At 36.2% G+C, this 57,671-nt stretch carries 54 protein-coding genes, 1 tRNA gene and 2 pseudogenes (2 of these 57 running past the window's edge); 8 read left to right on the top strand and 49 right to left on the bottom strand.

Annotation, left to right across the window (positions count from 1 at the left end):
* Both RV17_RS00760 and RV17_RS00755 read right to left on the bottom strand, forming a co-directional pair.
* A protein-coding gene (locus RV17_RS00760; protein WP_067480708.1) for a hypothetical protein crosses the window boundary here: on the bottom strand, positions 1 to 239 show its 5' portion. Its footprint begins 976 nt before the window's first position; 239 of the gene's 1,215 nt are visible here — the first part of the coding sequence; it begins with the start codon at positions 237 to 239; its stop codon lies off the left edge, out of view.
* 9 nt (positions 240 to 248) lie between these two features.
* The gene (locus RV17_RS00755; RefSeq protein WP_067480705.1) at positions 249 to 842 is read right to left on the bottom strand and encodes a YveK family protein; all 594 of its coding nucleotides are present in this window, start codon (positions 840 to 842) and stop codon (positions 249 to 251) included.
* A 320-nt stretch (positions 843 to 1,162) separates the two neighbouring features.
* On the opposite strand from RV17_RS00755, the gene tagD reads away from it, so the two are divergent.
* Entirely contained in the window at positions 1,163 to 1,567 is a 405-nt protein-coding gene (gene tagD, locus RV17_RS00750) for a glycerol-3-phosphate cytidylyltransferase (protein WP_067480702.1), read from the top strand.
* Between the two features lie 49 nt (positions 1,568 to 1,616).
* Here tagD and RV17_RS00745 read toward each other — a convergent pair whose 3' ends face one another.
* The 24 genes from RV17_RS00745 to map form a co-directional block, all read right to left on the bottom strand.
* Positions 1,617 to 3,041 (bottom strand): flippase, encoded by a 1,425-nt coding sequence (locus tag RV17_RS00745; RefSeq protein WP_067480698.1) that lies wholly within the window; start codon positions 3,039 to 3,041, stop codon positions 1,617 to 1,619.
* The gene (locus RV17_RS00740; RefSeq protein WP_067480695.1) at positions 3,038 to 4,186 is read right to left on the bottom strand and encodes a CDP-glycerol glycerophosphotransferase family protein; all 1,149 of its coding nucleotides are present in this window, start codon (positions 4,184 to 4,186) and stop codon (positions 3,038 to 3,040) included. The genes RV17_RS00745 and RV17_RS00740 overlap by 4 nt, the downstream gene beginning before the upstream one ends.
* Positions 4,187 to 4,194: 8 nt before the next feature.
* Complete coding sequence (locus tag RV17_RS00735) at positions 4,195 to 5,190, bottom strand: glycosyltransferase family 2 protein (RefSeq protein ID WP_067480692.1); 996 nt, start codon at positions 5,188 to 5,190, stop codon at positions 4,195 to 4,197.
* Positions 5,191 to 6,246, bottom strand: coding sequence for an NAD-dependent epimerase/dehydratase family protein (locus RV17_RS00730; protein ID WP_067480689.1), 1,056 nt, complete (start codon positions 6,244 to 6,246; stop codon positions 5,191 to 5,193). It abuts the gene before it with no gap.
* Positions 6,247 to 6,257: 11 nt separating this feature from the next.
* Positions 6,258 to 6,959, bottom strand: coding sequence for an IspD/TarI family cytidylyltransferase (locus RV17_RS00725; RefSeq protein WP_067480686.1), 702 nt, complete (start codon positions 6,957 to 6,959; stop codon positions 6,258 to 6,260).
* The gene (locus RV17_RS00720) at positions 6,956 to 7,810 is read right to left on the bottom strand and encodes a LicD family protein (RefSeq protein WP_082294049.1); all 855 of its coding nucleotides are present in this window, start codon (positions 7,808 to 7,810) and stop codon (positions 6,956 to 6,958) included. Before RV17_RS00720 ends, RV17_RS00725 begins: the two co-directional genes overlap by 4 nt.
* A gap of 70 nt (positions 7,811 to 7,880) precedes the next feature.
* Complete coding sequence (locus RV17_RS00715) at positions 7,881 to 8,684, bottom strand: glycosyltransferase (RefSeq protein ID WP_083571949.1); 804 nt, start codon at positions 8,682 to 8,684, stop codon at positions 7,881 to 7,883.
* A 91-nt stretch (positions 8,685 to 8,775) separates the two neighbouring features.
* Positions 8,776 to 10,164 (bottom strand): sugar transferase, encoded by a 1,389-nt coding sequence (locus RV17_RS00710; RefSeq protein ID WP_067480678.1) that lies wholly within the window; start codon positions 10,162 to 10,164, stop codon positions 8,776 to 8,778.
* Between the two features lie 235 nt (positions 10,165 to 10,399).
* A complete protein-coding gene (locus RV17_RS00705; RefSeq protein ID WP_067480673.1) occupies positions 10,400 to 12,538 on the bottom strand; it encodes a glycosyltransferase family 2 protein in 2,139 nt (712 codons plus the stop codon).
* A 35-nt stretch (positions 12,539 to 12,573) separates the two neighbouring features.
* On the bottom strand, positions 12,574 to 14,154 hold the full coding sequence (locus tag RV17_RS00700) for a class I SAM-dependent methyltransferase (RefSeq protein WP_071868226.1): 1,581 nt from the start codon (positions 14,152 to 14,154) through the stop codon (positions 12,574 to 12,576).
* Positions 14,144 to 15,364 (bottom strand): ABC transporter ATP-binding protein, encoded by a 1,221-nt coding sequence (locus tag RV17_RS00695; protein ID WP_067480667.1) that lies wholly within the window; start codon positions 15,362 to 15,364, stop codon positions 14,144 to 14,146. The genes RV17_RS00700 and RV17_RS00695 overlap by 11 nt, the downstream gene beginning before the upstream one ends.
* Before the next feature lie 11 nt (positions 15,365 to 15,375).
* Positions 15,376 to 16,182: an ABC transporter permease gene (locus tag RV17_RS00690; protein WP_071868225.1), complete on the bottom strand. Its 807-nt coding sequence runs from the start codon at positions 16,180 to 16,182 to the stop codon at positions 15,376 to 15,378.
* A gap of 248 nt (positions 16,183 to 16,430) precedes the next feature.
* Positions 16,431 to 17,693: an EpaQ family protein gene (locus tag RV17_RS00685; RefSeq protein ID WP_169819306.1), complete on the bottom strand. Its 1,263-nt coding sequence runs from the start codon at positions 17,691 to 17,693 to the stop codon at positions 16,431 to 16,433.
* Between the two features lie 52 nt (positions 17,694 to 17,745).
* The gene (locus tag RV17_RS00680; protein ID WP_071868224.1) at positions 17,746 to 19,746 is read right to left on the bottom strand and encodes a DUF7657 domain-containing protein; all 2,001 of its coding nucleotides are present in this window, start codon (positions 19,744 to 19,746) and stop codon (positions 17,746 to 17,748) included.
* Between the two features lie 46 nt (positions 19,747 to 19,792).
* A complete protein-coding gene (gene rfbD / locus RV17_RS00675) occupies positions 19,793 to 20,644 on the bottom strand; it encodes a dTDP-4-dehydrorhamnose reductase (RefSeq protein WP_067480659.1) in 852 nt (283 codons plus the stop codon).
* 79 nt (positions 20,645 to 20,723) lie between these two features.
* A complete protein-coding gene (gene rfbB / locus RV17_RS00670; RefSeq protein ID WP_071868223.1) occupies positions 20,724 to 21,752 on the bottom strand; it encodes a dTDP-glucose 4,6-dehydratase in 1,029 nt (342 codons plus the stop codon).
* Between the two features lie 22 nt (positions 21,753 to 21,774).
* Complete coding sequence (gene rfbC / locus RV17_RS00665) at positions 21,775 to 22,347, bottom strand: dTDP-4-dehydrorhamnose 3,5-epimerase (RefSeq protein ID WP_067480653.1); 573 nt, start codon at positions 22,345 to 22,347, stop codon at positions 21,775 to 21,777.
* A 13-nt stretch (positions 22,348 to 22,360) separates the two neighbouring features.
* Complete coding sequence (rfbA, locus tag RV17_RS00660; RefSeq protein ID WP_067480649.1) at positions 22,361 to 23,227, bottom strand: glucose-1-phosphate thymidylyltransferase RfbA; 867 nt, start codon at positions 23,225 to 23,227, stop codon at positions 22,361 to 22,363.
* A 100-nt stretch (positions 23,228 to 23,327) separates the two neighbouring features.
* On the bottom strand, positions 23,328 to 24,035 hold the full coding sequence (locus tag RV17_RS00655; RefSeq protein ID WP_071868222.1) for a glycosyltransferase family 2 protein: 708 nt from the start codon (positions 24,033 to 24,035) through the stop codon (positions 23,328 to 23,330).
* Positions 24,036 to 24,039: 4 nt separating this feature from the next.
* Positions 24,040 to 24,867, bottom strand: a complete 828-nt coding sequence (locus RV17_RS00650; protein WP_071868221.1) for a glycosyltransferase — start codon at positions 24,865 to 24,867, stop codon at positions 24,040 to 24,042.
* Positions 24,867 to 25,667 (bottom strand): glycosyltransferase, encoded by an 801-nt coding sequence (locus tag RV17_RS00645; protein ID WP_071868220.1) that lies wholly within the window; start codon positions 25,665 to 25,667, stop codon positions 24,867 to 24,869. Before RV17_RS00645 ends, RV17_RS00650 begins: the two co-directional genes overlap by 1 nt.
* On the bottom strand, positions 25,668 to 26,798 hold the full coding sequence (locus RV17_RS00640; protein WP_067480639.1) for a glycosyltransferase family 4 protein: 1,131 nt from the start codon (positions 26,796 to 26,798) through the stop codon (positions 25,668 to 25,670).
* Between the two features lie 89 nt (positions 26,799 to 26,887).
* Positions 26,888 to 27,811, bottom strand: a complete 924-nt coding sequence (locus RV17_RS00635; RefSeq protein ID WP_067480635.1) for a YihY/virulence factor BrkB family protein — start codon at positions 27,809 to 27,811, stop codon at positions 26,888 to 26,890.
* A 23-nt stretch (positions 27,812 to 27,834) separates the two neighbouring features.
* Positions 27,835 to 28,599 (bottom strand): type I methionyl aminopeptidase, encoded by a 765-nt coding sequence (map, locus tag RV17_RS00630; RefSeq protein WP_067480633.1) that lies wholly within the window; start codon positions 28,597 to 28,599, stop codon positions 27,835 to 27,837.
* A 163-nt stretch (positions 28,600 to 28,762) separates the two neighbouring features.
* On the opposite strand from map, the gene RV17_RS00625 reads away from it, so the two are divergent.
* Positions 28,763 to 29,206: a flavodoxin gene (locus RV17_RS00625; protein ID WP_067480630.1), complete on the top strand. Its 444-nt coding sequence runs from the start codon at positions 28,763 to 28,765 to the stop codon at positions 29,204 to 29,206.
* Positions 29,207 to 29,506: 300 nt separating this feature from the next.
* Here the strand turns inward: RV17_RS00625 and RV17_RS00620 are convergent, their stop codons facing one another.
* Entirely contained in the window at positions 29,507 to 30,079 is a 573-nt protein-coding gene (locus RV17_RS00620) for a TetR/AcrR family transcriptional regulator (protein ID WP_067480627.1), read from the bottom strand.
* 260 nt (positions 30,080 to 30,339) lie between these two features.
* Here RV17_RS00620 and RV17_RS00615 point away from each other — a divergent pair, with 260 nt between their 5' ends.
* Both RV17_RS00615 and RV17_RS13620 read left to right on the top strand, forming a co-directional pair.
* Positions 30,340 to 31,572, top strand: a complete 1,233-nt coding sequence (locus RV17_RS00615; protein ID WP_071868219.1) for an aminopeptidase — start codon at positions 30,340 to 30,342, stop codon at positions 31,570 to 31,572.
* An 819-nt stretch (positions 31,573 to 32,391) separates the two neighbouring features.
* Positions 32,392 to 33,492: a hypothetical protein gene (locus RV17_RS13620; protein WP_067480621.1), complete on the top strand. Its 1,101-nt coding sequence runs from the start codon at positions 32,392 to 32,394 to the stop codon at positions 33,490 to 33,492.
* A 201-nt stretch (positions 33,493 to 33,693) separates the two neighbouring features.
* Here the strand turns inward: RV17_RS13620 and RV17_RS00605 are convergent.
* Positions 33,694 to 33,765 (bottom strand) — tRNA-Arg (locus RV17_RS00605).
* Positions 33,766 to 33,988: 223 nt separating this feature from the next.
* On the opposite strand from RV17_RS00605, the gene RV17_RS13340 reads away from it, so the two are divergent.
* Positions 33,989 to 34,150 carry a hypothetical protein gene (locus RV17_RS13340; protein ID WP_169819304.1) on the top strand — a complete coding sequence of 54 codons (162 nt, stop codon included), beginning with the start codon at positions 33,989 to 33,991 and terminating at the stop codon, positions 34,148 to 34,150.
* 107 nt (positions 34,151 to 34,257) lie between these two features.
* On the opposite strand, the gene RV17_RS00600 is transcribed toward RV17_RS13340, so the two are convergent.
* The 11 genes from RV17_RS00600 to sfsA all read right to left on the bottom strand — a co-directional run bounded on the left by RV17_RS00600 (position 34,258) and on the right by sfsA (position 44,732).
* Positions 34,258 to 35,439, bottom strand: coding sequence for a GNAT family N-acetyltransferase (locus RV17_RS00600; RefSeq protein ID WP_067480618.1), 1,182 nt, complete (start codon positions 35,437 to 35,439; stop codon positions 34,258 to 34,260).
* 128 nt (positions 35,440 to 35,567) lie between these two features.
* Positions 35,568 to 35,981 (bottom strand): DUF3284 domain-containing protein, encoded by a 414-nt coding sequence (locus RV17_RS00595; protein WP_067480615.1) that lies wholly within the window; start codon positions 35,979 to 35,981, stop codon positions 35,568 to 35,570.
* Positions 35,981 to 36,160, bottom strand: a complete 180-nt coding sequence (locus RV17_RS00590) for a DUF3188 domain-containing protein (RefSeq protein ID WP_067480612.1) — start codon at positions 36,158 to 36,160, stop codon at positions 35,981 to 35,983. The genes RV17_RS00595 and RV17_RS00590 overlap by 1 nt, the downstream gene beginning before the upstream one ends.
* 30 nt (positions 36,161 to 36,190) lie before the next feature.
* Positions 36,191 to 36,412 carry a hypothetical protein gene (locus RV17_RS00585; RefSeq protein ID WP_067480609.1) on the bottom strand — a complete coding sequence of 74 codons (222 nt, stop codon included), beginning with the start codon at positions 36,410 to 36,412 and terminating at the stop codon, positions 36,191 to 36,193.
* 76 nt (positions 36,413 to 36,488) lie between these two features.
* Positions 36,489 to 37,946: a PTS sugar transporter subunit IIC gene (locus RV17_RS00580; RefSeq protein WP_067480606.1), complete on the bottom strand. Its 1,458-nt coding sequence runs from the start codon at positions 37,944 to 37,946 to the stop codon at positions 36,489 to 36,491.
* Between the two features lie 141 nt (positions 37,947 to 38,087).
* Complete coding sequence (locus tag RV17_RS00575) at positions 38,088 to 38,408, bottom strand: PTS lactose/cellobiose transporter subunit IIA (RefSeq protein ID WP_067480603.1); 321 nt, start codon at positions 38,406 to 38,408, stop codon at positions 38,088 to 38,090.
* Between the two features lie 29 nt (positions 38,409 to 38,437).
* A complete protein-coding gene (locus RV17_RS00570) occupies positions 38,438 to 38,755 on the bottom strand; it encodes a PTS sugar transporter subunit IIB (RefSeq protein WP_067480601.1) in 318 nt (105 codons plus the stop codon).
* A 164-nt stretch (positions 38,756 to 38,919) separates the two neighbouring features.
* The gene (locus RV17_RS00565) at positions 38,920 to 41,619 is read right to left on the bottom strand and encodes a sigma-54-dependent transcriptional regulator (protein WP_067480598.1); all 2,700 of its coding nucleotides are present in this window, start codon (positions 41,617 to 41,619) and stop codon (positions 38,920 to 38,922) included.
* A 63-nt stretch (positions 41,620 to 41,682) separates the two neighbouring features.
* Complete coding sequence (locus RV17_RS00560; protein ID WP_067480596.1) at positions 41,683 to 42,963, bottom strand: DEAD/DEAH box helicase; 1,281 nt, start codon at positions 42,961 to 42,963, stop codon at positions 41,683 to 41,685.
* Complete coding sequence (locus RV17_RS00555; protein ID WP_071868218.1) at positions 42,963 to 43,976, bottom strand: Gfo/Idh/MocA family protein; 1,014 nt, start codon at positions 43,974 to 43,976, stop codon at positions 42,963 to 42,965. Before RV17_RS00555 ends, RV17_RS00560 begins: the two co-directional genes overlap by 1 nt.
* An 18-nt stretch (positions 43,977 to 43,994) precedes the next feature.
* Positions 43,995 to 44,732: a DNA/RNA nuclease SfsA gene (gene sfsA, locus RV17_RS00550; protein ID WP_071868217.1), complete on the bottom strand. Its 738-nt coding sequence runs from the start codon at positions 44,730 to 44,732 to the stop codon at positions 43,995 to 43,997.
* Positions 44,733 to 44,903: 171 nt separating this feature from the next.
* Here sfsA and RV17_RS00545 point away from each other — a divergent pair, with 171 nt between their 5' ends.
* From RV17_RS00545 to zwf, 3 genes are all read left to right on the top strand, one after another.
* Positions 44,904 to 45,260, top strand: coding sequence for a DUF4828 domain-containing protein (locus RV17_RS00545; RefSeq protein WP_071868216.1), 357 nt, complete (start codon positions 44,904 to 44,906; stop codon positions 45,258 to 45,260).
* 219 nt (positions 45,261 to 45,479) lie between these two features.
* Positions 45,480 to 46,127 (top strand): transcriptional regulator EfaR, encoded by a 648-nt coding sequence (gene efaR / locus RV17_RS00540; protein ID WP_067480584.1) that lies wholly within the window; start codon positions 45,480 to 45,482, stop codon positions 46,125 to 46,127.
* Between the two features lie 14 nt (positions 46,128 to 46,141).
* A complete protein-coding gene (gene zwf, locus RV17_RS00535; RefSeq protein ID WP_071868215.1) occupies positions 46,142 to 47,665 on the top strand; it encodes a glucose-6-phosphate dehydrogenase in 1,524 nt (507 codons plus the stop codon).
* Between the two features lie 142 nt (positions 47,666 to 47,807).
* Here zwf and ileS read toward each other — a convergent pair whose 3' ends face one another.
* From ileS to RV17_RS00490, 10 genes and pseudogenes are all read right to left on the bottom strand, one after another.
* A complete protein-coding gene (gene ileS, locus RV17_RS00530; RefSeq protein ID WP_071868214.1) occupies positions 47,808 to 50,600 on the bottom strand; it encodes an isoleucine--tRNA ligase in 2,793 nt (930 codons plus the stop codon).
* Between the two features lie 254 nt (positions 50,601 to 50,854).
* The gene (locus tag RV17_RS00525; RefSeq protein WP_067480576.1) at positions 50,855 to 51,559 is read right to left on the bottom strand and encodes a DivIVA domain-containing protein; all 705 of its coding nucleotides are present in this window, start codon (positions 51,557 to 51,559) and stop codon (positions 50,855 to 50,857) included.
* 20 nt (positions 51,560 to 51,579) lie between these two features.
* Positions 51,580 to 52,362 carry a YlmH family RNA-binding protein gene (locus RV17_RS00520; protein WP_067480574.1) on the bottom strand — a complete coding sequence of 261 codons (783 nt, stop codon included), beginning with the start codon at positions 52,360 to 52,362 and terminating at the stop codon, positions 51,580 to 51,582.
* Between the two features lie 18 nt (positions 52,363 to 52,380).
* A complete protein-coding gene (locus RV17_RS00515; RefSeq protein WP_082294048.1) occupies positions 52,381 to 52,650 on the bottom strand; it encodes a YggT family protein in 270 nt (89 codons plus the stop codon).
* Between the two features lie 14 nt (positions 52,651 to 52,664).
* A pseudogene (locus RV17_RS13795) lies at positions 52,665 to 53,039 on the bottom strand (cell division protein SepF); the annotation flags it as partial.
* Between the two features lie 122 nt (positions 53,040 to 53,161).
* Positions 53,162 to 53,258, bottom strand: a pseudogene (locus tag RV17_RS13790) (cell division protein SepF); the annotation flags it as partial.
* Positions 53,259 to 53,271: 13 nt separating this feature from the next.
* Positions 53,272 to 53,949 (bottom strand): YggS family pyridoxal phosphate-dependent enzyme, encoded by a 678-nt coding sequence (locus RV17_RS00505; protein WP_067480565.1) that lies wholly within the window; start codon positions 53,947 to 53,949, stop codon positions 53,272 to 53,274.
* Between the two features lie 17 nt (positions 53,950 to 53,966).
* Complete coding sequence (gene ftsZ, locus RV17_RS00500; RefSeq protein ID WP_067480562.1) at positions 53,967 to 55,205, bottom strand: cell division protein FtsZ; 1,239 nt, start codon at positions 55,203 to 55,205, stop codon at positions 53,967 to 53,969.
* Between the two features lie 22 nt (positions 55,206 to 55,227).
* Complete coding sequence (gene ftsA / locus RV17_RS00495) at positions 55,228 to 56,550, bottom strand: cell division protein FtsA (protein WP_067480559.1); 1,323 nt, start codon at positions 56,548 to 56,550, stop codon at positions 55,228 to 55,230.
* A gap of 150 nt (positions 56,551 to 56,700) precedes the next feature.
* Positions 56,701 to 57,671, bottom strand: partial view of a cell division protein FtsQ/DivIB gene (locus RV17_RS00490; RefSeq protein ID WP_071868213.1) — the 3' portion only. It continues 169 nt past the right edge of the window; 971 of the gene's 1,140 nt are visible here — the last part of the coding sequence; its start codon lies off the right edge, out of view; the stop codon is at positions 56,701 to 56,703.

Below are 57,671 nucleotides of genomic sequence, written 5' to 3'. Positions count from 1 at the left end.
AAATCGTAGTAGCTCAAAAACTGACTCATTGAAAAATTAGCTAACATCTCTATTTTTTCGAAGTATCTAGCTAAATCGATTGTTGGCGAAGGGTTGATAAAATAACTCATATATCCAAATGAAGTTCCTAGCAAAAAAGACCATGCCTTAATTCTCTTCTTTTCTTCAAAAATAAACTTTGGGACCAGTAGGACCCCTATTAAGGGATTCACTAAAAAGAACCAAAATACTATACTCATAAAATTCTCCTATTCAAATACAATAAATTCCCTAACTAATAGTATACCTATTGATAAACAAAATCCTGTAAGAACACCAATTAATAAGGAGCGAAGTATAGATACAGCTCCACCTCTGTCACTTGAAGACACGTTAGAAGAAAGAATTTTTACTTTTTCTACAGAAATATATTGTCCAATGTTTTTTTCAAAAGCAGAAGTAATTTTTTCACCAAGACTTTTAGCCTCAGATTCAGAACTTCCAATCATGCTGACTTTGAAAACATAGGAATTTTCTGCTTTTTCAACTTTTATATTGCTTTTTAAATCTTCTAAGTCTAAATTTTCAAATTGATCAGCGATTGGTTCCAAAAATTCATCACTCTTTATAATTTCACTATAAGTACCAATCATCTCTTGATTAGCCACAATAGCATCAGCATTCGTTGTTGATTCATTTTGAGGCAAACTTACCATAATTTTTGATTCTGATGTATAACTATCGTTTGCAAAATATTGGATTCCAGCAAGTAGCATTCCAAACAAAGCCGTAACTACAAGAACAAAAACCCCATATTTTTTGAACATTCTTTTATAAAAAGAAATATTTACTTTAAATTTCATTCCTTACTCTCCTAATCCATAAAATTTATATATCAAAATATAAAAAGAAATTTATGCCTTTCGCAATACTAAATACATGATGATTCCAGAATTATACATCGAACTATTAAGCTTACTATTTTCCTATTTCTAACACTAACACCGTCATAGTTAATGCGCTATTGCTTAACTAACAATCCCCCCATCAATAACTTTCTTCTTTTAAAACATTCTTTGAATATTCTCTTAGTTGTATTTTTTGAAATTAACCTGTACCTTCCAATTCTATCAAAAAAATGTTAGACTAACAATGTATATTAATGAATTTCGAGAGGTGAAAAATGAAAAGAGTAATTACCTATGGTACTTTTGACTTGTTACACTACGGACACATCAACTTGCTAAAACGTGCTAAAGAATATGGTGACTATTTAATTGTTGCTCTTTCAACAGATGAATTTAATTGGGACGAGAAACAAAAAAAATGTTATTTTAGCTATGAGAAAAGAAAACAACTTCTTGAAGCTATTCGATACGTTGACTTAGTTATCCCTGAAAAAAGCTGGGATCAAAAAGCAAAAGATATTAAAGAATTTCAAGTCGATTACTTCGTGATGGGCGATGACTGGGCAGGACACTTTGATGAGTTAGAACAACTAACAGATGCAGAAGTTATCTACTTGCCTAGAACTCCTGAAATTTCTACGACACAAATAAAAAAAGATCTTAATTCAAAAGACAAGTAAATAAAACAAAACTCCTTCATTATTTAAAAAATAATGAAGGAGTTTTGTTTTATTTGAACATTCTACTAATTTCTTCTTTTAGATGTGGAAAATTAAAATAAGTAATTGGTAGATACACTAGCACAATAATGATAGATTTTAGTGCCATATCTAAGAAGCTAGAGTTTAATATTGTAGGAACAAAATAGTAAAACAACAACGACAAAGCCATACCCATGACGAAGAATAAATTGATTCGTTTATCAAAGAAATAACCAACCTGAATTTCATCTCTAATAAAGAAAATCCTGAAGAAGCAGACCAAAAATTCTACAATTACGAGTACTAATGTTGCCCCTAGCGCACCATATTTAGGCACTAATAAAATGTTACCAACTATACTGATCAAAGCTCCAATAATCATTGGATAAGCAAATTCTTTGTCTTTCTCAATTGCAATCGTAAATTGATTAGCAAATACCCCTCCAATTGGGCTAAAGATAATGAGTAAGCATGAGAGTAACATATTGATTACCATTGGCTCAAACTTTTCACCAAAGAACCATGGAACAAATTCTTTCGTATTGACAAAAACAACGCTAAATAAAATCATCGCAATAATAAATGTATAATCAAAAGATTTTTTTGTGTAAATTAGAATATTACGCTTATCACCATTAGCTTGTGCTTTTGAGATTTTTGGAAGCATAACAATTGTAATAGAAGAAAGCACAGCCAGGATAATTCTAGCTATCTTTTGCGACTGATCATAATAAGATAATTCAGTAGGATTAACAAAATAACCAACGACCGTTTTATCTAATGTCGTATATACTTGCATAAACAATTGTGGGACTAAGATAATAAAAGCGGGTTTCCACAATTTTCTAAAAAGAGCTGAATTAAATTTAGGTCTGTATACCTTACCTTTGATATTTAGCCAAAAAACCAGACTTCCTAAAAAGTTAGTGATAGATGTAATAAAAACATAAATCCACAAATCATCTTTGGTAGTTACAAATAAGACAATTAAAAAAACTGAAGAAATTTTGATTAACGTATTCCTTATTACAACTTTTGCAAATTCCTCAATCCCTTGGAAAAACCATGAGATATCCAGTGTTAACCCCAAAATAAATATCAACTGAATGAAGTACAAATTTTTGTATTGGATATCAAATAGATAAATATACATGATGTAAACAATTGAGGCACCCAGTCCAATTAAAAGTTGCATGAAATAAATATTCCAAAACTGCATCGAGAGTTCTTTTTTGTCATCTCGCGCTTTTGCAATATTACGAATACGAAAAGGATTCATTCCTACAGCAATGACAGTCATTAAAAATTGCGCTATTGAAAATACATAACCATAAACGCCTAGCCCGTCAGCTCCAATTCTACGGCTAAGAATTGGAATTGTGATTAACGGCAAAACAATTAAGAAAACCTGATAAATTGCATTATAAATAATATCTTTTAGTGTTTTTTTCATTTACTTGCCTTCTTCATCAATTCGATTACTTTTTCTGTACTAGTTCCGTCCTCAAAATTCCCCACATAGTTCAGTAAACGTTCAGAACTATTCAACAAATCTTGTGCTTGTTCTTCAAAAATTTGAATCAACATCTTTCCATCTTGAGCAACAGGTACAGGCAATGAACCTAACTCAATATAAAACCCACGTTCCTTGCTGTAAGAATCTTCATCATAGTTAAATAAAATAAGCGGTTTTTTTAATAAAGCATAATCAAAAAAAATAGAGGAGTAATCAGTGATTAGGACATCTACATTTTCAAATAAATTTTCTAGCGGAATACCATCATCCACAAGTTCCACTTCATGTCTTTTCATATACTCTCTACTTTTTTTGTCATTAGCTAAACGTTGATTTACGTTGGGGTGAAACTTTGTCATAAAATTAAGTTTTTGACCTCGAAGCGCAAAAAATTCTTTCAGCACGTTGATTTCAAGTTTTTCTAATTGAGGAATTCCATTATTTTCCATATTATTTCTGAACGTTGGAGCAAACAATATTGTAATTTCATTCTTATTTAAATAATCAGATTGTTGTACATTTGCTTTTGAAACAAGCTTATCATTTCTTGGCGTACCAATTTCTAATAGCTGATTCTTTGAAACACGAAAAGCAGATAAATATTTTTCTGAACTATAGCGATTACCCGATAAAAGATATGTGATTGATTCACTATCTTTTTTAGCATATTTCAAATAATGACTTGATAATTTATCTTCTGCATCAAATTCAATTTTTTTCAATGGTGTCCCATGCCACGTTTGAAAATAAATCTGTTTTTTACGTTTTCCATATACAATCGTTTTTCGACTATCATCAATCCAGAATTTAGATGTATACAAATAATAAGTACTTAGTAAAGAATCTGTATCTACTCTCTTTACATCATTTGGCAAATCATTTACCTGAACTCCCTTTTTCAAGAGCCATATACATTTGTAATTCAAATTTTGATTACCTATTGTTTCAGAAATCACACGTGGATTTCCAGAATAGTTTCGACCGCCGAAACTAGAAAAAACAATCCTATTTTCTTTTAAAGGAAACATTTTAAAAATTACTGGAAAAACATATCTAGAAAATAATTTTTTTATTTTATTCATATTTACAATTACCTCATAGATTCTATTCTATTCAAGACACTAGCTGTCACTTTACTTTTGGATAAATGATATGGGAGATTAGGATGTTTCAATAAAAATTTTATTAACTTTTTCAATTTTGGTGAAAAGTCTGGATCTGCTTGAGCTTCTTGCTCAAAGCGAGATAAAATCTCCATTGATCGGTCATAATCTTTTTGATTTGAATAGTTGTTCTCAATCATAGACATCATCATTCTTACCGCTGTATAGACGTATCTTGAGCGAACATTTAATGACACTTCTGGATAGAACTTGTCAATAAACATAATAATCTCTTCATGTATATCAAAAGTATCAAATTTTCTAGGATTAAAACTACCTCGTAATATACTTTTTGGACTTTGGAAATAATGATATTTTTCAGATGAATTTAAAGCAATCCGATTTGACTTATCAATTAAAAGATATGTTGTTGCTTTATCTTCCATTAACTTTCCAACAGGGAATCTTAAGTCAGAAAATAAATTCATATTGAACAATTTATTATTGGCAGAGTAACCGATATTATTACTAGTGAATAATGATTTCATCGCCTCATGTTTATCCAGTACCAACCAATCTTCCTTGGTTGGCGTTAACTCTTTAAGTTCTTTTAAATCATTTATCTTTTTCAGTTTTATTACTGATATTTCTGCATTAAAAGTTTGAACACCGGCATATAGAAGTTCTAAATAATCTGGTTCAATCCAATCATCACTATCAATAAAGCAGACAAAATCTCCTGTCGCTTGTTCTAAGCCAGAATTTCTAGCTGCACTCAATCCACCGTTTTGCTGATGAATAACAGATACCCTATTATCTTTTTTCTTGTATTCGTCAGCAATTTGTCCACTGTTATCTGGTGACCCATCATCTACAACAATAATTTCAAGATTAGAGTACGTTTGGTTGGAGATTGAATCTAAGCAACTTTCTAGATAATCTTCTACATTGTATACTGGGACAATCACGCTTATTTTATGCATCTACTTCACTTCCTGAATAATTTTCACTGTATGTTCTAACGATTCCTCTAAATCAAATAAAGGCATCCAGCCCGTTGCTGTCAATTTTGTATTGTCCAAAACAGCTGTATTTGCTTTAGAAAATCCTTTACTTTCAATTTCATCTGGTAATTCAAAAATAACTTTTTTACCACTGATGTTTGCTAATTTTTTTGCCAAATCTTTCAAATGCAAATCAAATTGCTCGTTTGAAACATTGTAAGCTTGACCACTTTCACCATGTAATAGTAAATACAAAATTGCAGAAACTGCATCTGCAACATAAACATAAGAAAAGTATTGGTTACCTTCACTTTTTAACACGATATCTTCGTGATTGACAGCATTTAGAATAAATTGAGAAGAAGCTTTGGTATCAGAAGTTAACATCGTTGGCCCAAATGTTCGGCATAGACGTGGAATAACAATATCTAACCCATTTTTCGCAATGTATGCTTGACAAAGTGATTCGCTCACTCTTTTGCCTTCTGGATAACCAGCACGTAACGTATTACAGTCAATATAACCACAATATTCTTCGTTAAATTTTTCAACGTCTCCACGATTTTCACCATAAATTTCAACTGTTGATAAAAATAATGTTCGTTGGACATTGGTTGCCGCTGCATGTTTTAACACTTGATCTGTCCCAGCTAAATTGGTCATGATAGTTCCAATTGGATCAGTCGCATAGGCTTTAGGATGTGTGTTGCTTGCTCCATGAATCATATAATCAACCAAAAGCTCTTCCGGTAAAGGTTCTGTCACGTCGCCTTCAACAATCTCAAAAGTTGACAAGTTTCGATATGTTAAAAAACGCGTTTCAAGTTTTTCCCTATTTCTCCCCATAGCAAATACTTTGATTTTTAATCCCAATTGCTGGTTTGCTAGCATCAAAGTATCAATTAAAAATGAGCCAATCATTCCAGAAGCACCAATCATTAAAATTGATTTACCATCAAGTTTTTCCAGTTCAGGTAGACTCTCAACTACTTTCGCCAAATCAGCTTGATACATGGGCTGTTCAACTAATGTCATCTTTATCTCACCTAATCTTTCATTTTTAAATAAGCTTTAAACAATTCCAAGTCATCCGTTGTAGTCAACTTGATATTTTTATCAGAACCAGCTGCAAAATATAACGTCTCACCCAGATCCACCATCATTGTATTTGTGTATGAAGAATCAGTCATCCCAATGTTTTCTGCTACCGCGCGATTATAAGCTGCAAGCAGTTTACCATATTGATAGGCTTGTGGAGTTGATACTCTTCGCAAAGTATTACGGTCCACGTATTCAACCGTCGTATCCTCCGTTTTTTTAATAAAAATTTGTTCATTATAAGGTAATGAAGTCACGCCATTTCCATATTCCTTACATTTCACAATAACATCAGACAAAACAAGTTCATCAACCAATGGACGAATACCATCATGAATAATGATCGTATCATCTTCATCAGAATGGTCTTTCAAAAATTGGACGCCATTATTGATTGATTCTTGTCCTTTTGAACCACCTGTTATTACCCATTGAACTTTACTTATATTAAATTCTTTAATGTAAGCCCACATCGTTTCTTCCCATCCAGATTTACAAACCACTAAAATGCGATCAATTTGTGGATGTTTCTGGAATGATTCAAGTGTGTAAATAATGATTGGTTTTCCATCGATACTAATAAACTGTTTTGGGATATCTTGTCCCATCCGTTTACCAACACCACCGGCAATAATAATAGCTGTAATCATCTGTTGCTTGCTCCTTTAGTTAAATAATATTTTCCTTGGTAATTTTTGTATGAATGATCTGGATCAATGTAAATTGAATCATGTATTGTTTTTTGATTTTCTAAAGATGGACGTTGCATGTAATCACCAAACGCAGCACGTAAATAATTGTCATATCCCACAGGAATTGGCATTTTGGTCTCTTCAAAAGGAACCCAAACAGCCTCAGAAAAATCCTTAGCAGAGTAAATATTTCCCATATACTTTGGTCCAACACATAGTTCAGTCACATTTTCTGTCGGCTTTTGATTATACTTAGTCATTTGTTTTTCTGCAAATGACCAAATTTTATAGCGAATATTATCAGATTTAAAAGTATTCAGTAACAAATTACTACCAAAAGCTAATATACCACCATGATTTTCTGGAACTACTTGTGAACAAAAAAGGGCATATACAAGAGCCCATAGCTTTTGAATTTTTCGGCTAACTTTAGAATCTGGTGCAACATCCAATGGAAAGATATCAATCGTAATACCATGAACAATATTTAAATCTTTTTGATATGTTTTTATGAACGTTGTTTCTTCGTCTCTTATCGTCATAAATGAATTATGATCATTGTAAGTTGCTGAAGCTTTCTGTACAGGAAGAGTTTGATTGATTTGAGCTTGAGACCATAAATCGTAAAAACGTTCATAATCATTTCTTGGCATAAAAAAGTCTAAATCATCATCCCATGGAATAAAGCCACCTTCTCTGATTGCTCCAATTGCTCCTCCACCGCAAAAATAGCATAATAATTGATTTTCTTCACAAAAATCGACAATTTTCTGTGCCATAGTCAAGGTAACTTTTTGGACCTTTTGCATTTTAGCATCTGTGCTATACAAAAAAAAACCTCCTGTTTTATCTAAAAATAAGATTACATATTCCTAATTCTTAATTTCTTAACTGCTTTTCGTAGAATTTACCACGCAGTTTATTGGGCAACAAACTAATTACTACATGTCCACCAGTAACAAATAGAAAATCCGTCACAGAACCCAGTCCATCACGCCAAATATGGTAGCGCCCCTTGATTCCTGGCAACAAATAATTTATACCACCACGTCGAGCATACATGTCAGCACCTGCACGAGCGTGAACTAACGGTTCTTGAATGTTGTAGCCTTGATAACCAGCCTTCAATAACCTTACCCATAAATAATAGTCTTCAAAACCTTTTAAAGGACGATAATTTCCAACAGCTAATATCGCTTTCTTATCGAACATCACCGTCATGTGATTAAACGGGTTTCTTTTTTTAGAAAATGCACAAATTTCCTGATTTGTTTCTGGCACTAGGCGACGACCAATAATTTGATCTGTCGAGTCAACAAACTCTTCGATATTACTCCCAACGATTGCAATATCAGGATTGCTTTCAAAAATAGCTAATTGCTTTTGCAATCGTTCTGGAGCCATAATGTCATCTGTATCCATTCGAGCAACTATCTGATATTTAGTGTGCTCTAAACCTTTAGCTAGAGCAACACCTAATCCTTGATTTTTCTCAAATTTCACAAGTGTGAATATATCAGGGGCTACTTGCTGAAATTTCTGTACAACTGCTTCTAAATCAGAATTAATTGGTCCATCATATACCAAAACAATCTCATCTGGCATAACTGTCTGTTTAAAAATACTTGTTAATGCTTCATTCAGATATTCTGGTTTTTCTTTATCATATAAAGAAAGAAGCATACTAATTTTATTTTTTTCCAATTTCTTCCCCACTTATCTTTTGTGTAGCTTACTAAGCTTAGGCTACAGCATTGATTTAAATTATCTCTATTTATCCATAAATCTTATCTTCTGGGAAATGCAGTTCTGCTAAAGAACAAGCAGCTTCTTCATCCACACCTTGTGAAGACATTTTATCGAATAAAATTTTAATTGTTTGCAATAAGATTTTCAAATCCAATAACAACGAATATTTTTTGATATATAACAAATCAAAACGCAACTTACTATTGTAGTCTGAGACATATTTCCCATAGACTTGCGCATAGCCAGTAATACCCGCACGGACATTATGACGTAAATAGTAATAAGGATTTTCTTCATTAAATTGATCAACAAAGAATGGTCGTTCTGGACGTGGACCCACGATTGACATATCGCCTTTTAAGACATTAAAGATTTGTGGTAATTCATCAAATCGTACGGCACGAATAAATTTACCAACAGGCGTTACGCGTGCGTCATTGCTTTTAGCAAGGACTGGGCCTGATTTTGATTCAGCTGTTGCGCTCATTGAACGGAATTTATAAATCGAAAATTCTTTTTGATTTTTTGTGATACGCACTTGCTTATAGATAACAGGACCTGGTGATGTTACTTTTACTAAAATCGCTGTTAATAACATAAATGGTGAAGCCAAGATCAACAAAACAAGTGAAACAAGAATATCAAATAATCGTTTGAAAAGCTCATCTTCTGGAGGTATTCTAAAACCAGATGATTCAATAATGCTTTCATCTTCAAAATTCATGATATTTGGATTGATCATGATCAAGTTTTCAAATGTTGTATTTAAAAATAATTTTTTTTCTTTCTTGGTAACCAACTGGTAGATTTTAATTTTTTCTTGTTCTTCAATTTCCGAAGCCAAGTACACAATATCGATTCCATCAATCAGTTGTTTCGTATGCTCATAAAAATGATCAACGATAACTGCTTCTACTTTATGTTTATTATTTTTCTTTGATTGGAAATTTTGAATTGCTGGTGCAACATCTTTTTCTAAACCAACAATAATCACTTTTTTGTCACTGCTGATTTTCAAGTAAAGTTTATACACCAAAATGCGATAAGTACTGACCAAAATCGTTCCGATCACAAAAGAAAGTAAGATAACTAGCCGCGGAAATGCAAACCAACGCCCAGCAAAAGTTACAATCATAATCCCAAAGGTCATCAATACTTGACCAATAACAGTTACAAAAATAATGTCGCTGATCATTCGATTATAAAAGACGTAAGCCCCTAACAAAATATTAAGAACAATAAATATAATCGAAATAAAAACTGCGGAATTCTCAAAAGTTTCAAAGTTACGCACTGGTATTTCTCCTTGAAACTTCAGTAAAAAGCTTATATAGACTGCAACGTTATAAACAATCACATCCATTAAAATAATAAATATTCTGCGAGCGGCGCTCCACTCCCCATTTTTATTCATATATACACTCCTAACCTCAGAATAATGCCTTTATCATCTTACCATAGCAAGCCTTAAAAGCCTAGCGAGTAACCAAAATGTAAAGGAAATTAAACTATTATATGCAATAAAATAGACTATTTTATCTTTTCATTTTTGTTTCTAAAATCCACACTCGGTGTCTTCATTCTTACAGGCGTGATAAATAACAAAAAGCGATGAACGTATCCAAGTTCGATACGTTCATCGCTTTTGATTAGTCTGGTCTTAGAGAAAAATCGCCAATACCTTCTTTAGTCAAATTATCATTGTAAAATGGATCGTGTGCAATGTAGCTTGGCCACTTGTCTTGCATTTTTTTGATTTCACCAGCAAAGCGTTTTTGTTTTTCTGGAGTATCTTCATATCCTCTTGATTTTGATTCAAAATGATAAAGTTCCACTTGATGTGCGTAAACATTGTTACGTCCCAGTTCATAGACTTTCAAACATAGATCAACATCATTAAATGCAACTTCTAATGTCTCGTCAAATCCGGAAACAGCATGAAAGTCCCTTGCTTTAACCATCATACAAGCTGCAGTCACTGCTAAATAATCAACATCAATCACCAAACGACCAAAATAACCGCAGTGTGTTTTATCATAATTATTTAGCGCATGTCCTGCTACGCCACCAATTCCAACAAGGACACCAGCATGTTGGGTTGTTTCATCTGGATAATACAATTTTGCACCTACACAGCCAATTCGATCAAATTGTGCATAAGAAACCATTGTCGTCATCCAGTCTGGTGCAATAACTTCAGTATCATTGTTCAAAAATAAGAAATACTTTCCACTTGCTTTTTCAGCTGCTAGATTATTGATCCGTGAGTAGTTAAACGGAATATCAATCAACTCGACAATGAAACGATCGTTTAAACGTTCTTTGTAGTTTGCAAACAATTCTTGCATTTTTGGATCCGTACTTCCATTATCTGCAATAATAATTTCATAGTTGGGATATGTTGTTTTCTCAATAATTGAATCAACACAGACTTTTAAATCTTCATACCCATTTTTAGTTGGAATAATGACACTCACTAAGTCTTCTTTAATCACGTCATACATCACTTCATAAAAACCCGAGATTCTTCCCGGACGTACTTTCCCTTTGATTCCACGACGATTCAGTGCATCAGTCAACGCTTTTACACCAGAATCATAAATATAACTTTTCGCTTCGCCACTACTTGCTGTAGAACCTGGAATCGTTCGCCAGTGATACAGAACTTTATCAATATGATAAATGTGATTTGCTGGGATTTTTTCTGTCACACGTAAAACAAGATCATAATCTTGTGAGCCCTCATACCCCTTACGAAATCCACCTAATTCTTTCACGATGCTTGTGCGATAAACACCTAGATGAGAAATATAATTGTTTCCCATTAGTGTGTCTGGTGACCAATCAGCTTTAAAATGGGGGTCAAAACGATTCCCATCAGAATCGATTTTATCTTCGTCGCTATAGATTAGATCCAGCTCAGGTCGTTCGTTCAATACCTTGGCTACTTCATATAGCGCTGAAGCTGGCAACTCGTCATCATTGTCCAACAAAGCTAAAAATTCACCCGAAGCTAATTCTAAAGCTGAATTAGTTGCTAAGCTAATATGTCCATTTTCTTGTCGAAAGACGACTTTGATTCGCTCGTCTTTTGCTTGGTAAGTTTCCAGACATTTGCGAATAGCCGGATCTGTTGAAGCATCATCACTAATGCATAGTTCCCAGTGATCATACGTTTGTCCTAGAACAGAATCAATGCATTTTTCTAACCACTTAATTTCAACATTGTAAACAGGCATAGCAATTGAAATCAATGGACGATATTCTAAGGCAGTAGCAGCTTTACGCTGTGCTTCTAAATCAACTTTTTCGTGACGAGTAATCCACTCTGCATAGTCAACTGAACCAGGTTTCAATTCTAGCTTGACGCGACGAACAGCTTTTTTTAAGCCATGTGTTCTTGCGTAATTGACACCTTTTTTCAGCAAACGTATTTGTTTTTGCCAAGAGGTCTCAAATCCATCATCGAAAGGATAACGTCCATTTAGCTTCACGGCAATTCCATTTTGGTGAGTAGTTGTCTGAAAATCTAAGATAGCTTTTCCTTTTAATTTTCCTGAAAGTCGAATTTTAAATCCGCTTTGCGTTTTGACATCTAGTTCGTATAAATGATTGATGTCCAAACGAACGACAGGCGTTGTTTCAATCAAAACTTGGCTTTTTTCTACTGTGACTGAAGGGATTTCTTTAGTTACTTCATCAATTGCCCAACCCACAATAAGTAAGTCTCCAGTAGCTCGTTCCCGAGTGATTGTATCAATAAATACAGCAATTTCTTTCTTTGTCACTGTCCAGTTACTCCTTTATCAAGTAGGCCAATGAATTACATTTCAATAATCCAAGTTTGACCATTTTCTGCTGTTACTTCAATTAAAAATGTACGTTCATGTTCACAAAGAATCTGCAATTCAAAACCGGCAGAAACATTTTCTGCAAGATTTTCAGCCTCATTCACTTCTTTGCGATAAATCGGTTTAGCATCGAAAAACGGTGATTGATCTACTGATAAATGATAAGACAATGCGTTTCGATCTGCTTGTGAGATGCCCCAACCAATAATTGTTAAAACTTTGGTTTCTTCATCCCAATGCTTTTCATCAATACATAAAGCTAACTCTTTTGCTTGAACTTTTTTAGGAGTTTCTTTTGTTCGACGAGTTTTTTTTGATTTAATTGCCCATTCATCGTTATCTAAAAGTGAGCAATAACGCGTAGTTGTTGTTTGCAAGTAATGATCAAGCTTAGCATTTTCTTCTCTAATTTGATAATTATCTTTTTCTAAATCTGCTATTTTCCCTGTCAATTCTTGATGAACAGCCATCATTGGTTGAACAGTTTCCAAGACTTCTGAGAAAGTTTGAGTAAGCTCTCCAATAAAACGATAATGGATATTCACCGTTAATTCATGTCCAGCGACATTTTTTACTGCTAATTCTGGTACGCTTTTTCCATCAAATAGATAGCAATCCCTGTTTGTTTTTAGCGCAGCATTTGAACGAATGAAATCAATTTTTTCTCCCGCAATTTCAGCAGTAAATTCAATAAAACTTGGCTGTTTTTCAAAACGGAATAACACGTTTTCAATATTTTCAGCAATTGGAAATGTCAAACGTTGGTTTTCACCAGTGTAATTGTTAATAGGAATCTGTTGACTAGTTTCTCCCTCAGCCGTTTGTTGAACCAAATCAAAGACTTTGACGTAATTTGAATTTTGTGGCTGTGCAATTTCGGGTACTGCCTGTTTTTTTAACGAGAAGAAGTATTGATAAACTTCTCCAAATGGACGCATTTTGAAGTCATATCGAACCGCTTCTGGCAAATCTTCGTAACGAGAAGAAAGCTCGGTGTCTTCTACTGCTAAGTATAAATAGTCTTCGATGTTAATCATCAAGCCAGCTTTTTCAAACACTCTTTGAAAACCCTCATGCGTATAAAATGAATTGTGTGTTTCATCTAACAAGCCATAAGAAGTCCATGGAAGTTGATTATTAAATAAATCAATCATTACAGAGTTATGAGCTAAGTTAGGGAACGTAATCAAAATTTCTCCATTTTCACTCAAAAATTCACTGACTTTTTTCAAAGTTGCGCCTGGATCAACCAAATGCTCCAAGACATCTGCAAACAAAACATAATCAAATGTTTGACCTTCAAAATAAGTGGCCCATTCAAAACTTTCAATGTCCCCATAAAAGCCATCCTGTGCAAATTCACTCACAAAATCAAATAGCTCTTTATCTAATTCGACAATGCTAACCTCACATTGCTTCGCACCAATCAAATGTTTTGTTAATCGGCCATTTCCCGGACCAAATTCTAACACTTTGCTTCCTGGTTTGATTTGAGCGGCGATTTTTCCAACACTACTTTGCTCATCTAAATCCATTTCAAAATCATATTTCATCTTTTTGACTACCTTCTTCCCATTTGTGATCCAAGATGACAATACCTTCACCAATGTATGAGCCACTAACAAATAAGTTCATATATTTTGTCTTATAAACTAACGGAACTGTAGCATTTTCTTCAAAAACTGCCACATCAAAATAATACTCACCAGCTAGTAAGCCTAGTTTTTCATATTCAAGATAAAAAACATTTTCACCTTTTTTCCAAGGAATCGTTATGTCATCCAATAATGTGTTCAAGCCACAAACATAAAAATTATCAACCGTTCGTAAAGCAATCCCCAAGACTGGCTTTTTGATTGACTCGTCTTTGACATTATAGGTAACTTTCACAAAGAGTGTCTCCCCTTGTTCAATCATATCGACCGGTTTCTTCTCTTTATCAAGCAATTCGGCACTTAGCACATCAACGATATCTGGTGCGGCATGACGTTCAACTTGATTCTTATTGCGGTCAACTGTCTTCACTGATTTTTTCTTCAAGAAGTTTTCATAATTGGTCGTAACGTCCATCGTGTCCCCGTATTCTACGACTTCACCGTTTTTCAACCAATAACTACGGTCGCAAAAACGACGAATTGAGCTAATATCATGCGATACGAATAAAATCGTTTTTCCAGAATTCTTGATTTCAGTAAATTTTTCCATACATTTCAATTGAAACTCTAAATCACCGACTGCTAATGCTTCATCAACAATCAAAATATCTGGATTCACATTGATTGCTACCGCAAATGCCAAACGGACAAACATCCCGCTTGAATAAGTTTTTACTGGTTGATAAATATGATCCCCAATATCGGCAAAATCAATGATGTCATCGACCATACCTTCAATTTCATCTCGTGAAAATCCTAAGACCATACCATTTAAAAAGATATTTTCATAGCCAGAATATTCTGGATTGAATCCAGAACCTAACTCAAGCAATGCAGAAATTTTTCCATCGATTTCCATTGTACCAGCAGAAGGTGTCAACACACCGGTAATGATTTTGAGCATCGTCGATTTTCCTGAACCATTTTCGCCAACAAAACCAATCATTTCGCCTTTTTTTATTTCAATATTAACGTTTTTCAATGCATAAAAGACATCGTGATAAGATTTTTTGAAAGGATTCAGTGCCTCACGAAAACGATCACTCGGTTTTGCGTACATATTATATGATTTGGTGATGTTTTCTAATTTAATCGCATATTCTGTCATTTCTATTCTCCTTACAGTACATCTGAAAAATGTGGTTTCAGTCTACGGAACACAGCTGAACCAACCACAAAGAATGCTAATGTAACTATCCAAAAGTATAAAGTATACATGCCATGTTCAAAGAACCACGCTTGGCTCAAGAAAGATTCACGATACCCTTGAACGATGTAATAAAGTGGATTTAATTTCAAAATTTGAACAATTGTCGGGTTAAACTGACTTGGACTCCAAAGAATTGGTAATGTCCACATAATCAATTGCAACAAAATCGTAATGAATTGTACGATATCTGGTAAAAACGGTTGGATAGATGCTGTCAACCAAGTAATCCCTGTTAGAAATGCACACATACAAAATAGATAATAAATCAGTTGTAGTGTCATAATGGTTGGGAATATTCCATGTCCAATTGTCACAACTAAGCCAATCACGATAAAAAAGAGGTGTGTGTATAAATTAGATAAAATTTTCGTACTTGGCAAGATACGAATGTTGAAAACGACCTTCTTGACTAAATACGTGTACTCTCGAAAGACTAACGTCGTTGAGGTAAATGCATCTGAGAAGAAGAACCAGGGAACCATCCCCGTAATCAGATAAACAATGAATGGATATTTACCATCAGTCATTGCAGCTTTCAAGCCGAAGCCAAAGACTAACCAGTAGATCAACACAGTGAATATCGGGTTGATGAATGCCCACATGATTCCTAAAAAAGAACCAGCATAACGTGATTTAAAGTCATTTAATGAAAACTGAATCAATAATTTTCTGTTCTGATAAATATCTTTCATAAATAAAAACAGATCTTTAAACATTTGTGTTCCTCCAAGCGATTTCTGTTAATTACAATCAACTGCCATTTTACCATATTTTTACTAGCTGACTGCGATATTATTTATTTCTTAATTTTTCTATTAAGTAACAAATACTCGACCGTTACTATTCTACAAAAGATAGTTTCTAATTGCAATCAAGCAAGGTATTACTTCATTTCTGATGCATACTTATTTTTATAAAAAAAGAGAGTGAAACAAAACTGTTTCAGCCTCTCTCCGATTACTTCTTAATGATGATACTTCTTCATCCGTGAAAATTCATTGTGATTCTCTTCTGGATTTTCGAACGACTCATCTGTTGTTTCTAATTCATCAGGTACTTTTTGCATTTCTGTTGGCTGGTCAAAGCGGTGAACACTCATTCCTAGTAATAGATAAATAATCGGAAGCCAAGCGAAAGAAGTCAAAGTATCTTCCATAAAAGATTGTGTCATTATGCCAAAGAAAGCCCAGATAAAAGTTAATTGGCCGTTCGATAAATCACCTTTTAGTGTTCTTCGACCAATAAAAATCAGTAATAAAGTAACCACGATGGCTAATCCAATCACTCCATAAAGATTCAAGAAAGAATTATAACTATTATGATTACCCAAAACTTGATTTGCTCGTTTCGTGTAAAAATAAGGTTTCATTCCTACCAACACTTGTTGCGTTTTAGCAGCCAAAGTCTGATAAAAATCTGCCCAAATTTCTTCTCTTCCAGTAAAAAGATTTACTTCTTTTGAAGCTGCCGCAAAATATGAAAGTGGTAAAGCGGCAACTGCGGTCACCGTATAAATGATAAATGGTGCGCGAGTCACTCGCATAAATGACTTAGGAATCAAGTCCAAAAGAATAAAAACGATCAATGCAACTAATGCACCTCTTGACTGACAAACCCAAATTGTGGCAAAAGCTGCAACGACAGCTGGAACACTTAGCAGACGAATGTACCACTTTTCAAATGAGCTAGCAAAACCACTAATTAAGAAAGCCAGTGTCATCACTGATGCGCCTATCGTGTTGGTATTGATCCAAATATCAGAAAGCTTGTTCCCTGGAGACCAGATACTTTGTCCTTCACGAATCGGAATTTCCGTAAAAACACGATAGACAGTCACTGTCAGAACAACTGAAAACAACAGCAAGAAAACAGCTCGATCTATTTTTCCAAACTCAATCCATTTTATCGACAATACAAAAGCAATAATCAACGGAATCATCATATCTGTGTAAAATGAAGCGCTTCTCACTTCTCTGAAATACGAAAAGAAGAAAAAGAACAGGAAACCAATCCCAATAAAAATAAAATCAATACCTCTTGCTTTGTAAACATTCAATAAAAACAAAACGGCTATGCCGCCCAAAATTAATTGCGAACTATTTTCATATAAAAATAGTGCAGTGTTGTTGCTTAGCCCAACGGTCCATATAAAATACAATGAACCTACTAATAGAAGCAGCCAAGCAACACTCATTTCATTAATCATTTTTCGTAGGATTTTCTGCATTTCCCCACTCTCCTGTACTAGCTTCTCTCTTTTATTTAACTGAATAACTTTGTTATTGCTGGCTAATGATTTGTCCATTGGCCGGATAATCTACTTCAAATATTCGATAGCCATCATTGTCTGGGCCATATAATTGAGTAAACTGCGCCTCATTTAATTGATTGTAGTCTGCTAAAGGTCGCTTACTTACGACATAACGTATACCAAATTTTTCGGCATCATCAAAATTCAATGTCACAGAGAACATATCAGGTCGATCAAGGATAAACGTTGTGTCTTCCTTCGCGATAAATGCACGAGTGTGAGCATAACGATTATAATATTTCTCATAGGTTCCATCTGGATCAATGATTTTCCATGCTTTCATATCTGGATAAAAACGAACCGTATTGAATGATTTTACTCCAAGTGTTGGTGTAAAATTATACAATTCATCTTCAGATAACCATAATTGATCTGGATGTTCGTTATTGATTTTTTGAATTTCTTTCGCTAAAGTCTTTTCAAAAATAGCACCCGTTCCTTCAACAACCGGATTGACAAAAAAACCAGAAGCGACAATTAATGCTGCGAATGAAACATAAAACAAATGTCTTTGGTGAAACAAAGCAAATCCTAGCAACAATGTTCCTAGTACAACGATCCCTGTAATTTCAATCCCTGAAAAATAATTAATCATGCTAGAAGTGAAGATTGCCACAGCAAACGTTCCAGCATTAACAACTAATAAGACAATTTTATACCAGTTTGGAATAACATCTTCTCGCCAAACATAGGCAATGAACCAAATCGTTAACAGACAAGCTGCAAAGCCAAAAGTTGTAAATGCACGGGATGCTGGTACATAGGAAAGAAGCGTAATTTCAGCTAATTCTTTTGGTAAGCCAACGGTGATCCAAAAAATCGCAAACAAACAAAAAACCATTAATATTCGTCCTAATAATTTCTGTTCACTGTTTTTCTTACCAAATAATACAAATGGGCTAGCCAAAAGCACAGTTGGGAAGAAATGATAGAAAAAGGCCACTTCTGAATTATTTGAAAACGTGATGTCTGTAAATGGAATCTTCCAGTTAGTCAAAAAGTAAAAGAACTTACCAAAAGTGAATTCTCCACCTGTACTGATTCGTTTTCCTGGATACAACGTTTCTAGTGAAGCCATCAGAGCATCCTTCGAAACTAGCCAAAAATGAACCATGATCCCTCCGATTATCGCTATCGCCCCGACAATCAGGACAGCATCCAATAGATCCCAAACTACTTTTTTCCTGAAATGAATCAACAGGCCAACAAAATAAAAGACGAGCAAATAACCTAACATTACTTGATGTGCTGGGTAAATGACTAAAATGAAGCCTAAGCCAAAAATAACTACCAGCAACATCATCAGGGCTCGTATCCCTTTGCGATCATGTTGATAAAAATAATGATAGAAAGCCACCATCAGTCCGACAGTGAAGAAAATCAAATCTCCCACATGTTGCATGAACCACCATTGAACAGCCGGCGCAAAGGTCAGTGCAAATGAACCAACCAATGACAATCCCTTTCGTTTTCTAGTGATGATCATCAATAATTCAAAAGACAACAAGAGCATGCCGACGATTTTCATTCCCCAGTACCAAGATAGCCCTCGATCACGTCCCAAGAAGAAAAACCCCCAGTTAAATGGCTTGCCGATAACCGTAATGTCTTTAACCGGTGAATTATAAGCAATAATCATATTTTGACCATTTAAGGAGTAATCTTCGTTGATTACTGGATAATCATTTTCTGCTTGCGAAAGATAAAATGGCGTCTGTACCAGCCATTCATCTGAGCGAACTTCACGATCTTTCCCAAACAAAACATCTGTTTCTTTCCCGTCATCTCGCTGAGAAACGTATTTATCCCACATGCCAATTGAGCTGCCATTTAAATTAAATGTGACGACTATGACAATTGCTAGTAAGCCAAACAAATAACGGAGCCTAAGCAATGAGTCAAAAATTGTCTGAGGCGCACGATTTGTTTTTTCAGTGCTATGCCGTACACTTCTCGTTTGTTTTTCCATAAAATTCCCCAATTTCTCTTTTGTTTCCTAAACTAGCAGAAACGAATTACGCTTTTGCTTCTTCAGCGGCAATCAGCATTTGTGCCAAAGCTTCTTGCCAAGTTGGAATAGAAAAACCTAATTTTTCAGCTTTCTTAAGACTCATCACAGAATATTGTGGACGTACTGCTTTTTGTGGAAATTCCGCTGATGTCACAGGTGCTACTTCCACGTCAGTATCTTTTAAGATTTCTTTCGCGAATTCATACCAAGAGCAACTGTTTTCGTTTGATAAGTGGTAAATGCCATATGGTGCTTTTTGTTCAATGACGTATACCATGAACTCGGCTAGTGTACGTGTCCATGTTGGGCGTCCAAATTGATCGTTTACAACTGTCAAACGATCGTGTGTTTCCGCCAGACGTTGCATTGTAAATACAAAATTATGGCCATAGATACCAAATACCCAAGAAGTACGGATAATATAATAATCTTCTAAAATTTCTTCGACAGCTTGTTCACCTAAAAGTTTTGTTCGACCATATTCGTTCAACGGATTAGTTGAATCATCCACTTCATATTCTGCTTGTTCTTTCTTTCCATCGAATACATAGTCTGTACTAATGTAAACCAATTTAGCATTGACCGCTTTCGCAGCAAGTGCAACATTTCTTGTACCGTCGACATTGATTTTCTCGTCTAATTCTTTGCCTTCATCCTCTGCTTTATCAACTGCAGTGTAGGCTGCACAATGAAAGATAACATCCGGTTTCAATTCGGCGATATATTCCATGGTTCCTTTTTCATCAGTAATGTCTAATTCTTTCGCATCTGTCGAAACATATGGTAGATTTTTTTCATCTAATAGATGGCGCAATTCTGTACCTAATTGGCCATTTCCTCCAGTTAATAAAAACATTGTTTTTCGCTCCTTTAAATTTGTTTGAAAAAAGAGACAGGCTAGCGCCTGCCTCACACTTTTATCTCATCAATAATTGTTATTGACCATTTTTGGCATATGCTGCTTCTACGGCTTCTTTTTCTTTTTTCCACCAGTCTTCATTTTCTTCATACCACTTGATCGTATTCGCTAAACCATCACGGAAATTCGTGAACTCTGGCTTCCAGCCAAGTTCTTCACGTAATTTAGTTGAATCAATTGCGTAACGTAAATCGTGACCCGCACGGTCTTTTACGTGATCGTACGCATCTTTTGATTGACCCATCAACTCTAAAATCAATTCCATCACTGCTTTATTGTCTTCTTCGCCATCGGCACCAATCAAATATGTTTCGCCAATTTCACCTTTTGTCAAGATTAACCAAACAGCAGATGAATGATCGTTTGTGTGAATCCAGTCACGCACATTTTTGCCGTCGCCATATAATTTAGGACGAATACCACTTAAAACGTTAGTGATTTGACGTGGGATAAATTTCTCAATGTGTTGATAAGGTCCATAATTATTTGAGCAGTTAGAAATTGTTGCACGTAACCCAAATGAACGTACCCAGGCTTTCACTAATAAATCTGATCCCGCTTTAGTTGAAGAATAAGGACTAGAAGGATTGTATGGTGTTTCAGCTGTAAATTTTTCGCCTGGACCATCACCATGTCCTGGTAAATCTTCTCTTAATGGTAAATCGCCATACACTTCATCCGTTGAAACATGATGATAACGCACATCATATTTTCGACAAGCTTCCAATAAAGTATATGTCCCAATAATATTGGTTTGAACAAATGGAAATGGATCTTTTAATGAATTATCGTTATGTGATTCAGCTGCATAATGAACAACTGCATCTGCGTCTTTCACTAGACGATCAACTAATGGTGCATCAGCAATATCGCCCACCACAAGCTCTACCCGATCACTTGGTAATCCCGCTAAATTTTCTTTATTTCCAGCATAAGTTAATTTATCTAAAACAGTTACATGAACTTCCGGATGGTTTTGTACGACATAGTGCACAAAATTTGAACCGATAAATCCAGCGCCACCTGTTACAATGATATTTTTCATTAAAATGGTTCTCCTTTAAAGTTTAAATTTCGCCATAAACGAATGGATTTTCTGCTTCAAATTCTTTTAACGTTGGATGGTTATGATCCTTTTCTGACATAATTGCTTTACTGATGTCAATTGGCCACTCAATAGCTAACTCAGGATCATCAAAAGCAATTCCGCCATCTGCAGCAGCGTCATAATAGTTATCGCATTTGTAAAGGAAGTTGACATCTGGTGTCAGCGTAACGAAACCATGCGCATATCCTTTAGGAACAAGTAGTTGACGGTGGTTATGTTCGGATAAAATAAAGCCGTCCCATTGTCCATAAGTTGGGCTGCCTTTACGAATATCAACGACCACATCTAAAACTGCTCCAGTGACTACACGAATCAATTTTGTTTGAGCAGATTCTCCTTTTTGAAAGTGTAAGCCACGTAGCACGCCGGCTTCAGCAGATAAAGAGTGATTATCTTGAACAAAGTCATAAGTCAACCCATGTTCTTCAAATTTTGCTTTTGAATAGCTCTCAGTAAAAAAGCCACGGTGATCACCAAAAACATCCATTTCGATAATCTTGACATCTGTTAATTTTGTATCAGTTACTTTCATGTTGTCAGACTCCCTATTCAGCGGCCAAAGCTAATAAATATTGACCGTATTGATTTTTTTTCAATGGTTGCGCTAATGCAAACAATTGTTCTTTCGTAATGTAGCCCATGCGATAAGCAATTTCTTCTAAACAAGCTACTTTTAAATTTTGACGTTTTTCAATGGTTTCAATAAATGTTGAAGCTTCAAGTAGTGATTCGTGTGTACCAGTATCTAACCAAGCAAACCCACGTCCCATCAATTCAACAGATAAAGTTCCTTTTTCTAGGTATGCTTTATTGACATCTGTGATTTCTAATTCACCACGTTCAGATGGTTTAATGTCTTTTGCAATTGAAATGACATCGTTATCGTAGAAATAAAGACCTGTAACAGCATAATTTGATTTTGGTTGAGTTGGTTTTTCCTCGATTGACAAAGCATTCATGTTCTCATCAAATTCAACAACTCCAAAGCGTTCAGGGTCATTTACATGATACCCAAACACCGTTGCGCCACTTTCTTTTGCTGCAGCGCGCTGCAACATTTTAGATAGACCGCCACCATAGTAGATATTATCGCCTAAAACTAAGCAGACACTGTCATCGCCAATAAATTCTTCACCAATGATAAAAGCTTGTGCTAAACCATCAGGACTTTCTTGAACTGCATACTCAATTTGAATCCCCAAGTCATGCCCGTCCCCAAATAATTCTTCGAAACGAGGTGTATCTTGTGGTGTTGAAATAATCAAGATTTCTTTAATTCCAGCCAACATCAATGTTGACATTGGATAATAAATCATTGGTTTGTCGTAAATCGGCATCAACTGTTTTGAAGTTGCCTTTGTCAATGGGTACAAGCGTGTTCCGCTTCCCCCAGCAAGAATAATTCCCTTCATGGCTTTAAGCGCTCCTTTTTTCAAATTTCACTTTGTTATTATCTCATCAATCCAAACATTTGTCATGAGCTATTTGGCATTTAATACTTTTTTATTAAACTTAGTGTCGCTGCCACTTTCTTTTTAGGTAGGACACCAATAAATGAAATCGCCACGCCAATTTTTGTTGAAAACTGGAATGCGTTTGGATCTCACTTGCGTTCAAGTCGTGGCGTCGATACAACGTCAACGGTTCGCGAATAAATCCGACCTGATTTCCACCTAATAAACCAATCCACATATCGTGCATAGGTACATCATCTGGAATTGGTAAGATTTTAGGCTTCAGACTCGAACGAAAGGCCATACCAGCTCCAATATAATGACTACGGACAAAGTTATTCAACCATCCTTCTTTTGAATGCCGATAAGTAAAATAAGAGGGATAAATGGTTTTAAGATCCTCGTCCACAATCACCAAGTCCGAAACAACAACTTGCCTTTTCGGATGGGCTGCAAAATCAGCCGTTATCCTTTTCACTTTATTGTCTAACCAAACATCATCTTGGTCAGCCAAAAAAATGATTTCTCCATTTGCTTGTTCAATTGCATGAGCAAAATTTTGAATCAGTCCACGTTGAGGTCCTTTTAATAGTTTAATACGTGAATCTTGTTGTGCGTATTCCAGCAAAATATTCCAAGTGCTGTCAACTGAACCATCATCAGAGATAACTAACTCATCGGTTGTAGAAAGCTGTCGTAAAATGCTATTTAATTGTTCTCTCAGATATTTTTCGCCATTAAATGTGGCCATGCAAACAGATCGCAAAAACTTACACCTTCCCCATCTCAACATAAACTCGCAAGGTTAAACGCCAAATTTTTCGGTTCTTCACTGTCAAAAATTGTTTAATACTTCTTAACAGCAGCTGCTTACGATGCTTTTTCCAATGAATTTGATCGTACTCGCGATAAAATTTTGTTTCGGCAGCTAAAATCGATTCATATCTTGTTGTCGATACTTTTTCATAATTGAGCACAGATAAGTCATGCTCCAAGCGAATTGGTAAAATTTCAATTTTTTTGTGAAGTTGATGAACTTTCCAAAAAAACCAATGATCTAAAAAATCTAAAGAAAAAGCAGGATTAAACCCGCCAATTGTTTGTAAAAATGAGATTGAAAAAACTGTTCCCGAATTGATTGCCATCACTCGTTGCTCCGTCAGCCCTACTTCAGAAACTGCTCGATAGGTACGATTAACATACTGATCGGCATAAACAGGTGAAATTTGTTGCCCTTGATCAAAAATCATCGGTACAGCAACAACACAGTCATCTGAAAATTCAACCTGACTGATTTGCTCCAAATAGCTTTCATTTAAGACAGTATCTTGATCCAACGTAATCAGTCGTTGAATCGTGGGTTGAGCTTGCGACAGTGCATAGTTGTATGCTGCTGCCAATCCCGGATTTTGCGCATCATGATAGTAATTCACGAACTTTTTTTCAAACAATGAATGGTGTTGCTCCGTTGGACTGTTATCAAAAATAACGAGTTGGATTTTTTGATCCACCACAGCTTGCGATAATAGAGCAAAAGAAGGTGTTTTTTCTATGGGTTGCTGATACAATACGACAACAACTAAATTAGTTGGTTTCATTAGAAAAAACGCCACCCCCACTTATGGAAAAATTTTGCCATCGAAGACATAAAAATTCGGAATAATTTAAAATTACGATGTGCACCTTTTCCATATAAATGAACGACTGAGTGCGTTGGGGTATACAGTAATTTGTAACCCGCTTGTTCAAATTTCAAACACAAATCATTGTCTTCAAAGTACATAAAATAGCGAGAATCAAATCCTGCAACTTCAGTAAACTTCACTGTGTCAACGACCATGAAACTCCCAGAAATCATACGAACATAACTATTTTGATTTAGCGGAAGATCCCTGCACTCAAACTTAGCCAATCGTTTATCAAACAACTTTTTCACCCATTTAAAGGGAATGAAACGCAGCACATAATCAAAAACATCTAGGCGTTCACGAATCAAATATTGAATAGAACCATCCTCGTTTAAAATCTTAGGTGCTAGCATCGCACATTCAGGGTGGTCAACCAGTAACTCAACAACTTCGGTAATTGTTTGCTCGTCTACCAAAATATCCGGATTAAAAATAACAGCATAACGATACTTGCTGTTCAACAGATTTTGATTATGTCCGTAACCAAAACCACTGTTTTCCTGATGAAAGTTAATGTGTAGATAAGAATAGTGTAAATACTCCTTCAATTTAGCCTGATATTCAGGCGAGGAGTTATTATCAAAAATAATGATCTCAATTGCTGGGTTTTCACCAATGGTTGCAATCAAGGTATCTAATGTACGAAAAATCTTTTGACTATTTGCGGTCACTATACTGATTAGGACCGGCTGTTCTAATTTTTTATTCATCTAATGATGGTCCCATTTCTTCAAATATTTCTGCAGTACTTGCGTACGATATTCTTTATTTCCCAAAAATCGTAAAGTTTTCAAAATAAATTGATGTTTCTCACCAATCAACCCGATTAACTCCAGTAACAAAATAATCGCAAATAACATTACTAGTACCAGAACAATTGTCCCGACCTGACCAGCATAATTCATGATCATTGCTGTGAAAGAAAACATTAATGCCATCGCATAAATCGCCAAAACTGCTCCTTTGTGTGTGAAGCCTAAGCTTAATAAGCGGTGATGCAAATGCTTTTTATCCGCAGTTGAAAAAGATACTCGGTTTGCCTTGCGACGAACGATTGCAAAAAAAGTATCCGTTACTGGAACACCCAAAACAATCAATAAAGAAATTGATGAAACAAACGTTACATTTTTTAACCCTTGTAAAGATAAAACAGCCAACATAAACCCTAAAAATAATGCACCTGTATCCCCCAAATAAATCTTAGCAGGATAAAAATTATACGGGAAGAAGCCGATGATACTCGCTACTAAACAGAAAATAACAATTGGAATATACACAGTGGATGAATGCAAAAAGAAATACCCAATGATTCCAATTGTAGTCAACCCAATCAGTGATACTCCCGCAGCCAACCCATCCAATCCATCAATCAAATTCACGGCATTCGTAATACCGAAAATCCAAAAGATTGTTACTGGAAAGCTTAACCACCCGAGTTCAAAATGGCCAAAAAATGGTAAAGTAAACGAGTCGATATGAATACCTGCTAAAAAGTAGATAACAAGTGAAGCGAATAAGATCCCGACACTCTTTTGTTTTGGTGTCAACTCAAATCGATCATCTAATACCCCCGTAATGATAATAATCAACGCTGCTAATAAAATTGGTACAATATAAAATCTTGGAATAATATCATGAAACAAAATCAACGTTGAAATAACAAAAGATATAAAAATTGGCAACCCTCCGGCACTTGGCATCGGTACTGTATTGATTCTTCGCGCGTTCGGTTTATCGACCATTCCTGTTTGGACAGAAATTATTTTAAATATTGGTGTTAAAATCAACGATAATACTATCGTTAGAAAAAACCTAACGACCATACTAAACGAAACAAGCATCTGGACACCTACTTTAACTTGAGAGTTTTCCCGTTATTATAAAACACTACTAATAGTTTACAATAAGTCGAGTAAAAGAACGTAAGAATTTACGTTTTTTTATTAGAAATTTTATTTTTTATTTTTTCAACCCAACGATTAAGCGGGCCTTTACGACGTGTCGCCTGACTCCCCAATACATACTCTTGAACAACCGCATTAATGATTCCACCAAGAATGACAATCGTGGCAGCAAAGTTCAACCACAGCATCAAAACGATGAAACTTCCAATGATTTGATAACCGCTGACACGTGAAGCAAAATACTTCGCATAGATTCCAAAGACCTGCGACAACAACATCCAGCCAACCGTGGCAAAGATTGTTCCAGGCAAAATCGTTTTTAACTTCAATTGCGCATTAGGCACAATCAAATAAATCAAAAACAAAATCACAAATAGCGCAACTAATGTTACAGGCCATTTCAAAGCTTGGAACTGATCAATCAAATGTAGCGGAAACTGAAAAATCGGTTGAATTGCTTCAAGAATCAAGTTTCCTAACCCTAAGACGATTGTCACCCCACCTATCGCAACCATAAATAAGACAATGACCACTAATGAAACAAGGCGGACAATCAAAAAGTTCTTTCGATTGTCCACACCATAGGCTTTATTCATTGCAATTTGTAATGCGTTGATACTTTGACTTGCTGACCAAAGCGCAGCTAATGCAGAAATTGAAAGCAATCCGCCAGAGCTTTGCGTCAGTAGATCTTTGATTGCAGGGCCAATAAATTGGTAAATCGTTTCAGGCATAACCTCTCGAACATAAGTTAACACTGTATTTGGATCAATATTCAAAAAAGGCAATACGTTGCCAAATGCAATAATCAGCGGAAACAACGATAACAACAAGTAATAAGCAACAACCACAGAAGTTGTTCCAATTTCCGAATCATTCATTCGCTTTTGCGTTGTTTCGATAAATCGCATAAAATCCTTATTTTCTTTAATTTTCTGCCAAATCCCCATTTATTTCCCCTATACTTTTGTTATTAGTATGTGCCTTCTTCACCTTGTGACGTTAAAATTTTTGGACCGTCTTTCGTAATCGCCAAAGTATGTTCATACTGACAAGATAACCCACCATCACGCGTATATGCAGTCCAGCCATTTGGGTCCATTTTCATCTTCCAAGTTCCGGTATTGACCATTGGTTCGATGGTAATGACCATGCCTTCTTTCAATCGAAGTCCTTTACCTGCTTCACCATAATGAGGGACAGCTGGTTCTTCATGAATCGTTGGACCAACGCCATGACCGATGAAATCGCGGACAACAGATAAGTTTTCAGATTCAACATAGGTTTGGATTGCATGACCAATATCTCCAATGCGATTGCCGACTTTCGCTTGTTCAATCCCAAGGTATAATGCTTTTTTTGTTACTTCCATTAAATGATCGATTTCAGGTGTTGATTCGCCAACGACATACGCCCAACAAGAATCAGAAATGCCACCTTTTAAATCAATACACATATCAACTTTAACTAAATCGCCACTTTCTAGTGGTTTTTTGCGAGGAAATCCATGACAAATTTCATCGTTAATACTAATACATGTCGCATATTCGTAACCTTCAAAGCCGATTTGGGCAGCAATTCCACCGTGGCTTTCAATATAATTTCTGACAAAAACTTCAATATCCCAGCTTGTAATACCAGGCTTGATAAAATCGCGTAAGTTTTTATGCACGTCTGCTAATAAGGCACCAGACTCTGCCATTGTTTCAATTTCACGTGCTGATTTTAATGTAATCATTCTCTCGTCTCCTTTTTACAAATCGTTCTCATTTTACCATAGTTACCAACGTTTAGCCAAATCACAGTTATCATCTCATCGAGTTCTATTTTCTTTTTTACGCATGGTTTGGTATAATTCTTACGTATTAAGTTAAAATCGTTGATAAATTAGGAGGCAAATCATGACTTTAGCAAAAATCGTTTATGCAAGCATGACCGGCAATACTGAAGAAATTGCTGATATTGTAGCAGAAGCTTTTGAAAATTTAGATATTGATGTAGAAATCAATGAATGTACCCAAGTAGATGCAGATGAATTTGAAGACGCAGACATTTGTGTTGTCGCAACCTATACATATGGTGATGGTGAACTACCAGATGAGATTGTTGATTTTTATGAAGACTTGCAAGAAGTTGACCTTGAAGGAAAAATTTATGGCGTTTGTGGTTCTGGCGATACATTTTATGATGAATTTTGTAAATCTGTAGATGACTTTGATGCTGTCTTTGCCAAAACGGGGGCAACAAAAGGGGCAGAAAATGTCAAAGTGGACTTGAACGCTGAAGAAGAAGACATCGAAAATCTTGAAGCCTTTGCCAAAGCACTTGTCGCTAAAGCAAAATAGTTTCAACTACTCAAATATATGTAAGAAAACCGCTAAAAATCACTGTTTGATTTTTAGCGGTTTTTAGATTTACCGATTTTTTCTACTTACTCGTTACGCACTAAAAACAATAAAGAGTCTGGGACAAAACCAAAAATTCAGCTATTCTTACTACATTTTTTAATTAAGAAAAGCCTAAAATCAGCGTTTAAAAAAACGAATTTTAGGCTTTTTTTCTGTTTAGGCTTCTTTTGTCCAAGCTCTTTTTCAAAAAATGATTCAACTAGCTTATGTAAAAACAATGTACAGCATGAAGTCACACTAATAATCTACCTTGATTGGTTCTTCCTGTACAAGAATTGCATCGATACTATCTTGAATCAATTTTTCAATTTGAGCATCAGTTGGGTGAATAATTCCTGAAGACATCAATGCAGCAATCCCAGTTGCGACGATCCAAGTACCATTATGAAGTGATTCGATTTGTTCTTTTGATAAATTTGCATATGCAGCATCTTGTTTGACTGCATTCGTGAAATAATTATAAGAAAATTCTTGCATCTCTTCCCCTCCACCATACTCTTCCAAGTATAAAGAACGATACAATTTTTTCTCACGATTAGCAAAATGAATGTAATTGTACGCTAAATCAATGATTTTATGCCCTGTGTGTTCAACTGGAAAAACTTCATTGCTTAGATAACTATAAATTTGTTCAAATAACTCTGTTTTTAAATCATCCATATTTTTGAATTCCAAATAAATTGGCTGTGTCGAACATTTCATTTTACTGGCAATATTTCTTGCAGTAAATCTTGAAAAACCCTCTGTAGCAACCACTTCATACGCAGCAGCTAAAATCTGCTCTCTGGTAATCGTCTTTTTTCTTGCCATAATTTTTTAATCTCCTCAAAAATTATTTATAACGCTTCCACCTATTGGTTATTTTAATTGTAACACGTTTTTTTTGATATGCAAAATTTGTTTTTTTACTCTTCGTCCACCCTTTTATCACAGGAATACTCTTGGTTTCCGTTTTTATAAAAATCATAAGATCCAACATATCCATTCCTTATTTACTAATTGTTTCTACTATTAATAAATGTTATCATATTACTGGTTATTAAATCAAATAATGAGGGGGAGTAATATACATGTTAGCAAATTTTAATAAATACCTTGAGAAATATGCACGTCTAATCACTGAAACTGGTGTCAATGTTTCAGCAGGACAAACCGTTGTTCTACAAATCAGCGTTGACCAAGCACCATTAGCACGTCTGATTACACAGGAAGCCTACCAATTAGGGGCTGCGGAAGTCATCGTACAATGGACAGACGATACTATTCAAAAAGAATTTTTAACTCATGCTGCAACAGACCGTATCGAAAATGTCCCACAATACAAAATCGACCAAACAAATGACTGGGTAGAAAAAGGGGCTAGTCGAATCAGCGTCGTTTCTGCTGACCCGGATTCTCTAGCTGGTGTTGATGGCGATCGTGTAGCAAGTTATCAAAGCGCTGTTGGTAAAGCAATGATCAATTTACGTAAAGCAACTCAAGCGAACAAAGTAAGTTGGACAGTCGTCGCTGCTGCTGGCAAACAATGGGCAGCCAAAGTGTTTCCTGATTTACCTGAGTCCGAACAAGTCGATGCACTTTGGGACGAAATTTTCAAAACTACTCGCATTTATGAAGAAGATCCTGTACGCGCATGGAAAAATCACGATGAAAAATTAGCGAAAAAAGCAAATGAATTAAATCAAGAACAATTTATTGCTTTACACTATATCGCACCAGGAACTGACTTAATTATTGGTCTACCGAAAAACCATTTATGGGAAGGTGCTGGCAGCTTGAACGCACGCAACGAAAAATTCATGGCAAACATGCCTACTGAAGAAGTTTTCACAGCTCCTGACAGTCGTCGTGTAGATGGATTTATTTCTAGCACGAAACCTTTAAGCTATGCTGGAACAATCATCGAAGGAATGAAATTTACCTTCAAAGATGGAAAAGTGATTGACTTCTCTGCTGAAAAAGGCGAAGAAGTTTTAGCAAAACTATTAGACACAGATGAAGGCGCACGTCATTTAGGTGAAGTTGCTCTTGTTCCAGATCCGTCACCCATTTCCCAATCTGGTATTATTTTCTTCAACACCTTATTTGATGAAAATGCTTCAAATCACTTGGCACTTGGTTCGGCTTACGCATTCAGCTTGAAAGGCGGAACAGAAATGACCGAAGAACAACTAGCTGATGCTGGCTTGAACCGTAGCCAAACCCACGTAGACTTCATGGTTGGTTCTAATCAAATGGATATAGACGGTATTCGCGAAGATGGTTCAACTGTTCCAATCTTTAGAAATGGTGATTGGGCATAGTTTTTTCCAGTAATAGCTCTTACATTACATGTGCTATTCAATACAAAGACCTCAACCAATAATAGTATCTGGTTGAGGTCTTTCTTTTTGAAAACAGTCACAGCAACATTGCTTTAAAACTATTACGTTAGCCACAGTATCTTAACACGGAGATCAAGAAAATAAACTACCAAAAAAATTGCTTTCATTTAAACAACTTTGATAATGACAAAACGTTGTACTGATTCTTTTTTACTTCAACGGAGACATCTAAATTTGACTATCATTATAGGTTGGTTAGCTACTTGCTTCATCTAGTGCATGAATCATAAGATATCCTTTTTATTGAAAAGTCTACATATCTTCTACATATCTTAAATACATTGTGATAATCCACACCCTTACTTGCTTTATAAAGATACTTTACTAACCAATCTCGAAACACCCATGCTTCAAAATTCATTTAGTCATTTTGTATGCTCAAGAAATCCTAGCTATTGGTAGCGCTTTTCGTGTGTTATATTAAATTTTCGTTTATACTTAAAATGGCGCTGATCTGACAGTACAAACATGAAAAATGATTTTGTTAATTTATTCATTTTTTACTATCTTCCTGTAGTACTTATACTTCCACCATGGAAACCCCCGTCAGGATTTTGATAATCACTTATTCAATTCAAAAAATTGATAACCATTTTTATTATGTTAACAACCTAAAAGAGTTTAATGTCTCGGTTAAGAATATAATTTAAACTAAAAAAGTCCACGCGGCAACGTGGACTAAAACCTTATTTCTAAGATTCTCTAACAAAATTATATCACAGAGATGAGGAACTAAAAATGAGAAAAGTGTTAGGTAGTTTGGCATTGTTTGTATTATTATTTTTTTTCACGGGCTGTGAAAAAAACATCACAACAAAAGATTTAAAAGCAAATGATTGGTTAATTGAAACAACTAAAGAAGGTGAACCAAATATAATAGCCTCATTTTCCGACCACGTCGTTTCATTTAGCATTGATACCAGTGAAATGGACTCTAAAGCTAACGAATGGGAAGCTTTAGGTGAAGAATTTGCCAAAACGTTAGTAGAACAAATGAATTATAAATTTGAATACACGCTAAAAAATAATGAAATGGTGTGGAAAGATGATGAAGATAAAAAAAACGATGCTACCTATATCGTTAGCAAAGAAAAAAAAGATCTTATTTTAGCACCTGACAAGAATAATAAGTCGGACAACAAGGAAAAATTGATACTAAAGCCCTATACAAAAAGGAAAACGATTAAATCTACAAAAAGCACTAGCTCCAGTAGTAATAAAAAATCTTCGAGTACTACAAAGGCTAGCACCAGTACTGCCTTTTCAACAAAGGAGAGCACTACAGAAATTTCAACTGTAGCTACTACTAACGACTATCAAGCAATACTAAATGAGTACACGACCAGTTTACAAAGCTCTACTCCATCTCTAATAGAAGAATTTAGAAGCGAGGCGGCGAATAATACGTCCGGAGTCGATGGATTAGCTGCTATTTCAAATAATAAGGTTGAAAAACTTGCGATGATTTCCACTGAAGGAATGAACCAAATGGCAAATTATCATTATTCGATTTCCGATAATTACGCTACTTATGAAAGTTGGGCCAGTAAATTGACCGACGTATACACGACTGAATCTCAAAAAATAATCAGTGAATATTTAGCATACTCAATGACTGTAGCTGTCGATGCAAACGACAAAAATACTGAACAATCCGTCCAGCAAGATTATGCCTCTTCTAGCAAATCTCAATCGGAACGTGAAAGCACTTCTCAATCACCTCAAACAGAGTATGAAAGCTCAACTGATACAGGTTATGAAGAAGTATCGCAAAGCCCTGAAAACATGTCTGCTCATACAACGATATCGTCCGAGCCAGTGAAAGTCCAAAACAAGTAGCCTGACTTATCAGAATTACATTCGATCAACGATTGGTATTAAATAGAATTGATTCAAACAACTACTTGCTACATCATTTGGCAAGAGTTGAGAAGTAAATAAAAAACTTGTTTGGCACAAATTGGGGACCAAAAGTAAACAAAAAGCCTCTAAAACTAACTTTTAGAAGTAAGTTTTAGAGGCTAACTTTTTAAGCCATTACGTTCCCTGCCGGAATCGAACCAGCAACTAATCCTTAGGAGGGATTTGTTATATCCATTTAACTAAGGGAACTTTTTAACAATTAATTGAAACATAAAGAAACATAAAAACTACTTTGAACAATTTAAGTCCAACAGAATTATTGTAGCTGTTTTGTTTTTTTCTTGCAAGCCTTCCCCTGACAAAAAACGAAGTATTTCTTACGTTTTTTCTTCTCAAAGCAAACTATTCGCAATCTTCTACTCGCTGATGCTACACTTAGAGTATGAATAAGTCTTATGCTTAGGAGGAATATTTGATGACAGAAAAGCCGAAAGAAAAAATCTATGCTGAACGTTTCGATGCCTCAAAGAAAGATCGGGAAAAAATTTCAAAAGCTGCTATCCAGGAACATAAAGAAGCTCATCCTCAACCGCCAAATAAAAAATTCAAGTTTAAGAAAAAACCCACTCAGTAGGAACTGATTGTGTCCGTGATAAAACACGGACGAAAAAATTTTATGAACAAATAAACGTTTAAAAAAAGAGTCAGGCAAAGTGCATCGCATTTTGTCTGACCCTTTTTTTAGAAATAATCGTTTAAAACAGGTTTTTGATCTGGAATCAGTTCCGCCAATTTTTCAACTAACGCTTCTGAACAAATCAATTTTTCTTGGAAAACCAATTCTTGAACTTTTTTATAACCCATAAATAATTGCGTTAAACTTTGGATTGTCCCACTAACTCTTGGCAACATAGAGTCTGTTACGGGATTGACACGAACTTCACCGTCAACTAGGACCACTTCAAAGATACCTTCATTCCAACTTGCGTAAGCATCTTCTGTTACTTCAACAGCAAAAGCCACTTGTGTTTTTGGAAATGGATAAGCAGCTAAAAATTTAGCTAAGTCAACGATTCTTGCCATCATATCTGGTGTGATTGTTGTTTTTGCAAAAGGATTGGCAAGTAGTGTATTCAGATTATTGCCAGCGTAGCCACAAGCAAATGCAAATGTTTCAAATGCCCCACTGTGTGAACCAACAAAGCGAGCAAGCGCCTGAAACGCAGTGTGTGTCAAATAGCCCCATTCTACAATGGTAAATGTTGGTGTATCCAAACGATAAACTAAATAACCTGCTACTGCACCAGCTTCATCATAATACAATGCAAACTGATGTCCTTTCTTTTGGCGGAATTTAAAATCAATCCACCAAGCTTCCCGTGCAACTGCACCACGTTGATTGTCAGCCATTTTAGGATAAATTTTTGCTATTGCTTCTTGTGCCTGGTCAAACGAAGTCCGAACCATCTTTCCCGGTACTTTTTTGACTGCGGGGAAATCACGACTAGCTAATTCATAATGAACTTTTTCAAATAACAGTTCATAGCCATAACGACGATAAAAAGGATAAGAAAATGGTGCTAAATAAGACAATGTCACATCTCTTTCTCGACAATCAGTAAGGATTTGCTCCATGATTTGATTGATACCGCCTTGCCCTCTTGCCTCCGGATACGAAGCAACATAACCAATTCCAGCCATCAACAGTTCTTTCCCATGAAAAGCAACCGGAAACGGTGTAGCCATTACTTGGCTCATCAATTGTTCTTCTTCATTGAAAAAACCATAATTCCATGAGTGTTCTGCGATGGTTTGAAATCGTTCCCGCCGTTCAAACGTATCTTCAAAATTAAATGCGTAAGCAGCTAAATCAAACATCTCGTCGATTTGTGCACTGCCTAATTCCTTGACCTTTTTATTCATTCTTGCTACTCCTCCTACACAAAAAACTGATTGATAACTCGCTTGAAGTTTGGTTACCTGCAAACTCCAATCCACGCTCAATCAGTTCATTTACAACTTGCTTTTTCTTTTTGTCATGTAATGATAACCTAATACGTTTCTTCAATCATCGTCAACATTTTTTTGAATTGGCGACGTTTGAAATACATCAAGATTGTGCCCAAAACCATATCATTCAATTTTTGCAATACGCCATGCGAAGTCATTTGTTCCGTATAACGGATTTCACATGAGGAATCATCGATTGGTTTGATTTGATAGTGAACAACAAAATCATTTTTGGTCGTTGATGTCCGAAATTTATAAGATTGATTTTCGATAACTTCCTCGATTTTGATTCGAGCACGGCTTGATTTAGAAAATACTTTTACATATTCAAAGTTATTTAGCTGTTTACGTGTGATGCTTTTCCCTGTTGCTTTACGCACATCAAAAAGAACAGAGTCCATAACTTTATCGTAAAAGAACGATGCCGGAATATTCAATTTTTTTGTAAGTTCCATTAGTTATTTTTCTCCTTTACTTCTTTTTTCTTTCCTTTTTTAAAGAAATAGATACCTAAACCTAACAAAAACAAGCCCGTAACCATACTATATAAATCATAACTTTGGGTATTGGGGTTTAGACTATACAATAACACTAAAGAGCCAATACTACATAAAAATAAGCCATTTTTTATCATTTAAACCATCCTATCTTTCAAACACTTTTATTATACTGCAGTTGCTTGGAAATATAAAACTGTGCCCCAAGGTTGCGCTTTGATTAGTTCTTTTGCCTTTTTAGCGGCTACTTCTGGATCACTTGCTGTTGTTTCAAACATTAGCTTAATCCCTTGTTTTTCTTTAAATTGGAAGCTAATTCCATCTTCGTTAAATCCTTCTAAAAGTTCTTTAATAGCATCTTGCTGCATTGCACTTGCGATTGTAATCATTGATTTGTCCTCCTAATATTTACAAAAAAGACTGCCTCCACCTCACTGGAAGCGTCAGCAGTCTATCTTTAGTTAATTATTGTTCCCCAGCATTAGGGTCCATTTTGTTTGCTGCAATAACAAATGGTGCCCAGATTAAGAAGGTCACGACCATACATACTAAGGTTACGATTGGCGCACGCCAGTCTGCCCCTGTTGCTAAGAATGATAGTAAGAATGGCGGTACAACCCATGTTACTTGTTGCGATACCGGTGCGACCAGACCTAGGTAAGTTGCTACCCAACCAATTGCTGTCGCAACAACTGGCGCAATCAAGAAAGGAATGAACATGATTGCGTTCAATACGATTGGTAAACCAAACATTACTGGTTCATTGATATTGAAAAGACCAGGTCCAATTGACAGTTTTGCAACTGTTAGATAATCCGCACGTTTTGAGAAAATCAAGATAGCAATCAAGAGAACGATTGTCCCACCTGAACCACCAAACCAAGCGAACGCATCAAATGAACCACGAACCCACATGTAAGCTTTGCCGTCTTCAATAGCATCTAAAACAGCTGGTGTACCTGTTTTTCCATTGTAACCTTTTTGGAAAATATCGATATTGATCAATTGTGCTTGTCCCCAGATACCTTCTAGCACTGGTGCCAATACGTTTGGACCATGAATCCCGAAGAACCAGAAAATTTGCACAAAGACTGTAACGATCAATACAGCGCCGATCCCTTGTGATAAACCAAGGAATGGTTCAGCAATGTATTTTTGAACTAAGTCAATAATCAATTGACCATCAGTGAAACGTCCGACAACATAGTTAATAATTGCAATTACATATAAAGCGATTGTTGCTGGCAAAATAGCTGCGAAAGCTTTAGAAACTGCCGGTGGTACTGAATCAGGCATTTTGATTGTAATGTCAGCTAACATCAATTTACAGAAAATAATAACAGAAATGGCACCCATAATCATAACAGTGAAGTAAGCATTTCCATTTAGGTGATTTAAATTCAACCAACCCCATAAACCAACAGATAATGTACCATCTGCTACAGTCGCACCAACACCACTATTGTTGATTGCTTCTGCTACATTTGCTGGAACATCCACATTTAGCGCTGCTGAAAGAGAAGGACCAAACGCGATCCCTTGAATCAACGTTGCTAAACCTACGATACCACCTGCTAGGTCATTTACACCATAAGCTCGTGCTAAGTTATAGCCCCAAGAAAAGGCAAAAATCAAACCTGCGATAGCTAGTGTTCCGTTCCAAACAAAGCCGTTGATACCAATAATAACATTTAATACTGCAAAGAAACCTTTGTCTGCTGCTAAACTATCTGCATAAGTACTAATAAATTGCTGTGGCAAATCACGAATGATTGCATTGATCATTACAGCAACAGACCCTGCCATCGTTGCAGGCATTGTACCGATAAAAGCGTCACGTAAAGCAACTAAGTGCTTCTGCGCGCCAATTTTAGCGGCAACCGGTAGGATGTGTTTCTCCATCCAAGCTGTTAATCCGTTCATTTTATTGTTCCTCCTATAAGTTTATTTATACAAAGAGTTGCCTCCCTATACCAAGTTAAAAAATCCGTTCAAAATTTTTTTCTTCTTCCGTTCAAAAAAGAAGGTGTTGGCGTATAACTTCTCCCGTTCAAAAAAGAAGTATTACTCATTTCCTAAGCGACGATAAATATCAATAATTTCTTTTGCTAAATCTGTAAACGCAATCGAAGTCATCAAGTGATCTTGGCTATGAACCGTTAATAAAGTCACTTGTACATGATTTCCTTGTGCTTCTTGTGTTAGCATTTCTGTTTGTGAATGATGTGCTTGGACTAGTGATTCCTCAGCATCTGCGATTTTTTGATCTGCTAAGGTAAAGTCACCTTGTTTCGCTGCCGCGATTGCTTCCATCGCATCACTTTTTGCGTTACCACCATACATAATCAAACCCATGATGGCTTCTAAATTTTGTTGATCTTCCACGTTTGTCTTCCTCCAAATTTCTTAATCAGTTATTTCATTAAACTTTCTGCTTGTTCAAGTACTTTTGCACCATTCATCATGCCATAGTCTTGCATGTTGATTACATCTAAAGGAATACCTTTTGGCGCTAGTTTTTGTTCAAATTGGGATTTCATGAAGCGGACTTGAGGTCCTAATAAGAGTACGTCTACATTTTTTGCTTCTAAATTGTTGTCTGCATCTGAAGCTGAAACTGCAAAGATATCTGCATCGATTCCTTTTTCTTCAGCTGCTTTTTGCATTTTTGTTACAAGTAGGCTTGTGCTCATTCCAGCGGAACAAACTAACATGATCGTTTTTTTCACCATTTTCTCCACTCCCTCTAATTTGTTTTACACTTTATTATAATGCAAGAAGCGTGCCAATAAAAAAAGGCTAAAATAGCGTTTTCACGCCTTTTAGCCTTCAAAAACAGTGCGCACACTATTGGTTTTGTGTGCAAAACAACGATTAGTGTGCTGTACTGTATACTCTATTCATTTTTAATCTTATTTTCCAGAAACATCTGTGTAAGATACGCAATCTCATCTTCCGAGATTTTGATTTGATACTTTCTTTCTAACGGCATTAAATTTGTACGAACCATATCCATCTCAAGTCGATATTTCTTAGCAAATTCTGGCAGTTGTTTAAAGACACGGCTCTCTTCATTTTTGATAAGAGCGTCAATCATAAATGCTAAATGAATCAAGATTCCTGCATCGACTCCTGGCTCCACGATGATTGAAATATCTGTTTGAACTTGTTGAACTACCTTTTGTAAGGAATAAATCAGTTCATCGATTGCCGGAATGGCTGATAACGAGTCTTTTAAAGAATAGACAATCTTATCAATTGGGATTTCATCGTCAGCCATTCGTTTCAATGTGTTCAACTTCTCATCATTGAAAATATCATATGCTGAAAAGAACGGGATATTTTGATAATCCACATCCACCGTCCCAGCAATTGCTTTAATCTCGTATTCTTCTAAAAGAGCATCAATATGTTTTTTGAAGGACTCTCTTTCTAAAAATTGCATTTGGATCAACTCAACTTTTTGTTGATTGATAACTGGTGCAATCCGTTGGTAAAGCTTCGCGGCTACGCCCTCACCAGTAAAGCAAGTCACGATAACTGCTTTTTTACGTTGATTATCTGCCACATCACCCAACTTGAATTGGTCACGAACAATTGATTCAAAGGATAACTGGATATTTTGATAAATATCTTCTAAACTTCTTCCCACATTCGCCATTCGGATTGCTTCAATCACAATCATCGTACTTGTCATCGTAATTGCTTTTGTCCGAACACCGGTCTCTTCATAAATCAAATTACTAAATGTGTTTAAGGAACCCATATCAGTTAATAACAGTAATCCATTGCTTAGTTGTGCTTGACGAGCTTTCACGTAAGCTAAGACTTCTTCATACATCGTTTGCACTTCCATAGCAAGCGGCATGTTAAAGGCTGCCCCGATTTTAGTTCCAAGAAGTTCCTGCGCCATCTCCAACATACTGGAAGCCGTTTGGCGCCCATGCATCAACACAAGGACATCGACATTATTTTCTTTGACCCGCTCGCTCTCACCTAAATTAATTGATAAAAACATACTGATGAAGCCTATCTCATCAAACGGAATCTCAACTTCGCACTCGTCTTCAATAATAGTAGATAAATCAATTGCGACTTGAAATTCTTTCTTAAAGTGCTTGCGGATATTATTCAAATCCGGATGAACAATCATGTGTCCATCACGTACGCGATCTAATGTACTTTGTAAATGTAAAGCAAAAGCAAACCGTGCTTTTTCATTATAAATCCGATCCAATCGTTCTTCTGCCACATCATATAATTGGTTCGTCAACTGCCAGATATCATCTGGCAACAAATCTTTAGGAATATTGCTTTGCGTTAGCTCTTCGACATAGGTTTCAAAGTATTCATCGACATCTTTTGAAATCAGCGCTTCTAAATCGATACTTTCCACACCAGTTTCAGCCAAACTAGCTACTTTTTCTTCAATGTCATTATAAACTTGCATATTACGTTCAGGATCTTGTGACCAAACAACATCTGCCAATCCTGGCTCAAAGGTCAAGTATTGGCTTTTACTTTCGATAAAATGATCTAAGCGCTCTGGAAGTTCCTTGATTTTTAATAAGCCTTTTTGAACTTGTAACGAAAGTTCTTCTTTACGAATAATCAACTTTTGTTCATTATGCGTGCGGTAATGCAGAAATGATTTGGCACAAACTAATTTTAAATCACGTTTCACTTGACCGATATTTCCTTCTGCATCATAGAGCATAAATGCTAAAATCGCTTCTCGTTCAATATCGATGCGTTGATTCAATCGATTAGCCTCTTGTTTAATGAAGAGCGAAATAATTTCATACCGTTCATCCAATGAACGTGAAGCTAAGTTTGGCAATGTAATTGCCATCGGAATACGACGATTAAACGTCGTCAAGAAACTTTCAGAAGACTCCGTCGTAGCACCTATAATTTGCACAGCTGCTTCATGAACTTGCGCACTTTCACCTAATGGTCGATAAATTCCTTTATCAATAAAAGTAAACAACATTTCTTGACCTTCAGGTGGAAGTCGATGGATTTCGTCAAGGAACAAAATTCCGCCATCTGCTTTTGCAATTAACCCTGGGCTGTCTTCTGCAGCTCCCGTGTAGGCGCCTTTTTTGATCCCAAAAATGTGTCCAAACAGCAATTGAGGATTCTGTGCATAATCAGCACAGTTAAATGAAACAAACGGTGCATCAGGTGCCAAAGTTTCAGAGTCCATCGCAAAATGATACATACATTCTGCAAACATAGATTTCCCTGTACCTGTTTCCCCAAAAATAATTGTATGTAAGCCTCTTGGTGGATAGAGAATCGCTGCTTTTGCTTGTTGGATACTCACTTTTAGCGATTCGTTTTCTCCTACTAATGTTTCAAAGGTTACTTGTGTTGATGAATCAACATGGACTTCTTCTTTTGCTTCTTTGGACATAGAATAAACCACCGGACGACCAGCGGTTTTCATGATTTGTCGCTCTTTATATAGATCACTTAAATAACGGCTTGCATTACTTCGATCAATGTGAAGATGTTTGGCTACGTCACTTGCAGTTAAGCCGTGTTGATTGATTGTTAATAAATGGATGATTTCTTTCTGGCGAGCATTCATACAAACCCTCCTTTAGTGAGTTTTCATTGATGCCGTTTTCAACATAATAACACAAAAAGGCGCTTATTTGCGCCTTGCTCCTTTATTTTTTTGCTTTTTTGTTTTCTTCTTGTTCTTGTTTTTTTTGTTGATTTTTTCTGTTTCAGGAAGCATTTTTGTGTGTTTTGCTACTGTTGGATTCACCTTTTTTAGTGGACGTTCTGTTTTTTCTTCTTTTTCAGCAGGCTCATGATGCAACATCCCACCATACAAATAGATTTCGGTCATCGTGATGTTTGCTTCACGCGCGATTTTCTTCATATCTCTTAGCTGATTGTCTTGAACCAAAGTAATGACTGTACCAGCATTTCCCATTCGACCTGTACGACCTGAACGGTGAAGATATGTTTCGACATTGAAGGGAACTTCCGCGTTGATAACATAAGGTAGTTTAGCAATATCTAAGCCACGAGCAGCCACATCTGTTGTCAATAAGGCTGTTGTTTTACCTGCCTTGAAATAATCCAATGCTGCTTTTCTAAGTAGTTTATTTTGATCTGAAGCCAAACTTCCCACCGTTACACCACGGAATGTTAGTTTTTCTTCCATCAGACCCAATTCACTTAGCTGGTTAAAGAACACTAATCCTTGAAAACCAGCTACATGCATCAAACGACGCAAATAATCATCTTTTTTACGTGCGGGAACACGTAAAAAGTAATGTTGCAGTCCCTTTCTTGACTCGTCTTCTTTGGAAACATCTACCACTTGGAGCTGTTTCCCACTAATCTCTTCAAACATTTCCAACAAACGATCTGCCGTAGCAGAAAAGAAAGCTAATTGATAATCAACTGGTGCTTGATGCAAGATTTGTTTCACTAATTGAACACTACTTTCATCAAATAACTGATCTGCTTCATCAAATACCATTGTTTGGATTTGGTGTGCTTTCAGTTTCTTCCCCTTCATCAATTCTAAAACGCGCCCGGGTGTTCCTACCAAGATTTCTGGTTTTTTCTTCAGCCCTTCGACTTGTCGTTTCACATTGGCACCGCCAAGTAACGATTGAACTTTTAAATCAACTAAAGCTGCCCATGTGCGAGCAACTTCCGTTACTTGGATTGCCAGTTCCTGCGATGAAGTCAAAATCAGTAAACTGCTACCAGCTTGTGGTTGAACATTGAGTAGTAACGGCCAAAGATAGGCTAACGTTTTGCCAGAACCCGTTGGGGAGATTGCTACTAAGCTTTCTTTCTCACGTAATTTTTGAAAAACAGCTTGCTGAATCAAAGAAGGTTCTTCAAATCCTTGACTCGTCCATTTTTCTTGCCATTTTTCAGGAAATGTTTGTATAAATTCATTCATTAAATTTCTTCCTCATTATCTGCATCAAAAGTGATGCCTCCATTTTTTCTTAAATCGTAAACGACTTGGTTCACATTTCGTGCTAATTCGACCCATTCTTCATACAATAAGCCCCATGCACGATCTTCGCGATAATTGAGTACATTCGCAAAGTCTGCCGCTTCTTCCACCATTGGATTTTCTGCGACTTGGATTGCTAAATCCACGATTTCCTGTTGATTTCGATCATGGAACTCCGCCTTTTCAATCGCATTCACCCCATTTAAAACTAAGGTTCCTGAATCAAAATAAATTTCAGAAGGCATAAAGGAATCGCCAATTTTTCCGGGTTGAATTGCAACATCAAAGGAATCATAGCGTAAAATCCCCCAGCCAAGACCATCGACTCCAGTCGAAATTTTTCTTGAAAAATAGTGGACTTCTTTTGGCATACCAAACCAAGCAACTGCCGCATAAACTAAATAAACACCTAAATCCATCATTGCCCCACCAGAAAAATGAGGAGAGAAAATATTTGGTTCTTCACCATCTAGGACTTGGTCATACCGAGAAGAATACTTCATATAACTAAAGTTCGCACCAATGATTTCGTCTTTTGAAGGTAAGTGATCTGTAACTTTTTTAAAGCCTTTTTCATGAATATTACGAGCAGCTTCAAAGAAGTACACTTTTTGTTCATTCGCCAGATGAATGATTTCATCCATTTCTTTTGGTGTTGAGAATGCAGGTTTTTCAACGATTACATTTTTACCAGCTAAAATAGCTTGTTTTGCCTGTTCAAAATGAAGACTGTTTGGCGAAGCAATATAAACAGTATCCATATGGGCAATTCCAAAGAATGTTACTAAGTCTGTCGCAAACTCAATATCACCCGAGTATTTTTCGCCAAATGCTTGCGCTTTTTCCAATTTTCTTGAATAAACTGCTGTTAGTTCATATTTTTTTGTACTTAAAGCTGCTTCAACAAATTGATGTGTGATCCAATTTGTTCCAATAATACCTAAATGAATCATTTTCTCGTCCTCTTTTCTTTAATTATTTTCATTCACTGGATTTTTAAACGGTGCATCCAGATCAAAAGGAATTCTTTGCTTTAATCGTACACTATCCGCGTTCACCAAACAATTATACGTAAGAACTTGGACGCCTTCTGTTTGAGCTGCTCGAATAGCCAGTGCAAATTCTGGTTGCATCTCTTGATGAATCGTAGAGACTGTTAATTGTTCAAATTGAGCAATAAACAAAACATATGTCAAGTACCCTTCTTTGTGTGCGTCTACTAATTCTAAAATATGTTTCAGCCCTCGCGTCGTTGGCGCATCCGGAAATGCTCCGACAGCTAAATTTTCTAACGTCATTCCTTTGACTTCCACAAAAATTTTTTGATTCGTTGAAGTTTCCAAATAGATATCAAATTTTGAATGATGATACACAACTTCACGTTTCAAAAAAGTAATTTCCCCCATCAGCTCAGGCAACTGGATTTTCCCATTTAAAATTCCTTCAGCAGCTAACTGATTAGGCAATTGGCTATCAATGTTGAACCAAGCGTCTTTTTTCTTAACTGCAATTAAATCATAATCTGTTTTTCTTTTAGGACTTGGCGTGTAAGTCACTGCAACTTGCGCACCTGGAAGAAACACTTCTCTTCCGCGTCCTGTATTCTTGACATGAGCAGTGATGATCTCGCCATCTGTTTTTTGACAATAGGCAATAAAACGATTGGGTCGTTCAAGAAAAGAGACGACCTCGACTTGCTGATAATCCACTTGTTGTCACCTATCTTTCTATTTAGTATCCTATCATAATTTTACTAAAAACACTTGAAAAACCAGTCGAAAGTCTTAGAGAATTTTTATCCTTTTTTCGGTAGAATGAATGTAAGCATAAAAATGACTACGAACTTTCCCCGTTTAATTTAGTTAAGAAGGAGCGATTCGATGAAAAAAAGAATTTCGTATCTGATTGGCATGTCGTTATTGACCTTGCTCGGTGGGGTCGCTGTTCAAAAAAGGCAACAAAAAAAGCAACAAAAAGCAAGTGATGTTACAACTTATGTTCGCACCTGGTATTTTCAAGATCACCTTCAGCAAAAGCATCAACTAACTGTTCTTCCTGAATACACATTAGTTTTAGATCAGCAACCAATCCAAGCAACCTTAATCGAATTAAATGCTCAAAAATTTGTTGTTCGTGATCAATATGGTTACCATCTCGTATTGACGAACCAATCGCCGATGACATTTTATGATGAAGCTGAAGATATCTCATATGTTTTGAGCAAAAAAGAGCAATAATTTATTTCAATTTTCTTGTCACAAAAATAACCTAGAAAATCACTTCAAACAATTCAATTGATTCCGGTAAATAATCCAGCTGACCAATTTGTGTCAGCTGTTTTTGTTTGTGAAGAGCGAACAAAAATTCCTCATTTTTTCATTTAGAAAAATAGTCATTTTCATTTTTTTTTGTTACACTTACTATTGATGGTTTTTACCATGAAAGGATGATCGAACATGACACCAAATCGAGAGGATTACTTAAAAATCATTTTAGAGTTGGGTGGCGATACAACCAAAGTTAACAATAAACAAATCGTATCCAGCCTGGATGTCTCGCCGGCGTCCGTTAGTGAAATGATTTCAAAACTTGTGAAAGAGCAATTAGTTGAACATTCACCCTACCAAGGCGTACAATTAACGACCGCGGGACTTTATAAAGCTAGTAGCTTGATTCGCAAACATCGTTTATGGGAAGTTTTTTTAGTTGAACATTTAGATTATCGTTGGAATGAAGTACATGATGACGCTGAAGTCTTAGAACATGTTACGTCAGAACAACTTGCAGATCGTTTAGAAAACTATTTGAATCATCCTAAGCATTGCCCTCACGGCGGCATTATCCCACAAAAAGAACAAGTTGTTCATGAAGAGCGCCGCCAAACATTAGAATCTTATCCACTTGGCACACACATTCGGATTGCTCGCGTACTAGATGAAAAAGAACTACTCGACTACCTTGTAACCATTGATCTAAATATTGATGAAGAATATGAAATCATTGATATCGCCGCTTACGAAGGCCCGATTACGATAAAGAACGAAACCAAACAAATTTCCGTCAGCTTCAAGGCGGCTAGTACCATTTTTGTTGATAAACTATAAAGGAGAACATCTGCATGTCAAATGAAAAAAATGTTTTATTTACGATTTTTGGCGGTACAGGCGATTTAGCACAACGCAAGCTGTACCCTTCCTTATTCCGCCTTTATAAAAAGGGGAATTTAAATGAACACTTTGCAGTGATTGGTACCGCGCGCCGTCCTTGGTCAGATGAACACTACCGTGAAGTAGTCAAAGAGACGATTCAATCATTGAACCCAACTGCTGAAGAAGCTGAACGCTTTGCTGACCATTTCTACTATCAGTCACATGATGTAAATGATTCTACGCATTACCAAACCCTTAAAGAATTAGCGGACGAATTGGATGAGAAATACCAAATCAGCGGAAATCGCGTGTACTATTTAGCAATGGCACCACAATTTTTTGGAACGATCGTTACACATTTGAAATCAGAAAAAATCGTTACCGAGACTGGGTTCAATCGTTTGATTATCGAAAAACCATTTGGCGCAGATTATCAATCTGCTTTTGACTTGAACCAACAAATTCGACAGGTTTTTCCTGAACAGGATATTTTTCGAATCGACCACTATCTAGGAAAAGAAATGATTCAAAATATTTCAGCTATTCGCTTTGCTAACAATATCTTTGAATCACAATGGAACAACCGTTACATTGACAATATCCAAATCACATTTGGTGAAAGTCTTGGTGTCGAAGATCGTGGTGGATATTACGATCACAGTGGTGCACTAAAAGATATGGTGCAAAACCACATTCTACAAGTTGTCGCTTTATTAGCGATGGAACCTCCTGTTGCCTTTTCTGAAAAAGAAATTCGTACAGAAAAAATCAAAGCCTTAAAAGCTGTTCGGATTTATAACGAAGATGAGGTCAAAGAAAACTTTGTTCGTGGACAATATGCAGCTGGAGAATTGGATGGACAACGTTTCAAGGCTTATCGTGATGAAGATAAAGTAGATGAACATTCTGAAACAGAAACATTTGTCGCTGGAAAATTCACTATCGATAATTTTCGATGGTCCGGTGTTCCCTTTTATATCCGAACTGGTAAGCGTTTGACGGAAAAAGGAACCCGAATCAACGTGGTCTTCAAACAAGTGCCCGTCAATGTTTTTAAAACTTCTGTTGATGAAGCTTGCGAAGAAAAAAACCTTCCACCAAATGTTTTGACCATCTACATTCAACCAACAGAAGGTTTTTCTCTTTCATTTAATGGGAAAGAAGTTGGACAAGGGTTTGATACTGAACCAATCAAGTTAGCCTTTCGAAATAGTGCTGAAATGGTTGAAAATAGTCCTGAAGCTTACGAAAAATTACTTTTAGATTCCTTAAATGGTGATGGAACAAACTTTTCACATTGGGAAGAAGTTGCTCAATCTTGGCATATCGTTGACGTAATTCGTAAAACGTGGGATCAAATCCAGCCTGATTTTCCCAATTATAAAGCTGGTTCAATGGGGCCTGATGAAGCATTCGAACTTCTAGAAAAAGATGGTTTTGAATGGATCTGGCAACCCGACCATTGGTACCGTGAACGTGGAAAATTAAATTAACAACTCTTGTGACTCAAAGAAGCACGTTTCTTATCAACAACAGTTGATAAGAAACGTGCTTCTTTTTTGTCTAGTTAGTTTACATAAAAAAGAACTATCCAACTAAATAGATAGTTCTTTCTTTTGTTCTTTTGTTCTTTTCTTATTCGAATCCTTCTGCAACAGCTTCTGGATAGTTTTCTTCAACAATTTTGGCACAACGTCCGCATAAGTGTGGTAATTTTTCATCCACACCAACATCTTTACGGATTTGGCGACAACGATCACAAACTTCTCCGTCTGCTTTTTCAACTAAAATTGCTACATCTTCAAAATCAACTGCGTCAGCTGGAGCAACTTCTCCTGCAGAGGCAATTTCAAAATAGTCAGGAGAAATAATCAACAATTGTGGAATATCAGCATCCACTGCTGTCAATAATTCACGAACTTGTTCATTTGGATAAACCGTTACTTTTGCTTCTAAAGATTTACCAATCAATTTTGCGTTTCTTGCTTCTTCCAAAGCTTTCAACACTTTGTCACGGAAATCCATAAATGCTTCCCAAGTATCCATCAATTCAGCTTGATTTGAAAATTCTTCATAACCAGGCAATTCACTCAATTGTACATAGTCTTCTTCTTCTTTTAAGAATGACCAGATTTCTTCTGTTGTATGAGGAATGATTGGTGTTAATAATTTTGTTAATGCAACAGCAGTTTGGTAGAAGACAGTCTGCATACAACGACGTTGATAGTCATTTTCTGACTCGATATAAACAACGTCTTTGGCAAAATCTAAATAGAATGCAGATAAATCAACGGTTAAGAAATTCATCACTGTACGATAAATATGCATGAAATTATATTTTTCATAGCCTTCATCACGGATTTCTTTAATCACTTGGTTCAAACGAACGGTCATATACTTATCAACTGAACGTAATTCATTGTAAGAAACCGCATCTTGTTTTGGATCAAAGTCTTCCGTATTAGCAATCAAGAAACGCATTGTATTTCTGATTTTGCGGTATACTTCTGCTACTTGACCTAAGATATCCATTGAAACACGAACGTCTGCTTCATAATCAACACTTGACACCCATAAACGAAGAATATCTGCACCGAATTGTTTGATTACTTTATCAGGAACAATCGTATTCCCTAAAGATTTACTCATCTTGCGTCCTTCACCATCAAGTGTGAAACCTTGAGAAAGAACTGAGCGATAAGGCGCTACACCATTGATTGCTACACTCGTTGTAATACTTGAGTTGAACCAGCCACGATATTGGTCAGAACCTTCCAAATACATATCTGCTGGGAATGATAATTCTGGTCGTTGACGTAAAACAGCTTCATGTGAAGAACCAGAGTCGAACCAAACATCCATGATATCAGTTTCTTTAGTAAATTCGCCTTTTGGTGAGCCAGGATGTGTAAAGCCTTCTGGTAAAAGATCTTTCGCCTCTTTTTCAAACCAAATGATTGAGCCATGTTCTGCAAATAGTTTTGCCACGTGCTCGATTGTTTCTGGTGTAATGATTGCCTCACCATTTTCCGCATAGAAAATTGGTAATGGTACACCCCATGCACGTTGGCGAGAGATAACCCAGTCCCCACGATCACGAATCATGTTGTACAAACGAGTTTTCCCCCATGGGATAATCCAATCTACATTTTCAACTTCATCTAAAATGTTTTGGCGGAAGTCATCAATTGATGCAAACCATTGTGGTGTTGCACGATAGATAACTGGTTTTTTTGTACGCCAGTCATGTGGATAGCTATGTGTAAAGAATTCAATTTTCAATAACGCGCCTTTTTCTTCAAGCAACTCTGTAATCATTGGATTTGCTTTATCATAAAAAATGCCTTCAAAGCCTGGTGCTTCATCAGTAAACACACCTTTAGAATCTACTGGTGAAACAACTGGTAATTTATATTTATTCCCAGCAATGTAGTCATCTTCCCCGTGTCCAGGAGCAGTGTGAACTAAACCAGTTCCTGCTTCTAATGTTACATGGTCACCTAAAATAACTACAGATTCACGATCATAAAAAGGATGTTGTGCTGTCATGAGTTCCATCTCTTTACCAGAGATTTCCTTCAGTACAGTAACATTTTCCCAACCAATTTCAGCTTGAACTTTTTCTAATAAATCTTTTGCTACAACAAACTTGCCTCCGTCTGCTTCAACTAGAACATAAACAAAGTTTTCGTTTACAGCGATTCCTTGGTTTGCTGGCAAAGTCCATGGCGTTGTTGTCCAAATAACAAATGACGTATCTTCATCTAAGATTCCTTTGCCATCTTTCACTTTAAAAGCAACAAAGATTGATGGTGATTTTACATCTTTATATTCAATTTCAGCTTCGGCAAGAGAAGATTCACTTGATGGAGACCAGTAAATTGGTTTTAATCCTTTATAGATATAACCTTTTTCTGCCATTTTTCCAAACACACGAATTTGTGCCGCTTCGTACGATGGATCTAATGTTACATAAGGATGTGCCCAATCTCCAGCAACACCTAAGCGTTTAAAATCTTCACGTTGCTTATCAACTTGAGAAAGCGCATATTCACGACATTTTTCTAAATACTCAGTGATTGGCATTTCTTTACGTTTGATACCTTTGTTTGCTAATACTTGTTCGATTGGCAATCCATGTGTATCCCAGCCTGGAACGTAAGGTGCACGGAATCCAGACATTGATTTTGAGCGAATGATAATATCTTTACTAATTTTATTCAAAGAGTGACCTAAATGAATATTACCGTTCGCATAGGGAGGTCCATCATGTAGAATAAAACTTGGTTTGCCTTCATTTAATTCTTGTCTTTTTTGGTAGATGTCTACTTCTTCCCATTCTTTTTGCCATTCACCTTCACGGTTGGGCAAATTTCCACGCATAGGAAATTTTGTTTTTCCTAATTGTAATGTCTCTTTCATTTTCATAAAAGAACTTCACTCCTTTGATTTTTTCTAAACGCAAAAAAGGCACGTGCATCCCAAAGGGACGAACATGCCGTGGTACCACCCAAATTTAAGTTACAAAAAACGTAACTTCTTCGAGACCAATAACGAGGTCAGCCGTTACTTCTTACTTTTATTTCAGAAATAATTAAGGTAGAGGATCTTTCACTTTGTAGGGTCTTGCCAAACTCACACTATCATTGGCTCGCTAAAAGAATTCAAAGTGCTTTTCTGTTCTACTCGTTTTCGTCAGCAATAACAGAGAGATCAATTTCTCTCGTATCAAATGTTTGAACTGCTGGAGACTCTAACGTTTCTGATTCTGAGTTTACAACAGGATTATTTTCATTGTCAAGCTGTTTTGCCAAAACTTCTTTAATCACTTCGTGGCTATCATTCACATAACTTGAGAATGGTTGTAAAATTTCATCCCACTCAGGACTCTTCACTTGTTCTAGTTGTGATTCTAACATCAAGCTGATACGTTGGTGGAAGACACGTGTCCGTTTTTTCAAGTCTTCCGTTTCTGTTGCAAGTTGTTTTGCTTTTTCAGTCGCATCTGTTAAGATTTGACGTGCTTTTTCTTCCGCATCAGTTGTTAGTTGGTGTGCGCGTTTTTCAGCATTAGCAACTAATTCATCCGCTTTATTTTGAGCAGATGTCACAATAACTTCTGATTCTTTGCTTGCACTTGTTTTCACTTTATCTGCTGTATCTTGTGCAACAATAATTGATTGGTTCAATGCATCTTTTAATTCATTGAAGTACTCTAATTTTTCTTCAGAATGTTTAATTGCTTTTTCTAATTCACGATTTTTAGTTGTTGCTTCCTCATAGTCACGAACAACTAAATCTAAAAAATCATCTACTTCATCTTGATTATACCCACGCATTTTTGTTGGGAATGTTTTATTTTGAATATCTAATGGAGTTAAAGCCATGAATAAACCACCTCTTTGTTTTATTTGCGTAATACACCAAATAATACCCTATATTTTTCTTTTTTCGTTTTTCCCTCAAGTTCTTGAATCTGGATTCGCCCATATCCACGAATCGAAACAATATCTAATAATTCAAGAATAAAATCTGGTCGTGTGTTTTCCGTCCAGTTCACTTTCACTTTACCAGATTCAATCAATTGTTTCGACCTTTGCCTAGAAATATTATAGATTTCTGAAATGACGCTATCAAGGCGCATCGAAGTCACTGTTCCTCTTTCTTGTGTCCAACTATCTTTCGGCAATAACATTTCTGTATAAGCAATTGGTTCTAATCGAGCCGTTACTTTACCAATTTTCGTTATTTGAGCAACAACAAAGTGTTCAATCTCTCTTGCAACAAAGATTTGCCATCGTTCACCATCTGAGATAATATCTCCAAAATAAGCACGCTTAATGCCAGTACCTACCAATGTACCTAATATTTTTCCATGACTTAAGCTAGCAAATTTACTAGGATAGTGCACCTCATACAAGCTCACTTCAAAATCGTCTTCAGTAGGTTCGTAATACTCCGGATAAATCAAGCATCGTTTTCTCTCCGCTTGTTCATATCCACCATAAAACGTAAAACGCAGCTCACTGTCTTGGCGAATCAAAGTTTCCAAAATATAAGCTTGTCTTGGATCTAAGAAATCAGTTAAGTACGGTGCATATTGGCTTTGTACTTGCTCAATCCAATCGCCAACCGAATCAATAAATGTCCGTTCTTCCGTTCGAAAATGTTGGTAGATATTTTCATCCATACTACTCACCTCCTAAAACTATAAAAGTGAAACAATAATCATTGTTAATCCTTGGCTAGCTAGATTCAAAATAATAACTGCCACCATGATTGTAAGGTCGATTGGTCCAAAGCGTAAATTTAATCGATCAAACAAGCTAAGGTAAGGTTCACAGATTCTGGATAAAAATTTTCCAAAAGCTGATTGATACCCTCCAGGAAACCAGGACAACAATGCATAAATAACTAATAAAATAGTATATAGATAAACTGCATCATTAAGTAGATTAAGCAAACGATAAATTAAAATGGTCCTTCCTCCTCTTACAGATCAAAAATATTTGCATCTGCGAATGTTTGAGCAGTTGAACTATCAATTTCCATACCAGTTGGTGTACAAAGAAACATTTCATCGCCAACCCTTTTGATGTCTCCATCCAATGCGTAAACTGTTCCAGTTAAGAAATCAACAATGCGACGTGCTTGTTTTTCTTCCACTAAATGGAAGTTCACTAATGTCGCTTCACCAGCAATGATTTTTTTAGCAATCATCATTGCTTCTGAGTAGGCACGTGGTTCCATCACTGTGATTTTATTTGCCAAATTAGTTTTCGGTTCATAAGATTGACGAGCAGTCTTTTCTTCTTGTTTCACTGGTCGTGTTGGAGCTTGACGAAGCTCAATTACTTTCTTCTGCTCAACAGTCGGTTTTTCCTCACGTATCGCATAATGCGAAGTATTGGTAACTGTTTGAGTTGCCTCACGCGTTGGTTTATTAACTGTTGGTTTTACTGTTTTTTGTGTTTGTGACTGAGTCACCGTTTGTTTTTTTGTTTCAGGAAAATCTGGATATTCGTACTCTTCTTCATCGGCTAATCCGAAAAAATTAGCAATTGCTCCTCTATTTAAAAGTGGCATGACTCTTCCTCCCTTATTTGTCCTTGAATAGCGCTGTACCTACACGGATAAATGTTGCTCCTTCTTGTATCGCAATCGGAAAATCTTGACTCATTCCCATACTTAATTCTTCACACGGTGCATGAGCAAATCCTTGCTGATGGACAAGGTTACGTAAGTCTTCAAGTGTTCCAAATACTTTGTGGATTTGTTCAACAGAAGCATCTTTGGGGGCCATAGTCATCAAGCCAATTACCTTGATTTTTGAATAATCACCTAAAGATTCAACAAATGAAAGCAACTCATCTGGAGAAATTCCATGCTTGGATTCCTCACCTGATACATTTACTTCAATAAAGCAAGCCAATTCTTTCTCAGCCCTCTTTTGGATTTCTTCTGCTAATTTCAAACTATCCAGCGCATGAAAATAATCAATTTCATTTACAATCAATTTTACCTTCCTACGCTGTAAATTACCAATCAAATGCCATTTTATTTCAGGAAAATCAACTAAATCTTGCTTCTTCTGTAATAATTTGTCTACACGATTTTCTGCACAATGCAGAACACCCGCCTCAACAAGTTGTTTGGTCGTATCTGAATCAACTGATTTTGTTACAGCAACTAATTGAACTTCTTTCGGATTTCGATGAACAAGAGCACACGAATCCTGAATTTCTTGCTCAATTTCTTGCAAGTTGTCAGCAATCATGTGCTCTTTCCTCTCCTTTATCGCTTGCGACGGAAAAACGGTGGCGTATTTAATTCGTCATCGTCATTCGCTTTTGTTTCTTCGCGGCTGAATGTATCAAAATCTTTTTTTTCAACATTATCAAAGTTTGATTCTTCAACTTTAGGACGGACATTTTGTTCACGTCTGATATCCCAGTCACCAAAGCTGTTTTCATCTTCAGTTGAAGTTGGTTTTGCTTGGTCCATATCTAAGATTGGTTTTTGAGCTTGTGATTGCATTTGTTGTCTAGCTGGACGGCTAGACTTACGCTCCTTTTTTGACTCATCAATACCTGTTGCAATAACCGTTACGCGGATTTCATCGCCCAATTCTTCGTTAATTGATGTACCTAAGATAATGTTTACATCACCTGTAGCAGCATTGGCAACAATATCAGACGCATCTTGTGCTTCAAATAATGTCATGTCTAGCCCACCAGTAATGTTCAACAATACTTGTTCTGCTCCATCGATTGATGTTTCAAGAAGTGGAGAAGAAATAGCTTTCTTCGTTGCTTCAATGACACGTTCTTCACCGCTGGCAACACCAATTCCCATTAATGCAGTTCCTTGATTTTCCATCACAGTTTTAACGTCAGCAAAGTCAAGATTCACATAACCTGGTGCAGTGATTAGATCAGAAATTCCTTGAACACCTTGTCGTAAAACATTATCTGCTTCACGGAATGCTTCAAGCATTGGTGTCTTCTTATCAACAACTTCAAGTAAACGATTGTTTGAAATAATCAATAATGTATCGACATTTTCTTTCAATCGAGCAATACCTTCAGCAGCGAAACGTCCACGTTTAGGACCTTCAAAAGTAAATGGTCGTGTAACAACTCCCACTGTCAAAGCGCCTAATTCTTTTGCAATTCCTGCAACGATTGGTGCAGCACCGGTACCAGTACCTCCACCCATTCCAGCAGTGATAAAAATCATATCTGCGCCATCTAAAGCTTCACGCAATGATTGTTCACTTTCTTCAGCAGCTTTTTGGCCAACTTCTGGTTGAGAACCAGCACCAAGACCACGTGTATATTTAGGGCCTAATTGAATAACAGTTTCAGCCTTTGAATTTTTTAATGCTTGAACGTCTGTGTTGGCTGTGATGAATTCAACACCTTTAACGTTTTCTTCAATCATACGGTTTACAGCATTTCCACCGCCGCCACCGACACCGATGACTTTGATAACTGCGCCGTCATTGATATTATTATCAATTGAGAATTCCATGTTTTATTCCTCCCAGGATGAATTAATCAAAAATATTTGTAAAGAAACCTTTGATTTTACTTGTTACGTTTTCACCAGATTTTTTTTCTTCTGGTTCTTCATAAGTTACCTCTTCAGCTGATTCGTAAGAGTCATAAGAAGGTGCTTCATGTTCAGTAACTGATACATGCTGAATGGCTGTTTCGCCAGTAACTGCTGATTTAGCAAGTTGATATACTTCACTTAAGTTTGCTGAATAATCAACAATACTAATGACGTTTGTAAAGACTGGATTTCTTAGTCCCATATGGTTAGGAACATACAGTTTTACATTAACACCAAAAATTTCTTGTGCTAGTTCAACTACGCCTGGCAAGCTAGCCGCACCACCTGTTAATATGACACCACCAGGTAATTCCAACGCTTCGATTTGATCCAAAGCATCTTTTGCTTTATTAAAGATTTGTTCCATACGAGCTGAAATTACTTCTGATAGATAACGTTCATCAACCTTGACAGGTTCTGATTGTCCAATTACATCCACAGGAAATTCTTCGTTTTCTGATGTTCTTTCTGGATACGCATCACCATAATTAATTTTTAATGCCTCTGCGTTGTTGAATGAAGTATTCAAAACGATTGAGATATCTTTAGTGACAAATTCGCCACCTTCTTGATCTGTGTTTGTAAATTTCAATTGTTTGTCATGCATAACAGCCGTTGTAGTTTGGCCACCACCCATGTCAATAACAATCGTTCCAAAATCTTTTTCTCCGTCAGAAAGAATCGTTTCCGTTAAAGCTAACGGTGTAATTACTAATTCATTGACAATTAAGCCAGCTTTTTCGACGCACTTTCTGATATTGTGAACAATCGTTTTTGGTCCAGTAAATAATAGACCAAACATTTCTAAGCGCACACCGATCATTCCTCGAGGATCTCTAATCCCTTCAAAACCATCTACAGTAAAGTCTTGTGGCAAAATTGACACGATCTGACGTTCAGGAGGAATTGAACGAACAAGGGCAGCTGAAGCCACATTTCTGACATCTTCATCGGTGATTTCTTTTGAATCCCCATTTACTGCAATCATTCCTTGGCAATTTTCGACTTCAAGCATATTTGCAGGTAATCCCACACTGACACCCTTAATTTGAATGCCGGCTTTTTCTTCTGCTTGTCGTACTGCACGTTGAATTGCTTGAACTGTTTTATCAATATCAACGATAATGCCGCGGTTAATCCCTTCTGATTTTGCGTTTCCTACTCCAATAATATTCATTTGGCTGTCGATATATTCAGCCACGACAACTTTGACAGATGTCGTTCCAATATCAAGGCCTACATACATTCCTGTTTTTGCCATGAATGGGATTCCCTCCTACTTACTATTCCATATACAAGCGAACAACTAACGTTCGTTTTTAAATATACTATATTATAGATATTCACTGCTTTCAATTCTACCATAAATTAATAGTTTTTAGAAAGTAGATTATCACTTTTTAAGGTTGTTTTATTGATTTTCGATTGAACTACTTGAAGATGGCGTTGACTCATCAGCTTGTTGGTCTGCTTCAGTTGACTCACCAGACTCTATTTCTGTTGATGTGACAGCATTTTGATTTGTTTCTTCGTCAGCGGAAGTTTCGGTTTGCTCTTCTGTACTATTTGAGTAAGGATAAGAAAAAATTCCAACTTCCATGTCAATCACACCATTTTCTTGCATCTCTTTAGCAACTTGTGGGTAATATTTCATTTGACTAGCCAAATTCGTGATATTCACTAATACCTGATTACCATCGTTCATGTTCATCTGAAGTAAATTTTCATTACTTTCTGTGGGTGCATATTTAATTTCTGAAATGGCTTTTTGTAGCTCAGCAGAAAGTTGATTGTATTGTTTTACCAAGGCCTTAATTTTTGCATCACTTTTGAAGTCTTCAAGAATCGGTAAATTTTTCGTAGGGTTATCTACTTTTTGATCTAAAACAATGCCATTTTCAAGTACAGGATAATACTTGTTTTCAGTAGCAATTAACGCAATATCTTTATATTCCGTGATTGCTAGCTCAAATTGATTGATTGAATGAAAACTAATTTCTGCTGTCTTCACTCGAGGTTGTTCAGTTTTCAATTCTTTTACATGTTGATCTCTGTCCCAATATTGTGTCCACAAATTGTCACCAATTCTTAACTTTGATTCAGCGATCACTGTCTGATTAGAAATGAGCTCATTTCCAGTTACAGTAACTGCTTCTAGCTTACTATATGGTGAAATATAATAAATCAAAAATAACAACGGAATCCCTAAGATTGTTATAATTAATGACAGTCTACGCATCAAGACTTTGTTACGCTGATTTTTCAAATTAGGCAATCGATTTAAGAAAGAACCATTATATGGACCTGTCTGTTTTGTTGACTCTTCTGGTTCAGTCAGAAACGCTGGAAGTTCATCCTTTTCGTCTTCGTTGGACGAATCTT

It is taken from the genome of Enterococcus thailandicus (assembly GCF_001886265.1).
Taxonomy (GTDB): domain Bacteria; phylum Bacillota; class Bacilli; order Lactobacillales; family Enterococcaceae; genus Enterococcus_B; species Enterococcus_B thailandicus.
This window is presented reverse-complemented; position numbering and strand designations above follow the sequence as displayed.

Bases quoted from the DNA above. Each gene is read 5' to 3' on its own strand.
- ileS (WP_071868214.1), bottom strand. From the start codon at position 50,600: ATGAAAATGAAAGAGACATTACAATTAGGAAAAACAAAATTTCCTATG.
- RV17_RS00615 (WP_071868219.1), top strand. From the start codon at position 30,340: ATGTTAGCAAATTTTAATAAATACCTTGAGAAATATGCACGTCTAATC.
- RV17_RS00745 (WP_067480698.1), bottom strand. From the start codon at position 3,041: ATGAAAAAAACACTAAAAGATATTATTTATAATGCAATTTATCAGGTT.
- RV17_RS00755 (WP_067480705.1), bottom strand. From the start codon at position 842: ATGAAATTTAAAGTAAATATTTCTTTTTATAAAAGAATGTTCAAAAAA.
- RV17_RS00725 (WP_067480686.1), bottom strand. From the start codon at position 6,959: ATGATTACAGCTATTATTATTGCCGGTGGTGTTGGTAAACGGATGGGA.
- map (WP_067480633.1), bottom strand. From the start codon at position 28,599: ATGATTACATTAAAATCAGCACGTGAAATTGAAACAATGGCAGAGTCT.
- RV17_RS00640 (WP_067480639.1), bottom strand. From the start codon at position 26,798: ATGCTTGTTTCGTTTAGTATGGTCGTTAGGTTTTTTCTAACGATAGTA.
- RV17_RS00520 (WP_067480574.1), bottom strand. From the start codon at position 52,362: ATGGATGAAAATATCTACCAACATTTTCGAACGGAAGAACGGACATTT.
- RV17_RS00600 (WP_067480618.1), bottom strand. From the start codon at position 35,439: ATGAATAAAAAGGTCAAGGAATTAGGCAGTGCACAAATCGACGAGATG.
- RV17_RS00740 (WP_067480695.1), bottom strand. From the start codon at position 4,186: ATGAATAAAATAAAAAAATTATTTTCTAGATATGTTTTTCCAGTAATT.
- efaR (WP_067480584.1), top strand. From the start codon at position 45,480: ATGACACCAAATCGAGAGGATTACTTAAAAATCATTTTAGAGTTGGGT.
- ftsZ (WP_067480562.1), bottom strand. From the start codon at position 55,205: ATGGAATTCTCAATTGATAATAATATCAATGACGGCGCAGTTATCAAA.
- rfbD (WP_067480659.1), bottom strand. From the start codon at position 20,644: ATGTTTTTATTAACTGGAGGAAATGGCCAATTAGGTACAGAATTGCGC.
- RV17_RS13620 (WP_067480621.1), top strand. From the start codon at position 32,392: ATGAGAAAAGTGTTAGGTAGTTTGGCATTGTTTGTATTATTATTTTTT.
- RV17_RS00690 (WP_071868225.1), bottom strand. From the start codon at position 16,182: ATGTTTAAAGATCTGTTTTTATTTATGAAAGATATTTATCAGAACAGA.
- RV17_RS00525 (WP_067480576.1), bottom strand. From the start codon at position 51,559: ATGGCTTTAACTCCATTAGATATTCAAAATAAAACATTCCCAACAAAA.
- rfbC (WP_067480653.1), bottom strand. From the start codon at position 22,347: ATGAAAGTAACTGATACAAAATTAACAGATGTCAAGATTATCGAAATG.
- RV17_RS00735 (WP_067480692.1), bottom strand. From the start codon at position 5,190: ATGCATAAAATAAGCGTGATTGTCCCAGTATACAATGTAGAAGATTAT.
- RV17_RS00555 (WP_071868218.1), bottom strand. From the start codon at position 43,976: ATGATTCATTTAGGTATTATTGGAACAAATTGGATCACACATCAATTT.
- RV17_RS00505 (WP_067480565.1), bottom strand. From the start codon at position 53,949: ATGATTGCTGACAACTTGCAAGAAATTGAGCAAGAAATTCAGGATTCG.
- zwf (WP_071868215.1), top strand. From the start codon at position 46,142: ATGTCAAATGAAAAAAATGTTTTATTTACGATTTTTGGCGGTACAGGC.
- tagD (WP_067480702.1), top strand. From the start codon at position 1,163: ATGAAAAGAGTAATTACCTATGGTACTTTTGACTTGTTACACTACGGA.
- RV17_RS00545 (WP_071868216.1), top strand. From the start codon at position 44,904: ATGAAAAAAAGAATTTCGTATCTGATTGGCATGTCGTTATTGACCTTG.
- RV17_RS00710 (WP_067480678.1), bottom strand. From the start codon at position 10,164: ATGAATAAAAATGGGGAGTGGAGCGCCGCTCGCAGAATATTTATTATT.
- RV17_RS00565 (WP_067480598.1), bottom strand. From the start codon at position 41,619: ATGAATGCTCGCCAGAAAGAAATCATCCATTTATTAACAATCAATCAA.
- RV17_RS00580 (WP_067480606.1), bottom strand. From the start codon at position 37,946: ATGAACGGATTAACAGCTTGGATGGAGAAACACATCCTACCGGTTGCC.
- RV17_RS00680 (WP_071868224.1), bottom strand. From the start codon at position 19,746: ATGGAAAAACAAACGAGAAGTGTACGGCATAGCACTGAAAAAACAAAT.
- RV17_RS00645 (WP_071868220.1), bottom strand. From the start codon at position 25,667: ATGAATAAAAAATTAGAACAGCCGGTCCTAATCAGTATAGTGACCGCA.
- RV17_RS00625 (WP_067480630.1), top strand. From the start codon at position 28,763: ATGACTTTAGCAAAAATCGTTTATGCAAGCATGACCGGCAATACTGAA.
- RV17_RS00700 (WP_071868226.1), bottom strand. From the start codon at position 14,154: ATGAAATATGATTTTGAAATGGATTTAGATGAGCAAAGTAGTGTTGGA.
- RV17_RS00570 (WP_067480601.1), bottom strand. From the start codon at position 38,755: ATGGTGAAAAAAACGATCATGTTAGTTTGTTCCGCTGGAATGAGCACA.
- RV17_RS00730 (WP_067480689.1), bottom strand. From the start codon at position 6,246: ATGACATTAGTTGAACAGCCCATGTATCAAGCTGATTTGGCGAAAGTA.
- RV17_RS00585 (WP_067480609.1), bottom strand. From the start codon at position 36,412: ATGATTACAATCGCAAGTGCAATGCAGCAAGATGCTATTAAAGAACTT.
- rfbB (WP_071868223.1), bottom strand. From the start codon at position 21,752: ATGAAAAATATCATTGTAACAGGTGGCGCTGGATTTATCGGTTCAAAT.
- RV17_RS00685 (WP_169819306.1), bottom strand. From the start codon at position 17,693: ATGCAGAAAATCCTACGAAAAATGATTAATGAAATGAGTGTTGCTTGG.
- RV17_RS00695 (WP_067480667.1), bottom strand. From the start codon at position 15,364: ATGACAGAATATGCGATTAAATTAGAAAACATCACCAAATCATATAAT.
- rfbA (WP_067480649.1), bottom strand. From the start codon at position 23,227: ATGAAGGGAATTATTCTTGCTGGGGGAAGCGGAACACGCTTGTACCCA.
- RV17_RS00620 (WP_067480627.1), bottom strand. From the start codon at position 30,079: ATGGCAAGAAAAAAGACGATTACCAGAGAGCAGATTTTAGCTGCTGCG.
- ftsA (WP_067480559.1), bottom strand. From the start codon at position 56,550: ATGGCAAAAACAGGAATGTATGTAGGCCTTGATATTGGAACGACATCT.
- RV17_RS00635 (WP_067480635.1), bottom strand. From the start codon at position 27,811: ATGGGGATTTGGCAGAAAATTAAAGAAAATAAGGATTTTATGCGATTT.
- RV17_RS00650 (WP_071868221.1), bottom strand. From the start codon at position 24,867: ATGAAACCAACTAATTTAGTTGTTGTCGTATTGTATCAGCAACCCATA.
- RV17_RS00595 (WP_067480615.1), bottom strand. From the start codon at position 35,981: ATGGAACTTACAAAAAAATTGAATATTCCGGCATCGTTCTTTTACGAT.
- RV17_RS00590 (WP_067480612.1), bottom strand. From the start codon at position 36,160: ATGATAAAAAATGGCTTATTTTTATGTAGTATTGGCTCTTTAGTGTTA.
- RV17_RS00715 (WP_083571949.1), bottom strand. From the start codon at position 8,684: ATGCTTCTTTCTTTATATGATAAAGAAAAACCAGAATATCTGAATGAA.
- RV17_RS00560 (WP_067480596.1), bottom strand. From the start codon at position 42,963: ATGAATGAATTTATACAAACATTTCCTGAAAAATGGCAAGAAAAATGG.
- RV17_RS00720 (WP_082294049.1), bottom strand. From the start codon at position 7,810: ATGCAAAAGGTCCAAAAAGTTACCTTGACTATGGCACAGAAAATTGTC.